Source organism: Iningainema tapete BLCC-T55, assembly GCF_014698965.1.
In the GTDB taxonomy this organism is placed as follows: Bacteria; Cyanobacteriota; Cyanobacteriia; order Cyanobacteriales; family Nostocaceae; genus Iningainema; species Iningainema tapete.
In genome coordinates this window covers 57,672-115,015 of record NZ_JACXAE010000067.1, presented here as the reverse complement: position 1 = coordinate 115,015, position 57,344 = coordinate 57,672, and the positions used below count along the sequence as shown (strand labels likewise).

The 57,344-nt window shown below is 42.9% G+C and carries 50 protein-coding genes and 3 pseudogenes (1 of these 53 only partly in view); 23 read left to right on the top strand and 30 right to left on the bottom strand.

Annotated elements, in window-relative coordinates:
* Positions 1–77: 77 nt before the first annotated feature.
* Positions 78–1,187, top strand: a pseudogene (locus ICL16_RS20030) (CHAT domain-containing protein); the annotation flags it as partial.
* A 26-nt stretch (positions 1,188–1,213) separates the two neighbouring features.
* Here ICL16_RS20030 and ICL16_RS20025 read toward each other — a convergent pair.
* Both ICL16_RS20025 and ICL16_RS20020 read right to left on the bottom strand, forming a co-directional pair.
* Complete coding sequence (locus ICL16_RS20025) at positions 1,214–1,579, bottom strand: clan AA aspartic protease (protein ID WP_190831101.1); 366 nt, start codon at positions 1,577–1,579, stop codon at positions 1,214–1,216.
* Complete coding sequence (locus ICL16_RS20020; protein WP_155749522.1) at positions 1,576–1,848, bottom strand: hypothetical protein; 273 nt, start codon at positions 1,846–1,848, stop codon at positions 1,576–1,578. Before ICL16_RS20020 ends, ICL16_RS20025 begins: the two co-directional genes overlap by 4 nt.
* Positions 1,849–2,088: 240 nt before the next feature.
* On the opposite strand from ICL16_RS20020, the gene ICL16_RS45805 reads away from it, so the two are divergent.
* Positions 2,089–2,895 carry a hypothetical protein gene (locus ICL16_RS45805; protein ID WP_238360861.1) on the top strand — a complete coding sequence of 269 codons (807 nt, stop codon included), beginning with the start codon at positions 2,089–2,091 and terminating at the stop codon, positions 2,893–2,895.
* On the top strand, positions 2,822–4,240 hold the full coding sequence (locus ICL16_RS20015; RefSeq protein ID WP_238360860.1) for a S8 family serine peptidase: 1,419 nt from the start codon (positions 2,822–2,824) through the stop codon (positions 4,238–4,240). Before ICL16_RS45805 ends, ICL16_RS20015 begins: the two co-directional genes overlap by 74 nt.
* 164 nt (positions 4,241–4,404) lie before the next feature.
* Here ICL16_RS20015 and ICL16_RS20010 read toward each other — a convergent pair whose 3' ends face one another.
* A complete protein-coding gene (locus tag ICL16_RS20010) occupies positions 4,405–5,229 on the bottom strand; it encodes a DUF4351 domain-containing protein (RefSeq protein ID WP_190831099.1) in 825 nt (274 codons plus the stop codon).
* A 259-nt stretch (positions 5,230–5,488) separates the two neighbouring features.
* On the opposite strand from ICL16_RS20010, the gene ICL16_RS47300 reads away from it, so the two are divergent.
* From ICL16_RS47300 to ICL16_RS19970, 8 genes and pseudogenes are all read left to right on the top strand, one after another.
* On the top strand, positions 5,489–6,760 hold the full coding sequence (locus tag ICL16_RS47300) for a tetratricopeptide repeat protein (protein ID WP_190831097.1): 1,272 nt from the start codon (positions 5,489–5,491) through the stop codon (positions 6,758–6,760).
* A pseudogene (locus ICL16_RS45800) lies at positions 6,705–7,252 on the top strand (ISAs1 family transposase); the annotation flags it as partial. The gene ICL16_RS47300 and the pseudogene ICL16_RS45800, both read left to right, overlap by 56 nt.
* Positions 7,253–7,633: 381 nt before the next feature.
* A pseudogene (locus tag ICL16_RS19995) lies at positions 7,634–7,810 on the top strand (CHAT domain-containing protein); the annotation flags it as partial.
* 95 nt (positions 7,811–7,905) lie between these two features.
* Positions 7,906–8,322: a XisH family protein gene (locus ICL16_RS19990; RefSeq protein ID WP_190831091.1), complete on the top strand. Its 417-nt coding sequence runs from the start codon at positions 7,906–7,908 to the stop codon at positions 8,320–8,322.
* A complete protein-coding gene (locus ICL16_RS19985; protein WP_190831089.1) occupies positions 8,310–8,648 on the top strand; it encodes a XisI protein in 339 nt (112 codons plus the stop codon). Before ICL16_RS19990 ends, ICL16_RS19985 begins: the two co-directional genes overlap by 13 nt.
* Before the next feature lie 202 nt (positions 8,649–8,850).
* Positions 8,851–11,121, top strand: a complete 2,271-nt coding sequence (locus tag ICL16_RS19980) for a caspase family protein (protein WP_190831087.1) — start codon at positions 8,851–8,853, stop codon at positions 11,119–11,121.
* A gap of 50 nt (positions 11,122–11,171) precedes the next feature.
* The gene (locus ICL16_RS19975) at positions 11,172–11,588 is read left to right on the top strand and encodes a XisH family protein (RefSeq protein ID WP_190831085.1); all 417 of its coding nucleotides are present in this window, start codon (positions 11,172–11,174) and stop codon (positions 11,586–11,588) included.
* Complete coding sequence (locus tag ICL16_RS19970; protein ID WP_190831083.1) at positions 11,576–11,917, top strand: XisI protein; 342 nt, start codon at positions 11,576–11,578, stop codon at positions 11,915–11,917. Before ICL16_RS19975 ends, ICL16_RS19970 begins: the two co-directional genes overlap by 13 nt.
* A gap of 55 nt (positions 11,918–11,972) precedes the next feature.
* Here the strand turns inward: ICL16_RS19970 and ICL16_RS19965 are convergent, their stop codons facing one another.
* Both ICL16_RS19965 and ICL16_RS19960 read right to left on the bottom strand, forming a co-directional pair.
* Positions 11,973–12,863, bottom strand: a complete 891-nt coding sequence (locus tag ICL16_RS19965; RefSeq protein ID WP_190831081.1) for a helix-turn-helix domain-containing protein — start codon at positions 12,861–12,863, stop codon at positions 11,973–11,975.
* Positions 12,864–12,907: 44 nt separating this feature from the next.
* Positions 12,908–14,221: a substrate-binding domain-containing protein gene (locus ICL16_RS19960; RefSeq protein ID WP_190831079.1), complete on the bottom strand. Its 1,314-nt coding sequence runs from the start codon at positions 14,219–14,221 to the stop codon at positions 12,908–12,910.
* Between the two features lie 762 nt (positions 14,222–14,983).
* On the opposite strand from ICL16_RS19960, the gene ICL16_RS19955 reads away from it, so the two are divergent.
* Positions 14,984–15,559 carry a ribbon-helix-helix domain-containing protein gene (locus ICL16_RS19955; RefSeq protein WP_190831077.1) on the top strand — a complete coding sequence of 192 codons (576 nt, stop codon included), beginning with the start codon at positions 14,984–14,986 and terminating at the stop codon, positions 15,557–15,559.
* An 89-nt stretch (positions 15,560–15,648) separates the two neighbouring features.
* Here ICL16_RS19955 and ICL16_RS19950 read toward each other — a convergent pair whose 3' ends face one another.
* The 9 genes from ICL16_RS19950 to ICL16_RS19910 all read right to left on the bottom strand — a co-directional run bounded on the left by ICL16_RS19950 (position 15,649) and on the right by ICL16_RS19910 (position 24,614).
* A complete protein-coding gene (locus tag ICL16_RS19950) occupies positions 15,649–18,303 on the bottom strand; it encodes an MGH1-like glycoside hydrolase domain-containing protein (protein WP_190831075.1) in 2,655 nt (884 codons plus the stop codon).
* 92 nt (positions 18,304–18,395) lie between these two features.
* Positions 18,396–19,199, bottom strand: coding sequence for an SDR family NAD(P)-dependent oxidoreductase (locus ICL16_RS19945; RefSeq protein ID WP_190831073.1), 804 nt, complete (start codon positions 19,197–19,199; stop codon positions 18,396–18,398).
* 133 nt (positions 19,200–19,332) lie between these two features.
* A complete protein-coding gene (locus tag ICL16_RS19940; protein WP_190831071.1) occupies positions 19,333–20,067 on the bottom strand; it encodes a glucose 1-dehydrogenase in 735 nt (244 codons plus the stop codon).
* Positions 20,068–20,211: 144 nt separating this feature from the next.
* Positions 20,212–20,979, bottom strand: a complete 768-nt coding sequence (locus ICL16_RS19935; protein ID WP_190831069.1) for a glucose 1-dehydrogenase — start codon at positions 20,977–20,979, stop codon at positions 20,212–20,214.
* A gap of 108 nt (positions 20,980–21,087) precedes the next feature.
* Positions 21,088–21,954: an oxidoreductase gene (locus ICL16_RS19930; RefSeq protein WP_190831066.1), complete on the bottom strand. Its 867-nt coding sequence runs from the start codon at positions 21,952–21,954 to the stop codon at positions 21,088–21,090.
* 20 nt (positions 21,955–21,974) lie between these two features.
* Positions 21,975–22,847, bottom strand: a complete 873-nt coding sequence (locus ICL16_RS19925) for a Cof-type HAD-IIB family hydrolase (protein ID WP_190831064.1) — start codon at positions 22,845–22,847, stop codon at positions 21,975–21,977.
* 28 nt (positions 22,848–22,875) lie between these two features.
* The gene (locus ICL16_RS19920; RefSeq protein WP_190831061.1) at positions 22,876–23,091 is read right to left on the bottom strand and encodes a hypothetical protein; all 216 of its coding nucleotides are present in this window, start codon (positions 23,089–23,091) and stop codon (positions 22,876–22,878) included.
* Between the two features lie 5 nt (positions 23,092–23,096).
* Entirely contained in the window at positions 23,097–23,897 is an 801-nt protein-coding gene (locus tag ICL16_RS19915) for an MIP/aquaporin family protein (protein ID WP_190831059.1), read from the bottom strand.
* A gap of 9 nt (positions 23,898–23,906) precedes the next feature.
* A complete protein-coding gene (locus ICL16_RS19910) occupies positions 23,907–24,614 on the bottom strand; it encodes an SDR family NAD(P)-dependent oxidoreductase (RefSeq protein WP_190831057.1) in 708 nt (235 codons plus the stop codon).
* A gap of 286 nt (positions 24,615–24,900) precedes the next feature.
* On the opposite strand from ICL16_RS19910, the gene ICL16_RS19905 reads away from it, so the two are divergent.
* Positions 24,901–25,815 carry a LysR family transcriptional regulator gene (locus ICL16_RS19905; protein ID WP_190831055.1) on the top strand — a complete coding sequence of 305 codons (915 nt, stop codon included), beginning with the start codon at positions 24,901–24,903 and terminating at the stop codon, positions 25,813–25,815.
* A 21-nt stretch (positions 25,816–25,836) separates the two neighbouring features.
* Here the strand turns inward: ICL16_RS19905 and ICL16_RS19900 are convergent, their stop codons facing one another.
* Complete coding sequence (locus ICL16_RS19900) at positions 25,837–26,553, bottom strand: pirin family protein (protein ID WP_190831053.1); 717 nt, start codon at positions 26,551–26,553, stop codon at positions 25,837–25,839.
* Positions 26,554–26,724: 171 nt separating this feature from the next.
* Here ICL16_RS19900 and ICL16_RS19895 point away from each other — a divergent pair, with 171 nt between their 5' ends.
* Together ICL16_RS19895 and ICL16_RS19890 are read left to right on the top strand one after the other, a co-directional pair.
* Entirely contained in the window at positions 26,725–27,135 is a 411-nt protein-coding gene (locus tag ICL16_RS19895) for a XisH family protein (protein WP_190831051.1), read from the top strand.
* Positions 27,126–27,479, top strand: a complete 354-nt coding sequence (locus ICL16_RS19890; RefSeq protein ID WP_190831049.1) for a XisI protein — start codon at positions 27,126–27,128, stop codon at positions 27,477–27,479. The genes ICL16_RS19895 and ICL16_RS19890 overlap by 10 nt, the downstream gene beginning before the upstream one ends.
* Positions 27,480–27,562: 83 nt before the next feature.
* Here ICL16_RS19890 and ICL16_RS19885 read toward each other — a convergent pair whose 3' ends face one another.
* Both ICL16_RS19885 and ICL16_RS19880 read right to left on the bottom strand, forming a co-directional pair.
* Complete coding sequence (locus ICL16_RS19885; RefSeq protein ID WP_238360859.1) at positions 27,563–28,333, bottom strand: DUF928 domain-containing protein; 771 nt, start codon at positions 28,331–28,333, stop codon at positions 27,563–27,565.
* A 173-nt stretch (positions 28,334–28,506) separates the two neighbouring features.
* Positions 28,507–30,894: a CHASE2 domain-containing protein gene (locus tag ICL16_RS19880; protein ID WP_190831048.1), complete on the bottom strand. Its 2,388-nt coding sequence runs from the start codon at positions 30,892–30,894 to the stop codon at positions 28,507–28,509.
* 288 nt (positions 30,895–31,182) lie between these two features.
* Here ICL16_RS19880 and ICL16_RS19875 point away from each other — a divergent pair, with 288 nt between their 5' ends.
* The 5 genes from ICL16_RS19875 to ICL16_RS19855 all read left to right on the top strand — a co-directional run bounded on the left by ICL16_RS19875 (position 31,183) and on the right by ICL16_RS19855 (position 34,803).
* Positions 31,183–32,403, top strand: a complete 1,221-nt coding sequence (locus tag ICL16_RS19875) for a sigma-70 family RNA polymerase sigma factor (protein ID WP_190831046.1) — start codon at positions 31,183–31,185, stop codon at positions 32,401–32,403.
* A complete protein-coding gene (locus ICL16_RS19870) occupies positions 32,393–33,538 on the top strand; it encodes a DUF1822 family protein (RefSeq protein ID WP_190831044.1) in 1,146 nt (381 codons plus the stop codon). The genes ICL16_RS19875 and ICL16_RS19870 overlap by 11 nt, the downstream gene beginning before the upstream one ends.
* A gap of 105 nt (positions 33,539–33,643) precedes the next feature.
* The gene (locus ICL16_RS19865; protein ID WP_337907087.1) at positions 33,644–33,847 is read left to right on the top strand and encodes a ribbon-helix-helix domain-containing protein; all 204 of its coding nucleotides are present in this window, start codon (positions 33,644–33,646) and stop codon (positions 33,845–33,847) included.
* The gene (locus tag ICL16_RS19860) at positions 33,834–34,178 is read left to right on the top strand and encodes a type II toxin-antitoxin system PemK/MazF family toxin (RefSeq protein ID WP_190831039.1); all 345 of its coding nucleotides are present in this window, start codon (positions 33,834–33,836) and stop codon (positions 34,176–34,178) included. The genes ICL16_RS19865 and ICL16_RS19860 overlap by 14 nt, the downstream gene beginning before the upstream one ends.
* A 385-nt stretch (positions 34,179–34,563) precedes the next feature.
* A complete protein-coding gene (locus ICL16_RS19855) occupies positions 34,564–34,803 on the top strand; it encodes a ribbon-helix-helix domain-containing protein (protein WP_190831038.1) in 240 nt (79 codons plus the stop codon).
* Between the two features lie 50 nt (positions 34,804–34,853).
* Here the strand turns inward: ICL16_RS19855 and ICL16_RS19850 are convergent, their stop codons facing one another.
* The 12 genes from ICL16_RS19850 to dps form a co-directional block, all read right to left on the bottom strand.
* Positions 34,854–37,550, bottom strand: a complete 2,697-nt coding sequence (locus tag ICL16_RS19850) for a beta strand repeat-containing protein (RefSeq protein ID WP_190831036.1) — start codon at positions 37,548–37,550, stop codon at positions 34,854–34,856.
* Positions 37,551–37,608: 58 nt separating this feature from the next.
* Positions 37,609–38,856 carry a calcium-binding protein gene (locus ICL16_RS19845; protein ID WP_190831035.1) on the bottom strand — a complete coding sequence of 416 codons (1,248 nt, stop codon included), beginning with the start codon at positions 38,854–38,856 and terminating at the stop codon, positions 37,609–37,611.
* A gap of 228 nt (positions 38,857–39,084) precedes the next feature.
* A complete protein-coding gene (locus ICL16_RS19840; protein WP_190831033.1) occupies positions 39,085–40,587 on the bottom strand; it encodes a beta-barrel domain-containing protein in 1,503 nt (500 codons plus the stop codon).
* A 167-nt stretch (positions 40,588–40,754) separates the two neighbouring features.
* Positions 40,755–43,721 carry a peptidase domain-containing ABC transporter gene (locus ICL16_RS19835; protein WP_190831031.1) on the bottom strand — a complete coding sequence of 989 codons (2,967 nt, stop codon included), beginning with the start codon at positions 43,719–43,721 and terminating at the stop codon, positions 40,755–40,757.
* Complete coding sequence (locus tag ICL16_RS19830; RefSeq protein ID WP_190831029.1) at positions 43,718–44,227, bottom strand: hypothetical protein; 510 nt, start codon at positions 44,225–44,227, stop codon at positions 43,718–43,720. The genes ICL16_RS19835 and ICL16_RS19830 overlap by 4 nt, the downstream gene beginning before the upstream one ends.
* 25 nt (positions 44,228–44,252) lie before the next feature.
* Positions 44,253–45,032: a peptidylprolyl isomerase gene (locus ICL16_RS19825; RefSeq protein ID WP_190831027.1), complete on the bottom strand. Its 780-nt coding sequence runs from the start codon at positions 45,030–45,032 to the stop codon at positions 44,253–44,255.
* 162 nt (positions 45,033–45,194) lie between these two features.
* Positions 45,195–45,947, bottom strand: a complete 753-nt coding sequence (locus ICL16_RS19820; protein WP_190831025.1) for a PPC domain-containing protein — start codon at positions 45,945–45,947, stop codon at positions 45,195–45,197.
* 396 nt (positions 45,948–46,343) lie between these two features.
* Positions 46,344–47,936 (bottom strand): hypothetical protein, encoded by a 1,593-nt coding sequence (locus ICL16_RS19815; RefSeq protein ID WP_190831023.1) that lies wholly within the window; start codon positions 47,934–47,936, stop codon positions 46,344–46,346.
* Positions 47,937–48,267: 331 nt separating this feature from the next.
* Complete coding sequence (locus ICL16_RS19810; RefSeq protein WP_190831021.1) at positions 48,268–49,245, bottom strand: hypothetical protein; 978 nt, start codon at positions 49,243–49,245, stop codon at positions 48,268–48,270.
* Between the two features lie 223 nt (positions 49,246–49,468).
* On the bottom strand, positions 49,469–50,791 hold the full coding sequence (locus ICL16_RS19805; RefSeq protein ID WP_190831019.1) for a pentapeptide repeat-containing protein: 1,323 nt from the start codon (positions 50,789–50,791) through the stop codon (positions 49,469–49,471).
* A 334-nt stretch (positions 50,792–51,125) separates the two neighbouring features.
* Complete coding sequence (locus tag ICL16_RS19800; protein WP_190831017.1) at positions 51,126–53,888, bottom strand: CHAT domain-containing protein; 2,763 nt, start codon at positions 53,886–53,888, stop codon at positions 51,126–51,128.
* 70 nt (positions 53,889–53,958) lie between these two features.
* Positions 53,959–54,540 (bottom strand): DNA starvation/stationary phase protection protein Dps, encoded by a 582-nt coding sequence (gene dps, locus ICL16_RS19795; protein WP_190831015.1) that lies wholly within the window; start codon positions 54,538–54,540, stop codon positions 53,959–53,961.
* 143 nt (positions 54,541–54,683) lie between these two features.
* Here dps and ICL16_RS19790 point away from each other — a divergent pair, with 143 nt between their 5' ends.
* Positions 54,684–55,094 (top strand): thiol-disulfide oxidoreductase DCC family protein, encoded by a 411-nt coding sequence (locus ICL16_RS19790; protein WP_190831013.1) that lies wholly within the window; start codon positions 54,684–54,686, stop codon positions 55,092–55,094.
* 41 nt (positions 55,095–55,135) lie between these two features.
* On the opposite strand, the gene ICL16_RS19785 is transcribed toward ICL16_RS19790, so the two are convergent.
* Complete coding sequence (locus ICL16_RS19785) at positions 55,136–55,576, bottom strand: hypothetical protein (protein ID WP_190831011.1); 441 nt, start codon at positions 55,574–55,576, stop codon at positions 55,136–55,138.
* A gap of 257 nt (positions 55,577–55,833) precedes the next feature.
* Between ICL16_RS19785 and psbQ the strand changes: the two genes are divergently transcribed.
* A complete protein-coding gene (gene psbQ, locus ICL16_RS19780) occupies positions 55,834–56,301 on the top strand; it encodes a photosystem II protein PsbQ (protein ID WP_190831009.1) in 468 nt (155 codons plus the stop codon).
* 55 nt (positions 56,302–56,356) lie between these two features.
* Positions 56,357–57,344: the 5' portion of an NAD(P)/FAD-dependent oxidoreductase gene (locus tag ICL16_RS19775; RefSeq protein WP_190831007.1), read on the top strand. 197 nt of this gene lie beyond the right edge of the window; 988 of the gene's 1,185 nt are visible here — the first part of the coding sequence; it begins with the start codon at positions 56,357–56,359; the stop codon falls past the right edge of the window.

Here is a 57,344-nt window from a genome sequence, read left to right as displayed (position 1 = left end):
TTTTGAAAATATGTCATTGGGTATAGTTTTAACTACTTATTTTCTCTAACTCGTGAAAAAATGGGCGAACCGGGAGTGATGAATTCAAGATTCAGGGTAAAGAAGAAACTAAGGAATCAGAAATTTATATTTGGGTAATTAAGCCGACGGGTGAAGTATATTATCGTAAAGCTGACCTCAAACCCCTGTGGCAGAAAGAAAATACAACTTTAGCAGAACTCGTTACTACCAGTCGTGATTCTATTGGTGCAAGAGGTACGGCTTTTCGCGGCATTAATGTAACTTACAATCCCGATGCACCTAAAGCAACAAACAAGCTTAAGCGTCTACACGAATTATTAATCAATCCCATCGCTGACTTATTACCCAAAAACCCCAACGATCGCGTTATCTTCATTCCCCAAAGTTCCCTATTCCTCGTTCCCTTCCCAGCGCTGCAAGATGAAAAAGGCAAATACCTGATTGAAAAACACACCATCCTCACAGCACCATCAATTCAGGTGTTGGATTTAACCCACACTCGACGTGCCGAGACGCGAAATACGAAGTCTATACAAAACCTAGTTCTAGGTAATCCCACGATGCCTAGTGTACCGCCCAAACCAGGAGATAAACCGCAGCAGTTACCATCATTACCAGGGGCTGAAAAAGAAGCAATTGCGATCGCACCCCTACTCAACACCAAAGCAATTATCGGTTCTCAGGGTACAAAAGCATCTGTTGTCCAAAAAATGCCCTCTGCCCGAATCATTCATCTCGCAACTCACGGCATATTTGATGATATCCGGGGTTTGGGAAGTGCGATCGCTCTAGCACCAGATTCATCACCCCCAAAACCAGGAGAAATCAACGGCTTACTTACAGCTGAAGAAATTCTGAATATGAAGCTACAAGCCGAGTTAGTCGTCCTCAGCGCTTGTGATACGGGTAGGGGAAAAATTACCGGGGATGGCGTAATTGGCTTATCCCGCTCCCTCATCTCGGCGGGAGTTCCTAGCGTCATAGTGTCTTTATGGTCAGTTCCCGACTCTCCCACCGCACAGTTAATGTCTCAATTCTACACAAATCTGCTTCAACGCCGTATGGACAAAGCACAAGCCTTACGTCAAGCAATGTTGACGACGATGAAAACCCATCCCAATCCTAGAGATTGGGCAGCTTTTACCCTAATTGGGGAATCTGAGTAGTTTGGGTTACATCTATTTCAATACGGTTACAGTTCATCAATTGTCACCAAGCCACCTTCCGTAAACTGAATCACAAGTTCTTGCTCATTCAGCAAAGCAGTTCCAATTAGGGGTCGTCGCCCTGTAGCAAATATACGAACTTCTCGTTCTTCCCCGTCCCAAAGGATGATGGCTTCATGAACTGCTACTAGGACTTCGCTGTTATCTGCCAAGTTTACAGGGAGATCGTACAGGAACGGCAACCCCAGCAAGGTAACTGCCTCAGGTGGCAAACATAGATAGTCAGTGAAGCCCGTGTCTATAACGAACTCAATTGGGAAAGTTGAGCCATTTGGGAGAAGAAATGTTAACGCAACGATCGCATGTCTATCAGTCACAATACCGGAAATCACTTACTGACACGCTCCATTACACCACCTAACGAAGCAGCCACATTGTAACCAATACAAATACCAAAAAGTCGAGCATAAGGATGCTTCGCACTCAGATTGCGTGCCGCTTTCAGCCCAGTTTCATCAACTTCGTAGTCACCTGTCTCAATGTCGATAATCACCATCTTGCCGATGTTTTCTTCTACCTCCACTTGTTTGCGGATTTCACTTTCATACAGTTGCTTTGCACGTCGTGCAACCTCTTCGCGGCTTAAAAGGATCGCTTGCATACGCTGACTCCCAATCGCGGAGCTACTTGCGGTGAACTCCTTCATAATATCTTATATCCACACATCATGTTTATATCAAGCGTTGACCTCAACTACTCCCCCACAATTTGTAAAAAAAGTAGTCAAGAATCAACGTTGACATAAATAAATCAAATTTTGCATAACCTCTGTGCTGGTGAGATATATAGACAATCTAGCGAGCAAACTGCATTTATTACTACAATTAGCGGAACAAATATCATGAAACGTGTCTTTTGCATTTTATTAGCTGGTAGTATTTGGTCATTAAGCGGCATCTCACTACCAACAAACACTCCAGCCATCGCTCAAACCCAAGAGAATAGTGATTTATTTTACCTGTATAAAGGACAACGCATTCCCTTAAATCAGCGCCCGGATGCGATCGCTGTTGCCTTTAAAAAAGTTGGTGCGACACGCAATCGCACTGCTCAACCGCTTTACCTCCAACTCCAGCAAGCTTTACAGGGCGGTGTTCGTGGAACTACTCCGCCAAAGGTCAGTCCTTTAGGTGAAAATTATGCTGTGGTGAGTCTGCCAACGGGAACTCGGGATATCGGGAGTGCTTTTCAAGAGCGAATTCAACAGCAACCCTACGTCCAAACTACCCTACCAGTGCTGAGTCGCAGCCAACGCCAAGAAGTTATCGTTCTACCCAACGAAATTATTATCAGCTTCGATCCACAACTTGACGAGAGCCAGAGACAGGCAATCTTGCAGCAAAACAATCTGGCAATCGTGCGTCCGTTGCGCTTTAATCGCGATCGCTATTTAGTAAAATCCACATCTACCGCTGGTACAAAACTTCTCAGTATTGCCAACCAGCTAAACAAAGTCAAAGGTGTAACCTCCGCTGCACCCAACTTCATCCAATCCCTTACCGACCAAAATTTACAAACAGCTGCCAAACAAGTTGCTAACCTGAAAAACTCCCAACAATTTTACAGCCTAACTAATGGCAATATCGCCCCCCAATCCAGCAGAAGCATTTCCCCGAAAACAAACTTACTGGGGCTGGCGTGGCAGTAGTTGTTTACCGCTAAAACAATGTTTGCAAAAGCCTGTATCTAGTTTAGAATCATTGCAAAGCTGCTTACAACAACCGATAGCAACAAAATCTGCTATATCCCGCACAGATATACACGTCACAGATGCTTGGAAACGCAGCAACGGCGGGCGTGGTGTAGTTGTAGCAGTTATAGACAGCTTAATTCAGTGGGATCATCCCGATTTGGCAAATAGTCTGTATACTGTGAAAGCTGCTGACAAATGTCCAGGGGAAATCCACGGTTGGGATTTTTCCGTTGGCGGTGATAGCACTAACCCCTGTGAAATTGGTGATGCTGATACTCGCATTTCTCCATCGGAACTCGCTATTCTGGGGTCAAAATTTCAGGACACTTTCCAACTATCTGACGCCAAATTAGTTGAGAAATACCCAGAAAAGGCGCTCTCAGTGCAGCAAAGAAACCCAGATTACTCACTCTCAGAAATTGCTAATGTTGTACGTTACGTTATTCGTACTTACAAAGTAGGTGGAGAATTTCACGGCACTTATGTAAGTGGAGCAATTGCAGCTAAACCTCAAAATGGTGAAGGAGTGGTGGGTGTAGCTCCCAATGCTCAAATTTTACCCGTGCGAATATTCGGGTTAAATGGTAGTTATACGCCTTCTGCCTACATCGAAGCTATTGGCTACGCTGCCGCACGCGGTGCTGATGTCATCAATCTCAGCTTGGGTGGAAGTTTACCAACTCAGGGAGAAGAAGAAGCGATCGCCGACGTACTCAAAGCACACCCTAAACTAGTAATTGTGGCTGCTGCTGGCAACGAAAACTTTAACGAAGTAGCGTTTCCTGCTGCTTATCCAGGAGTAGTTGCAGTGGGTGCTACCAATATTCTAGGTAATCGTGCGCCCTACAGTAACTACGGCAAAGGATTAGATGTAGTTGCGCCTGGAGGCGACTTAAATACACCAGGATTGTTGGGTGGAATTCCCACCACAGGTGGCACTTGGCTGGATGCCTTTTGGCAAGGTATCCCCAATCCTACCTCGCGTTGGTCTTCTGTAGTTGACGCCAGAGGCAAATATTGGTGGGTACAGGGAACTTCGTTTTCTTCGCCAGTGGTAGCGGGGGTAGTCGCATTGATGAAAGGGGAAAATTCCAAGTTAAATCGAGAAGGTTTGGTTAGTATCCTTAAATCTACGGCTAGTTACAAAGGGTTGAATATTTCTGATGAAGATGCTAAATTATACCGTTCAAAGGGTCATAAGGGTACAATGTCTTCTTCAGCTAAGGATAAACAGTACTTTTTCGGTAATGGGTTGGTAAATGCTGATGCAGCGGTTCAGACTGTGAAACAAGGGCGATGAAAGAAGGTGGGCGAGGGGTATATTTAAGTTGACAACAAAGAAAAAGTATCCCAATCCCCTTTATTGGAGTGCATTTACATTAATTGACAAATTGGAATAGAGGAGAGTGGGATTTAAATGAGTAGTCGGAGATAATAACTCCGACTAAACAGTTTTAAGAGATCCTAATTATTTTCTTGCTGATTCAACCACTTTTCTAAATCAGCAACTTCTGTAAAATCTAACAATGCTTGTGCTAAATTTTCTAACTGTTCAGTAGATAATCCCCGCACTCGTTCAATCAATGATTCATCTATTGGGTTGAATCGTCGATTAAGCAGAAGTATAATTACCCGTTCTTCACCTTGTTTGTTGCCCTTCTGTAATATATCTTGATAAATGACTGACTCTTGCATAATGTCCTCACTTAATAATCGACGAATCAAGTTTTTCTCAAACCGCAAACCTGCTAATATCTCTGTATATCCGGCAATATTCTGCCTTGTATCTCTATCTGAAATTGTAGCAACCCTTTGGGCAACCTGCGATAACAACCCTTGGGGTGAGGTTGTTTGTGTTAATGGTGCCAATGCGAGTAATGCTTCATCATTGAGAAATAGCGCTGAATCTTGCTCCCACATTCGGATGACTCGATAGCGGTGGATTGTAGTTTCGTCTACATACTCTTCGGTGAAGGCAATTTCGTCGTCTGTTTCTTGTAAGAAAATGACTACCTGCGTTACAGGAACGTCATATTGCCGCTTGAGTCTAACATAATAATCCAACATCCGGAAGGGAATTGGAGGGTCAGATTTTGTTCTGGTTTGAAATTCGATATGTAAAATCCGATTTTCTGTTTGCAAAAAAGTAACGGAGTCTGCACGAATTGGTTCTATGCTCAATTCAGTTTTTAATACTTTGATTTTTTGTGGTTCTACTGGTAATAGCCAGCGAGCAAATTCTGCTGGATATTTTTCAGATAATATTTTACATACGTTATCAAAAGCCACAATTTGCCTCCAGTTTTATACTTAATTTATTTTATTTAAAAATCATGTAATTTTAACGTTTATAACTGAGTTTCATCAAAATATGCAACAAAAGCTTGGTAAAGTAACTTCATTGATAAACGCCCTGTTTACAATTAACAAAAAGTATCATAATCCCCTTTATTGGATTGCATTTACATTAATTTTATAATCAAAATAAATCTGATTATTTCTAAACTGCTTCAATGGTGGTTAACTGTAATCTAATGGAGTTTCAACAATGCGTTTCCGCAATTTTGGATTGAGTGCGTTTGTTTGTCTATTGGTGGTTTTATCAAGTTCTTTTGTTATGAATTTGTCGATGGTATTTACTGCGTCAAGGATTTTGGCGCAAACGGTGAATGAGCAGAAGGCGGAAGCAGATAGGCTGTTGCAGCAAGGCAAAATGCAGTATAATTTGAATGAATTCCAAGCTGCCATACTGTCTTTTCAAAAAGCATTAACCTTTTATAGAGAGATAAAAAATATTCCTGGAGAGACAGAAACTTTAGTTCATTTGGGTATAGTTTATACTATTCTGGGCAATTGTACTAAAACAGTAGAGTATTATCAGCAGTATTTAGGTGTCGTGCCACAATTTGATGTTCCCTCAACCCCAGATTTTTCGGAAAAACGTGAACGACACTTTTGGTTTATACGTGATATATTTCCAAATCTACTAAAAGTACCTTCAGAAAGAGCAGATACTCTACGAAAAGAAGCTAAAGATTTTTTTCAAAAAGGCAATTACTTGTATCATAGAGAACAGTTTGATGCAGCTATACTGCCTTTACAAAAAGCACTATCAATTTATCATATAATAGAAGATTATCAGGGTAATATAAAAACTCTAATAGCTCTTGGAAATAATTATATAGCTTTGGAAGAATATGGTTATGCCACTATATCTTTTCAACATGCTTTAGTAATAGCAAGACAAATAAAAGATAAAAAAAGTGGGAGAAATATAGAAGATAATTTGGCAGTAATTCAAAATCAAAGTAATCTTCTCAAAAAAAAAGCTGAACTAATCAATAAACAAGGAGTTCGACATTACCAAGCTTGTCAAACTGAATCTGCATTCAACTCATGGAAACAGGCAGACCATATATATTCAAAAATTACAGGTAAGCCTTACACGGTAGTAACTCAGTTTCCAGAAGCTGTTTTATCGGCTACACTAAAACGACTTTATAAACAGGGAGTTCAACAATATAAAATACATAAATATGAAGAAGCTTTACGGTTGCTTAATCAAGCATTTGTAACTTGTCAGATATACAGACGTGGATGCTCCATTGAAAAAAATCTTTTGGAAAAAATGGGTCAGGTATACAATACAATAGGTAAAAATCGGCAAGCAATTCAATTCTATCAGCAGTATTTAGAAATTTATCAACAGGAAAGTATTTCAGAATATACCTCACAAGAAGAAGCTATATCGCTATTTTATCTTGGGCTTGCTCTACTTAAATCAGGTAAACCTTCGAGATGCAATTGCTACAGGATTTGAGGGATTTAATTACAGTACTGATTCTACTTATTCAGAAAACCATGGTCGGGAAGAAATTCGTCATTACTTGATGCTGTCAGACATAGCAGAACGAATAGACCCAAATCATAAATGGGAAAATCTCACTCATTTTTGGCATGGTTGAATATGTGCGAATAGTCAACGGAAAGACTACTGTTGAGATTCGTTACTATATTACTAGTTTAGCTAATAATGCGAAGTTACTAGCTTCGTCAGTCCTTCGCCATTGGGGTGTTGAAAACTCTCTGCATTGGGTTTTGGACGTACAATTAAGAGAGGATGATTGTCGAATTAGAAAAGATAATGCACCGCAAAACTTTGCAGTCCTTGTCTTCGACACGCTGCGCGAACGCCATATAGCTGTTAACGTTTTAGGTCAAGAAAAAACGCCAGATTGTCGGAATCAAAAATAAACAGTTTTTGGCAGCTATGGATAATGACTATTTAAGTAAAGTCTTAGAATGTGCTTGATGATTGTAAAGAAATTGTATATAAATACTTAATTATTCAGATATTTTTTTCTTAATAACTGACTGGATTCATCTGGAAAGGAAGTATTTTTTTTCCAAAAAGTTTGGTCAAATAGATTCACAACAATACTTGATTGTCAGATTCAAATAAAGGTCACAGAGTCAGCGCCTATTTTAACAGATATGGTTTATTCTTAATAGAATTTCAAAAATAGTCTCATTACATTATGCTTCTTCAGATAGCACTTAGTTTTGAGTTTAACCTACTTGTTATAAGTAGGCACAATTAACAAGCGCCATAAATTTGGTAAGTTCCTCTCATTCATTAAACAAGCATTTTGTCAATAGAATGTGTGCCAGATTTTAGATGCGTTTGCCCTGGTCGCTGTGGTCGGTTCCAGATGCGCCCACAGCATCATTGATGACAGAATTTTATCAAAATCTTCAAAAAAGCCCAGACAAGGCACAAGCGCTGCGACAAGCGATGCTGACGACGATGAAAAAGAATCCGAATCCCGTTGATTGGGCGGCTTTTACTCTGATTGGGGAAGCAGACTAAATTTTGTACAGATGGATTTGTACAAACGCTTCTTTATATTATTAACGTAGTAATACTATGTTTGCAACCAAAATTAAGGATAAAAATCATCCAAAATGGCTAAAGATGTTTTCCATCAACAAGTTAAAACTGCTTTAATCAAAGATGGATGGATTGTCACCCACGACCCTCTAACAATTCGTATCAGCGAAGCGGTGAAATTACAAATTGATTTAGCGGCAGAAAATGCGATTGCAGCTGAACGCGATACTGAAAAAATTGCTGTTGAAATAAAAAGCTTTATTGGAGACTCGGATATCAGTGCTTTCCATACTGCACTTGGTCAATATCTCAACTATTGTCAAGCACTCGAAGAACAAGAACCAGACAGAATTGTTTACTTAGCCGTTCCAGATGAAACGTACCAAGATTTTTTTCAGCTTCCCTTTATCCAACGTGCCATCAGACGCTACCAAGTCAAGTTGATGATTTACAATCCTAAACAGGAGGAAATATTGCAATGGATAACGTAGAACGCTATCGACAATTTGTTAAACAAATTTTAACCGAACATGCCCAAATTGCCACTACTACGACGGGTACGGTAAAAGCGGAATTAATTTTTGACACTGAACACGACCATTATCAACTTGCTTATGTTGGCTGGCAAGGAGATAAACGGATATTTGGTCCTGTGATGCACTTTGACATTCAAGACGGCAAAATTTGGATTCAATATAACGGTACCGAAGAGTCTGTTGCAGAACGACTGGTTGAGATGGGTGTACCTCCTTCAGATATAGTTATTGGATTTCATTCATCTTTTAAACGCCAATTTACTCGATATGCAGTAGGTTAACAGCTTGATGCTACCTATACTATTTAATCCATATAAAGGCATTTTTGAATTATTTGTCAGAGACGTTCCATCGGAACGTCTCTACATGATTTTTTACCCAATGGATAGACTTAATGATTCGGTTCCAATTTTTGCATAACCTCACAAAGCTTAGAAATATAATACTTTAAACCAACTTCAGCCAAAATATAAATAAAATTCTATGTCTCACATCAAACGCCGTCATTTTCTCCAATTTTCTGCTTCTACTTTAGCAACACTGGGTTTAGGCAAATTAGATATTGTCTCACAAGGTAAGCGCTACGGGCAAGTGCTGGCACAGAATGCACCTCGCAAACTAGCGTTACTGGTAGGAATCAATGACTATCCTGGCACTTTGGCGCTGCAAGGTTGTGTAAATGATGTCAGGTTACAAAAAGAGTTATTAATTCACCGCTTTGGTTTTAAAGATGACGATATCAAGACGTTGAGCGATCGCCAAGCTACCCGCAAAGGTATTCTCACAGCTTTTGAAGAACACCTAATCAAACAAGCTAAACCTGGGGATGTAGTAGTGTTTCACTTCAGTGGACATGGTTCGCGAGTAGTAGATCCTGATCGTGATTCACCAGATGGACTCAACAGTACTTTTGTTCCGATAGATAGCCAATTACCACCTGGATTTCCTGTTTCTGGTGGCACAGTACAAGATATCATGGGACATACACTGTTTTTACTCATGTATGCGCTGAAGACAGAAAACGTTACCGTAGTGCTAGACAGTTGTCATTCTGGGGGTGGTACGCGGGGAAATTTGCGGGTGCGTTCCCGTGATGGTGGTTCAATCCTCCAACCTAGTCAAGAGGAACTTGAGTATCAAAAACAATGGCTGGGACGACTAGGACTTTCACAACAAAAGTTTATCGAACTGCGCAGAAAAGGAGTTGCCAAAGGAATTGTCATCGCTGCTGCCAGACGCGAACAACTTGCATCCGATGCATCTTTTAGTGAGTTTAATGCAGGTGCATTTACTTACGAATTGACACAGTATCTTTGGCAGCAAACTGGGGATGAACCTGTATCCAGAGCGATCGCCAATGTTGGTCGAAGTACAACAGAGTTAGCGAGGAAGAACGGAAACCTTCAAGACCCAGTATTAGAAGTTAATCTTAGCAAAGAAAATACCAACGCGCCTATTTACTTTACGCTCGCGCCTGCTCTTTCCGCTGAAGCTGTAGTAACTAAAGCTACAGGTAACTCTGTAGAATTATGGTTGGGTGGGCTAGATTCACAAAGTCTAGAAGCATTCAATAAAGGTGCTATTTTCACAGTTGTGGATGCTAAAGGTGGCGCACGCGGACTAGTAAAACTAGAATCCCGTCAAGGATTAATTGGCAAAGGCACACTACTAAATACTCCACAGCAACGAGTACAGCTACAGCCAGGAACGCTACTACAAGAACGCATTCGCAGCATCCCTGATGGTCTAACCTTAAAAATTGGTATTGATAACTCTTTTGACAATAACACCGCTCAGCAGACAACACAAGCCCTACAGGCGCTCAAGCGCATCGAACCCAAACCTTTAGGAACTGTTGAGGTGCAATATATTTTTGGTCGCATGACTCAAGATAGGTATGAGAAATTACAGAAAAAACAAGTATCCAATCTACCAGCAGTGAATAGTTTTGGTTTATTTTTACCTACCTTAGAGCAAATAATCCCTGCCTCCTTTGGCAATAGTAGCGAAACGGTGAGTGCTGCGGTGATACGGTTACAACCTAAGCTCAAGTCACTACTAGCAGCCCGAATTGTCAAGCAGGTGCTGGTTAATACTAATTCATCACAAATAAATCTGCGTGTCTCGATGAATATCGCTGGCAGCAAAGAGATAATTAGCGAAACTTTTCCTATTCGTGGTACAAACAAAGATGCTGTAGGTTCTAATCAAACATCAGTTTCGTCTGTAAAGTTTTCTAACTCTGGTGTCCGTCAATTACCGCTATCGACTGAAATTGCGTTCCTGGTTGAAAATAACGAGTCTCAACCTCTCTACGTCAGCATTTTGGTGATTGACGCCGAAGGAGAAATGACGGTAATTTTTCCTAATAATTGGTCAAGTTCAGAAAATGCTACATTGGTAGAGGCAAAACAGAAGCGGGTAATTCCTCAGGCTGATGATAAATTCAAACTGACTATCGGCAAACCCTTGGGATTTTCCGAGGCGTTAATTATTACCAGTACAACTCCTCTGCGAACTTCTCTCAAGGCATTGCAACAAATTGCTAAGTCGAGAGGAGTTGAAAATCGCAGCGCTCCAATTCCTGTGACGGATGAGCTTTTGGACGTTACCAACAATCTACTTGATGACTTGGATGCAGGCACTCGTAGCAATACTAATGTGGAAGGTATAGCACTTCCTGCTGGAGTTCGTGGTATAGATGTAAAAAAACTGGCAGCAATGGCGATCGCATTTGAAGTAGTTGAATCTTAAACCACATACGAGCGCTTATATAATAGAAGCTAAATGCTGTAGAAGGAGCAATGGCAGCCAAAGACCTATTCCATGATGCTGTAAAACAAGCACTTATAAAAGAACAGTGGATAATTACGGCAGATCCGCTGATCATCAAGATTGAGGGGGTGAAGTTAGAGATTGATCTAGCAGCAGAAAAAGTATTTGCGGCTGAAAAAGCAGGACGAAAAATCGCGGTTGAAATCAAAAGCTTTCTCAATCCCTCAGCAATTACAGATTTTCATTCAGCGTTAGGACAGTTTTTAAACTACCGCTTGGCATTACAGATGAGAGAAGCAGATAGAACTCTTTATTTGGCAGTTCCTATTGATACATTTGAATCCTTCTTTCAAGAACGATTTACTCAGGAAGCTATCAAAGTATATCAAGTTAAATTAATGATTTACGATCCACTTGAAGAGGTAATCATCGAATGGAAAGAGTAGAGGAGTATCGTAAAATTATCCGCCACCTGTTAACCTCTCATGCAAATCTTGAGTGTGGTAATTCACAATTGCAGGTGGAGAGTCAGCTTGTGTTTGATACAGAAAACAACCATTATCAACTTTTGGAAGTTGGCTGGGAGGGACTGAAGCGAGTTTACCACTGTTTTATTCATTTAGATATCAAGGATGGTAAAATCTGGATTCAGCGCAATATGACAGAGGCTGATCTTGCACAGGAATTAGTTGAGATGGGCGTACCTAGAGAGGATATTGTCTTAGGGCTACATCCAGCATATAAGCGTCCGTATACAGGATACGGGGTTGCTTAAGTAGAGACGTTCGCAAGTACGTCTCTAGTGGTGCTGCGTTCATTGAAGATTCTTGCTATTTTTCGCGCACAGATGCAGGCGTTACACCGTATAGGCGTTTGAAGTGGTAAGTGAAGTGACTTTGGTCAGCAAAGCCTACACTGTAGGCAACTTCTGCTAAACTCAAATCATCTTGCAACAACTGCTCGGCACGCTTGACTCGGCATTGAATGACATATTGGTGAAGCGTAACACCCATAGATTTCTTGAACAAACGGGCAAAGTGGTACTGGCTCTTACCAACTTCACTAGCGATCACTCTCAATGACAAATCTTCTGCTAAATTATCGTTGATATACTCAACTACTTGTCGCAACTTTGATTTAGGCAATCCCCCAGCATAATCTTGAATTTGGTGTTTTTTTGTGGTATGATACCGCAACAGATGAGCGCAGAGCGCATTTGCCATAGACTCAATATAAAGACGGCTACCCAACCCATCTGTTTGTAATTCTGCTTTGAGTGCCTCACCAATGCTGTGAATGAGGGGATCGTGTAACTTGAATTGCGGTAAAATTTCAATGCGATCGGCATCCACATATTCACGGGCAAAATGGGTAATGAACGCAGGTTCAACATATATATGAATGAACTCAGCTTTTTCATAAAGCTGTACAGTTCGATGTTGGTTGGCTGGAGTAATCGAAATTTCACCACTTTGGAATCGCTCAGTTTGAGAGCCACCTTTTAACATCCGCCGCTTCAAAACTGGACTTCCAGAGTGAATGCTGATAACATGCTGTGAAAAGCAATGTTCAGCAGTTCTACAAGCAGGTTGTTGGTATTGTGCAAAGTGAATATTGCTCCAGGATACCTTTTGGCTGGAGAGTAAAGGTACACGAGGGAAAATTTGCTCAATAGCACCTTTTATTGTCACATCAATGATTAAAGACTTGTCTGCTGGCATTGCTTTCATTAACTTATATGCAAATTAGAGGGAGGGCGTAAGCTCTATTCAGTAACGCCAGTAACCTCTTTTAGCTTGCTTAAAGAATAAATTTCCACCCTTCGACTCTCATCTGCTTTATCCTTTTGATATTGCTGTCCCAAGCCATAAGTGTCTGCGACATCAAATCCTTTTTCTTTCAGAATAGTTCTGATCTCTTCTGCTCTTTCAATGGATAAGCCTTTGTTGTACCGAACGCTACCTTGGTTATCAGTATGACCGATCAAAACCAAGGGATCTTCGTTCGATTGTTTATCCGCCCATTTAAGCAAATCGTCTCGATCTTTCTCACGAGGAATATTACTGTCTTTAGTGAAAAGTGCAGTATACAGAACACTATCTTTAAGCCCGTCGTATACCTCGTTTATGTTGTCAAACAAGGGATATTTTGGAGGTTCTCGATAGTCTTGAATATTTGACGTGGGGATAAAACCAGCATTTCGCAAAGTTACTTGCCCAGTCTCTGTTGTTGCATACTCATAAAGCAAATTTGCTATCTTAGTTTCTGGAGGTTTGTCCCCACTTATTGATGGAATATAAAAGTACAATTTACGAATCATTGCACAACGTCTATAGATTATGTTAGTAGGATTAGGTGCAAGATTTACTTCTGCACTTTCCTTTACTGGAACAATATGGACATCTGCATTTTTGTACTCTAGGAAAGAGTAGCTTAAATAACCAATAGCATTTTCATTCTCAGCCACTTTTTTCAACATTTCAATGTTAGTCTTAACTTTTTCTCCAGTAAGTTGATTTAATTTTAAATATTCCATCAGTTCTCTCGTCGTACCGGATGTATCATCTCTGCTGAAAACTGTCCAAGTCTTGTCCCTGCCACTAAAGATAGATTTAAGTTGTTCGCCATTTAGGGAGTCGGTGTTACTTTTACTTTTATTGACAATGATTGCTATGGCATCAGAGCCTATATATTTCTCTGCTAATTTGTCTCCATTTTTCTTGTAATCTGTTTTTGCGATATTAGTTGATGCCATGCTGATATCGCAGCGCTGATTTAACAACTGCTCAAAGCCGTCTTTTGTTCCTTTCGAGTCAACGTCGAAACGTAAACTGGAAATTTCCTCCGGAAAATCTGGCATACGCTGGTTCTTTGGCACATTTCTAAAATCTGCATCAACAGTTATATTTAGGTTCGTACCTGACTTTGTGGTGTCATATTTAGTAGTAATGCTAGCAGCACGATTCAATTTGGAGAACGTATCAAGGTATTGAAGTGCGAAATCTTCGCCAAGCGTAGTAGAGCCACATATCTTAACTGTTACTTTTGGTTCTAAAGGTTTAGGAAAACGAACTGGCATAAGCGCAATATAAACTACTCCTATGACGCTAGCTATTGCTATGAACCCGTAAAGACGCCGTTTAGATTTTTTAGTAAATATGAAAACTACGCTTACGATCAAAAGAAGGATGAAAATTATACTTATAATGGCTTCAATCTGGTGAGAAAAGAACCAGTTCCAGTAAGGATATAGCCAGATTGGGGTAACAATAACCCCGACGATCGCTATTAAGGAGGCTATGGTTTGTAGCCATGTATGAAACGACACGTTATGATTCATATTTGAGTATAAGATTGAAAATCTTTTTAAAACAAACTTGGTAATTTTGACTATGGTGGTAGTACAATTGGATATAATTTTTTATTGTGATTTTTATTACTATACTTGCTGTACGGTATTGGGAGGTTCCTGACGAGTAACTTTTCTAACCTCTGGAGTTATCACTTGCATTCTTAGCCGCAAAACCTATGGTTAATAACCAGCTTAGTAACGCTTATAGAAGCAATTGAGCAATTTTTTTTACAAGGTTAATTCTTATTTGTCTCATCTGTTTTTATTTTGAAATCTGACAATTCAATCACAGTTAAATTACGCAATTTTAATACTTTAAAGCTATAAATCTTACTTTTATTCTACTGATTTAGCCATTTGTACAACACTGTTGGATTTTGTGTTACAGTCTAAGTGTAGCGTAGTAATAGAATTTATTACGGAAAAATTTTAGAAACATGAGTTTTTTGTTTCGTTGTAAGTAAAATCTATTAATTGAGTATATTTACTATGCCTACTAGTTCCTACATATCAGCAAGAATTCCCCCAGAATTACTCAGACGGGTTGAAGAGTACGTGGAAGCCACTGGAGAATCGAAGACGGATGCTGTAGTCAAAGCACTTAAGAGTTATCTAGATTCTTGGGTAGCAACTCAAGACAGTAATTTGGAAGAAAGAGTCGAAAAGCTTGAGTACCGTAAGAGTGATAATTTTCGCGCTGAAGCGTTAAGGGAGCTTGCAGCACATATGCCTAAAGATTTGTTATCTGATGCATTAGAAGCAGCTCTTGACATAAAGAATGATTTTGCTCGTGCTAAAGCCTTAGGAGGAATAGCAGAATATTTACCAAAGGCATTGTTACCAGAAGCTTTAGAGGCGGCTCGTGACATAGAGAACGGTTTTGCTCGTGCTAAAGCCCTCAGAGGATTGGTAACTTATATGCCAGAGGTGTTGCCAGAAGCTTTAGAAGCAGCTCGTAGCATTGAAGATGCTTCTGCTCGTGCTAAAGCTCTAAGTAAGTTAGCATCTCATATACCAAGCATATTACCAGAAGCTTTAGAAGCCGTTCGCAACAATCATCTTTGATAGACGATGCTGATTAACACAGATGCACACAGATAAATTATCTGTGTTAATCTGTGTCCATCTGCGGTTCTAAAAATCTATTATTAATTTTACTCACTACTTTCGCCACATTTTTGAATTAGTTCTGCTATCACACCTGTCCAACCTGTTTGATGATTAGCACCCAAACCAGCGCCGTTGTCTCCATGAAAGTATTCATGGAACAAAATTAAGTCACGCCAATGGGGATTATTTTGAAACACCTCAATATCGCCAAAAACTGGTCTGTGTCCGGAAGAATCTCTCACAAAAATCCGACCTAATCGAGTAGACAATTCAACTGCCACTTCATTTAAAGTCATTTCTTTGCCAGAACCTGTTGGACATTCCACTTTAAATGAGTCGCCCATGTAGTGATGGAATCTTTGGAGTGATTCTATAATTAAGTAATTCATGGGAAACCAAATGGGACCACGCCAGTTAGAGTTACCACCAAATAAACCAATAGTCGATTCGGCTGGCTCGTAATCCACTTGGTATTCTTGATCGTTTACTCTCAGAACATAGGGCTGTTGAGCGTGAACTTTGGAAACAGAACGAATTCCATAAGGACTCAAAAATTCTGCTTCATCTAACATTGTTTGTAGAAGGCGACGTAATTTGTCTGAGTTGGTAATTGCTAGTAATCGGCGATCGCATTCCCCCAAACTTTGCATACAAGCGATACCCGAAGTTAAATCTGGTCGATTCTTGATAAACCAATCGGTGCGTCGCCTGAAGGAAGGCAGTTTTTCTAAGGTTTCTGGTTCCAGTGTTCCCACAGCAAACAGTGGTACTAACCCTACCATTGAGCGCACTTTCATCGGACAATGATGACCATCAGGGAAACGCAGTGCATCGTAGTAGAAGCCATCGGTTTCATCCCACAAAGCAATGTCGTTGTTGCCAATCCCATCCATTGCACTAGCAATGCGGAGAAAATGCTCAAAGAATTTGCTGGCGATGTCTTCATAAACTGGATCTAATGAAGCAAGTTCCAAGGCGATTGTCAGCATATTTATGCAGTACATACCCATCCAACTGGTTCCATCCGCTTGTTCTAGATACCCACCTGTAGGAAGTTCTGCACTGCGATCAAAAATACCGATGTTATCCATCCCGAGAAAGCCTCCCTGAAAGATGTTCTTGCCATCAGCATCTTTGCGGTTCACCCACCAAGTAAAGTTAAGCAGCAACTTTTGAAATACTCGTTCCAGAAAAAGCTGATCTTTACGACCGTAAATTTTTTGCTCTATATTATAGACACGCCAAGCCGCCCAAGCGTGAACAGGTGGATTAACATCACTCAATGCCCATTCGTAAGCAGGAAGTTGACCATTGGGATGCATGTACCATTCTCGCGTAAAGCGCATCAGTTGTCGCTTGGCAAAGCTGGGATCGATCATGGCAAGGGGGATGACATGAAATGCTAAATCCCAAGCTGCATACCAAGGGTACTCCCATTTATCGGGCATTGAGATTACATCATCATTAAATACGTGCAGCCATTGGGAGTTTCTACCCGTCAGGCGTGACTGTGGAGGTTGCGGTCCGTTTGGATCACCTTTGAGCCAGTCTTCTACTATATAGTAGTAAAATTGTTTGCTCCACAACATCCCCGCAAATGCTTGTCGTTGCACATTGCGTTCGTCTTCAGATATGGAATTGGGAGTAATGCGTTGATAAAATTCATTACTCTCTCTAATGCGATCGCCCAAAATACGATCAAAATTAGCTCCAAACGGCTCACTCCCACTTGGGGGGGTGTCAGAAAGTCGCAACTGCACAGTTTTAGTTTCACCTGGAGCAATTGTTAACACGTAATGAGCTGCAACTTTCGTGCCGATTTGATTGGGATTAACTGCTTCCTTGCGACCCTCTATTATATAATCGTTAATACCATCTTTAACATAAGGCGAAGCATTCTCAACTCCAAACAATTTGGCAAAATTTGTCTCATTTTCTGTAAATAGTAGCTCTGTCGCTTCGTGGCAATATAGCCATCTATTCCCCAGACTTGATTGAGAAGCTTCGATTACACTAAGATGGGGATCGGATTTCACAATTTTGACAAAAGGTTTTTCTACATTGTCAAACCAAGACCAAGTATTGCGAAACCATAAGGTTGGTAATAAATGTAGCGTTTTTTCCTCTGCTCCACGGTTGACAATGCTGACTTGAATTAAAATATCTTCAGGCGTATTTTTGGCATATTCAACGAAGACATCAAAATAGCGGTCTTCAGCAAATACACCTGTATCAAGTAATTCAAACTCTGGCTGTTGACGACCTCTGTTACGATTTTCTTCTATTAGTTGATTATAGGGAAAAGCTGCCTGCGGATATTTGTAGAGACACTTCATGTAAGAGTGCGTCGGGGTGTTGTCAAGATAAAAGTAGTATTCTTTGACATCTTCCCCGTGATTGCCTTGATTTCCTGTTAAACCAAAAATTCTTTCTTTGAGAATTGGATCTTGTCCATTCCACAAAGCAATAGCAAAACATAATCTTTGATGATTATCAGAAATTCCGGCAATACCATCTTCCCCCCAGCGATAGGCACGGGAACGGGCGTGATCGTGAGGGAAGTATTCCCAAGCGCTACCATCAGCACTGTAGTCTTCACGAACTGTACCCCATTGCCGTTCACTAAGGTAAGGACCCCAGCGTTTCCAGTAGGCGGTGCGATCGCTATCTTGTTGTAATCTTGCTTCTTCTTGAGTCATAGTAATTTTGGAGCCATAGATTTTAGATAATGGAATTGGTAATTGGCTTGTAGTGAGCAGTTAGTTGAAAATTCTGGTAACTGATAGTTACGTTAGTTAATAGTTTGTGTCCAACCACCATCTACGCGCAAGTTCGCACCATTAATGTAACCTGCTAGAGGACTGGAAATAAATGTAACGGCATAAGCCACATCTTCAGGAGTACCAAGACGATTAGCTGGGTTGCTCATTATTCCTTTAAGTATATTTGCCTTTATTTGTGCCAAGTTTGTACCCCAGCCTTGTGCCTCACCTATTTGCAACACGAGTTCATCAAAGCCTGCTGTCTCAATAGGACCTGGACTTATTGTATTGGCTGTGATACCTGTTCCCGCTAACTCTTTAGCTAAACTTACTGTCATGTTGATGTTGACAGCTTTAGTCGCGGCGTAATCGGGTTGCCCTCCCATAGGCTGTGTTCCCACAGCACTACCGATTTGGATAATACGTCCCCAACCAAGTTCTTTCATTTGTGGCACAAGAAGTTTAATCAAGCGCACCATTGAACCAACATTGGCGTTGTAAAGCTGTACCCATTGTTCTGCTGTAGTGTCCATCCAGCTGTGCATGGGGGCAGCACCAGCGTTGTTGATCAATATATCCACGCCACCAAGGGAAGACAGTGCTTTGTCAGCCACTGTTTTCGCACCTTCATCGGTGTCAAGTTCGCTCACAGCAGCGATCGCTTTACCACCATCTGCCGTAATTTCTTGAGCAACGCGGTTAGTTCTTTCTTCGCTACGACCATGTACAACAACACTGACTCCCTCCCGTGCTAGAGTTTTAGCGATGGCTTCACCGATGCCACTACTGCTGCCAGTTACTAAAGCTCTTTTGTTTTTGAGTTGTAAGTCCATTTTGGTTTTTCCTCTTATCTCATTAAAAGAATACGTAATTAAATGAACCATTAAGTGTCGATCAAAGGAGGCAGAGCCTCCGAAGGGCATTCCCAGGCGGAGCCTGGGAACGAGGGGGACGAGAAGTTGAGCGTTATACGTATCCGCCTCCTGCTTGGAAAGTATGTCCGGTAATCCACCGACATTGATCGCTGACAACAAACGCGATCACATCAGCGATATCTTCAGGTTGTCCCAAACGTTTGAAGGGAGAACGTTCAGATGCGGCTTTTGTATCATCACCAGAGTGTGCATACATATCGGTTTCCGTTGGTCCTGGCGAAACCGTGTTTACAGTGATGCCGCGATCGCCTACTTCCATTGAGAGAACCTTGCCCATCAATTCTACCGCCGCTTTACTGCCAATATAAAGACCAAAACCCGCTTGTGGACGCACAACTAAACCACTAGATATATTGACAATTCGTCCATTTTGATTTAACCGATGAGCTGCTTCCTTCATGCACAAGAATGTACCTTTCGCGTTCAACCCAAACACCTTATCAAAAGTTTTTTCATCCATTTCGGCAAGAGGTCCGACATCACCTGTTCCTGCATTGTTAACAACAATATCAAGCGAACCGAAATGTTGCTGCGTTTCCTCAAACAGTTTAGTAACGTCTTCGGCTTTACTCAAATTTGCCTGGATAGCGATCGCTTCCCCACCCTGCTCTTTAATTTTCTCCACAACATGGTCAGCAGCATCCTCATGCCCACCATAGTGAACCACCACCTTAGCACCATCTTGTGCCAGTCGTTCACACACAGCCGAACCAATCCCACCAGATCCACCAGTAACAATTGCCACTTTTCCTTCTAATGGTTTCATTGTTTTTCTTAGTTGTTGATTGTTAATTGTTGATTGTTCATTGCTAATAGCTAATTGTTAATTGTTCATAACCAGTCTTCCATTAACCATTAGCCATTAGCCATTAGCAGCCCAAACTAGTCTGCAAGTTGAAAACGCGACAACCTACTGCTCTTGATAATTCCAAAGCAACCCACCATCGACAAAAAAGGTAGAACCCGTGATATAATCAGCGTCTGAAGAAGCTAAAAAGGCGACTAAGGAAGCTACATCTTGGGGTTGTCCTAGCCTTCCCAAGGGGATATTCTTGAGTACAGCACTTAGCTTTTCTTTATCTTCCAACAAACTTTTGTTGATGGGTGTTTCAATTGCTCCTGGTGCAACATTGTTTACCGTGATCCCCAAAGGTCCTAGTTCCACTGCCAAGTTACGCATCATCATCTTCACACCACCTTTGCTAGCACAGTAGGAGGTGAAGTGAGGAAAGGGCAGTTCTTCATGTACTGAGCTAATGTTGATAATTCTTCCTGGACGCTTTGTCTCTCTTAGATGCTGGACGACAGCTTGCGTAGCAAAAAACACACCTTTAAGATTAACATTCAGTACATTTTCGTAGTCCTCTTCTGTCACATCCCAGAAAGAGGCATTCTTTTCCAAACCTGCGTTGTTCACTAAGATATCTAGCTTACCGAATTGTTGGATACCATCAGTAACCATGCGACGGATATCGCTAACTACACCCAAGTCTGCTTTGACAACTAAGCCTTTGCGTCCAGTTGCTTCAACTTTAGCTTTGGTTTCCTCAGCACCTTCTGCGTGAGAACGGTAGTCGATGATGATATCAGCACCTTCTTGAGCAAGACGAACTGCGATCGCCGCTCCGATTCCTTGACTGCTACCTGTTACTAACGCAACTTTACCTTCCAGTTTCATCTTCTTCTCCTTTTTCTTGTTTCTCTCGTTAAGCGCCTCCTCGTCCTCGTTCCCAGCCTCCGGCTGGGAATGCCGCCCTTGAGGCTCCGCCTCGCGACAAGAGTTTATTTAACCACCAATCGCGCTAGCTTCCATCCCCTCAAAGGCAGTATCGATTGATAAGAGTCGCCAAGCATCAAGTTCCTTTTTGACAGATTCCAGCTTTTGCTCGATCTCACCAACAGCATCTGCTCCTAGAGCCAATCTCAAGGGCGGGTTGTCGCTGTAAACAGCTTGGATCATTGCCTCTGCTGCTTTGTCTGGATCGCCGGGTTGTTTGCCGTCGTTCTCCTCAAGCCACTTGAGAAACTTACCGCTAGTGGAAGCGTAATCATCAATCAGATGCTCTGGGGAAGCAAGCGATCGCCCATTAAAGTCAGTACGAAATGCTCCCGGCTCAATAATTGTTACCTTGATTCCCAACTCTGCAACTTCTTTGGAGAGTGCCTCGGACAATCCCTCTAGGGCAAATTTGGTGGCACAATAGATTCCGCTACCAGCATAGGAAACTTGACCACCTACGGATGAAATGTTAAGAATATGACCGCTGCGACGTTGCCGCATAGAGGGAAGTACTGCCCTCATCATGCTCAGCGCCCCGAAGACGTTGGTGGCAAACTCGCGTTGAATATCGTCGTCACTGACTTCTTCTATAGCACCTACCGAACCAAAGCCTGCATTATTAACTAACACATCGATTTGACCAAAAGTTTCTATGGCTGCATTAACAGCATCATGCACTTCTTGGGAATTGGTGACATCAAGGCGAATGGCTTTTGCGGTTTCTGGATACTGATTAACGAGGTCATTTAGCTGCTCTGGTTTACGAGCAGTGGCGATGACGCGATCGCCGGATTTTAGGACAGCCTCTGTAAGCGATCGTCCGAATCCGGTTGAGCTACCAGTGATTAACCAAACTTTTGTGTTGTTAGCCATGTAGTTTTTGTATGTTGTTGCTATTCGTTACCTAAAATAAAGCGCTCAACTGCTTGAGCAAAACCCTCGTCTTCGTTAGAAGTGGTGACATAGTGGGCGGCATGTTGTACATCAGTACTGGCGTTGCCCATCGCAATACTTAAGCCGCTGTGTTGAAACATTGGCACATCGTTGGGCATGTCGCCAATTGTGGCAATTTCATCAGTGGGAATATTGAGAAGTTGCGAGAGGCGCTCAACTACTGCTCCTTTATTGGCACGGGGATGGGTGACATCCAGGTAGTAGGGCTGGCTGCGAGCCGCAGAAACTTGTTCGCCGCCACCGGAACTAGCACCAGCAAGGCAGGTGACTTGTTCGCTAAACTCTTGTTGCACGTCTTTTTCGCACTTTGCCACAGCATCTAAGTCATCGCTGACGCCAACAATTTTCACCACGTTGTCCATTAAGTCATCAAAGCTGGGAACGACGGTGGGCGAAAACTTGACTGTCCACTCTTCGCGATCAACGTGGGGACCATGCCGCTCATGTACAAACCAATCATTACCTCGATATACCCAGACATCTAGTTGATGATCGGCGATGATTTGTGCTACTCGCTTGGCGATCGTACTGGTCAACACATTCTGATCGATGATAGAGAAGTCTGGATTGAGGAACACTCCACCGTTGAAGGCAGCGATTGGGGCGCTTAGGTGCAGGGCATCAACTATCATCTTCATCCCCAACGGTGGGCGACCGCTAGTGATGGTGAAACGGATACCCGCCTCGTTAAGTTTGCTGACTGCATCACGGGCGCGATCTGTCAATACCTTTTGGCGGGTGACTAGTGTCCCGTCTACATCAGCAACCAGCAAGGAGATTTTTGATTGTTGAGTTTGTGGAGTTTTGTCCATGCTTTGATTTGATTTTAGAACTTGATGGTTAAACCGCTTTCTCAACCAATTTTTTTAAACGAAGATACGCTTCTTCTGGTGTCAGAGGTTCAGACTGGTTGTCACTGGGAATGTAAAATACCCAGTTATCAGGGTAATAATACACAGCAAAACTAGGAATTAAACGTTGTTCCAATGCCTTTTTCCCTAGTTCTTCGGCTCTTTTTTCCAAGGATATTTGGTCGTTGAACTGATAATCACTCATATATACTACGTGCGATGGGGGACTTTAACGTTTTTAAATATACATCTGTAATTAGGAACGTGAAAAAGTTTTCCTGTGAGAATTTCGCGTTTGCCAAAAGTCACCAAGCGGAAAACTCCAACAGCTAGGATTGCACCTAGAGGTGGTGCGATGCAGTAAAGCCATTGGTGTTGCCAAATCCCAGAGACTAGAGCAGGACCTATACTACGTGCTGGATTTAAACTTGTGCCAGAAATCGGAGATTCTTGCCAAACCATTGTTGCTACCAAAAGCCAGTTCATCAATGGAGTCCAGCGCATTAAACTATGACTGCTGACAAAAATAAAGATTGCCAACACCAGCAATCCTGTCATGATGACTTCTGCCAAAAACACATACCACAAAGGATAACCCAGACCTGGTAAAGTTACCCCATTATTTACACTAGCAGCATACTTTCCCCAAATAGCTACCAATAACGCTGCACCACCAATTGCACCAATAAATTGGGCAATAACGTATCCACAGATGTCATGACGATGCATTTTGCCTTGGAGCCAGAAGCCAAGAGTAACAGCAGGATTGATATGAGCGCCACTCAATTTACCCAAGGGTGAAATTGCCACTAATGAACCAGTTCCAGAAAACATTAGCCCTGTGATTAGAGTACGCAAACTCCTATTAGGTATGAGTTGTTCCATTGGTAAGCCTTGAGCAAAATTAAATACAACTGCACTTAGTCCGACAAAGACAAGAATTGCTGTTCCAAGTAGTTCTGCACCGTATTCTTGCCAGTGCAGTTGTGTCCACCATCTGGAATTTACCATGATTGTGTTTTACTCGTGCTGATACAAACGGATAATACTACTAGTTACCATATTTGCTTCATCTGAAGCTAACCAAGCAGTGTATCTGCCTACTTCGTCAGCAGTTAGCAGTTCTGGGCGTTCTTCCCCAGACTGTTTGCGAGTGGCAATCAGGCTATGGAGAACAACTTCGTTGATGCGCACACCACTGCCTTTGTTTTCCTGTATTAGCATCTGTGTGAGCATAATTTCTCCTGCCGCTGGAATACAAACCAAACCGTAGTTGGGAATAGCTTGATCGGCAGCACCACCACCGATGAGAGTGTAGGTGCTACCCCGTTGCAGTACGGGTAAGAATGTGCGTGCGGCAATAAAATGGGAGGTTAGGTTAGCGTCGAGCATCCGCTTCCAGTCATCTAACGATGTTTTTAACAACGGTATATCTTGATCCCATCTACCGTTGAGTGAAGCGACAACTGCATCTAAGTGTCCAATTTTAGCCAAAACTTGATCGCGTAAACTTTCGGCGCTGTCTGTGTCGCTCATATCTCCTACTACTGCGATAAAGCGATCGCACGCCAAATCGCCCAAGTTGCTGCGTAATTCTTCCAGGTTTTCCTGATGGCGCGACGGCACAGCTACTGTTGCCCCTTCGTTCAGAAAAGCCCTCACAATACCTTCACCTACACCGCCTGTACCTCCAGCAATGAAGGCGTTTTTACCATCCAACTTACCCATAGTTTGCTCCTTTTAATTAAATAAGTCTTCGCTCTTTATGTAAAACTCTGGATGGTTTATTTTTTGAGTGAATTTGGCAAATGACTCCAGTTTAGGGAAAAAATTGGTCTTAAAGTTCATCAATCTCGTTACTTCTTAACCTAGAAGACTCAAAGCCCTCTAGGAGAGAATTATTTTCTACATCATACTCTGAACACATTGACCTTAAGGAATAGATTTACGATGTGGTAATATCAATTTTGAATTCTATTGATACCTTAAAAGTATTAATAACCAGAGCATAAAAATGGAGTTTCGACAGCTACAATACTTTCTGGCTGTGGCAGAAGAACTGAACTTTAGTCGAGCAGCGAAAAAATTGAAGATTGCGCAACCACCGTTGACAAGGCAAATCCGTAAGCTTGAGCAAGAGTTGGGCGTAGAACTCTTCTTGCGTAACAATCGCCGCGTTGAAATGACAGAAGCAGGCAAAGCCTTTCTAGAAGAGTCGCGTCGTACTCTGGAGCAGGTTGAACACAGTATGCGGGTGGCACAGGGTGCAAGTCGTGGTAAAATAGGTCGCCTCGTCGTTGCTTTTGAAGGTTCTTCTGCTTACGATATTGTGCCTGCATCGATCAAAACCTATCGTGAGCGCTTTCCTGACGTTGAACTTGTCGTGCTGGGAATGACTACTCATGAGCAGGTGCAAGCATTACATGCAGGTGCGATTAGTGTTGGATTTGTTGTGCCACCACTCAAGGGGAAGGAAAAAGAACTGGTTGTTGAAGCTGTTTTACAGGAACCTCTAGTTCTGGCTTTACCAGAAAATCATCCCTTGGCAAGCCAATCAAAAGTGAAAGTGCGATCGCTTGCCAACGAACCCTTTATCATGGCACAACGCGAAAGTGGCTGCGGAATGTACGATCAAGTGATGGCAATATGTTTACGGGCTGGTTTCAGTCCGAAAGTGACTCAAGAAGTCAACGAGATGCAAGTCATGCTGGGTTTTCTGGCAGCAGGGCTGGGAATTGCCCTGCTATCTGCCTCTGTCAAACAGTTTCAACGACCGGGTGTTGTCTACCGCGAACTGCAACCATCATGTCCAGAGGTAGCACTAGCGGTACTTTGGCGACGAAATGACACCTCACCCGTGCTACATGCATTTCTCGATGTCGTGAGGGAATTAAAATCTTACAATCAACAGTTAACTGTTAACTGTTAACTGTTAACTGTTAACTGCACTTTAAGCTAAATCAAAAAGTAGGATTTCTGCGCCGATGTTGGTGCTAATTTCCAGTTGTTCTTCCCCGTTAATTTGCACCCCATCGCCTGCTCTGAGTTCCTCACCATTCAAAATTGCTACGCCTTGAGCTATTTGCAACCAAGCATAACGATTGGGTTGGACTTGGTAATTAATAACATCTCCTTCTGCCAAAACAGAAGTGTACAAATCTACATCTTGGTAAACTTTTACAGCACCATCGCGTCCATCTTTTGCAGCAATTAAGCGCAATTTACCGCGCCTTTCTTCTAAAGAAAAAGCTTTTTGTTCGTACCTTGGTTGTATTCCTTGTTGATTGGGAAGAATCCAAATTTGTAGGAAATGGACTGGTTCTGTTTTAGAATGGTTGTATTCGCTGTGCATAATGCCAGTACCAGCACTCATAATTTGTGCTTCACCTGGACGAATCACAGAACCATTCCCCAAGCTGTCTTTATGCTCGATCGCACCTTCTAAAACATAGGTGAGGATTTCCATGTCTTTATGACCATGAGTACCAAACCCAGCGCCCGGTGCAACGCGATCGTCATTAATTACCCGCAAAGAGCGAAATCCCATGCGGTTGGGATCGTAAAAATTACTAAAGGAAAATGTGTGGTAACTATCAAGCCAACCAATTTGTGTATGACCGCGTGCATTTCTATCATGAATTAGATGAGTTTTCGTATTGCTAGTCATAGGTTGTGCCTCCGATTAATAACTAGTGTTGCATCTATTTCTCAACTATCTTAATCTTAAAGTATGTACAGATAAAATGAAAAGTACGCACTAAAAAGTGCTATACTTACCAAAAAGATACTACTTAACTGATGGATAGATATTCATAAACAAGGCTCTTGTTTAACTAGTATGGCAAAAGATAGATTTCATAATGTTGTCAGAACTGCCTTAGAAAAAGAAGGCTGGAAGATTACGGCTGATCCTTATGAAATTAATGTGGATGATGTAGATTTTGAGATTGATTTAGCAGCGGAGCGGCTCTTGGCGGCAGAGCAAGAGGGGCGAAAAATCGCGGTGGAGATTAAAAGTTTTATTAGTTCATCCAATGTTTCAGAATTTCATACTGCCTTGGGACAGTTTTTAAACTATCGGGATGCTTTAGAAAAAATTGAAAGCGATCGCCAACTTTATCTAGCGGTTCGTTTGCCAATTTATGAAACTTTATTTCAAAGAAGGTTCATTGCGGCAGCAGTTGAGCGATATCAATTGCGTTTGGTAATTTACGATGTGCAACGGGAGGTTATTCATCAATGGCTGTAGAACAATATCGGCAATATATTCGGCAAATTCTTTCCGAACGACGAGAGCGCTCTTCAAGGCAGCAAAGAAATGCTGAAGAATACGAGGTGCAAACAATTTTCGATTCCGAGCAGGATCACTACCAACTACTTTATGTCGGCTGGCGTGGAAATAAACGTGATTTTGGTTGTATCCTACATCTTGATATTAAGGATGGGAAAATCTGGATTCAGCATGATGGTACAGAAGAGGGAATTGCCAATCGGTTAGTTTCTATGGGAGTACCTAAGCAAGACATTGTTTTAGCATTTCACGAGCCTTACATACGTCAATTTACTGACTTTGGCACGGGCGTATCCGTATAAAAATTAATAAAGAAAATAGACATCAACCGAATTTAAACGTGTACAACCAATCCTTGTATGAACGATGAGGGAACGTCTCTACATTATTGAACGAGTGGTTGTGTAGCAACTTTTTCTAACCCAATCTCTTTGAGTAGGCTCTTCCAGTATTCTGCTAGTGCTGGATCTTGAGGGTTGGCTTGGCGGAGTTCTGCTAGGGTTGTTAGGGTATCATACCAAATGCCAGAAAGTGCGTAAATTGCTACTTGTTGCGTTGGGGAGGCGTTTTTGAGCCGTTCACGCGATGTCGCATCTAAATTTACTCGCTGCACCCAGCCTTCCACATAATCCAACGTTACTGTTTGCTGAGGATTACATTTGCGCCTAACTTTGAAGAACCAGTGATAAGGCTTGTCAACTTCTAAAGATGTTGTGGTATTTTTGAGCTGCACGCGGACAATGCCAGATTGTGGGGGTATTGGGACATTTGTACGGTAAATTGTTTTGTTGTTGTCAGTTTGCAAAACAAACTCGATCGCCTGAATGAATGATTCGTTTTCGGGAACATAGAACCAAAAGCTCGGCTGTTGTGCACTAGTTAAACCCCACACCTGCGTAATCTTAGTATCTCCTTTGCCTAAGCTTAAGTTTTGTTCATAGCTTGGCACCAAAGCTGTTAAGGGCAAACCAGAAGTACACTCTCCCCGTGAGGCTCCCTCCCCTCGGTTTCCTGGTGCGCCTCTATCTTGTGGTGGAGGGGGTGGGTTAAAGCGAATTGGCACTGCTGAAGTTGCCTGTAGCACTATTGGATTGCTAAGGTAGCCCATCAGAACCAGGGGGAATATTAAAGCTAGTTGCACAAAAGAGCGTTTCATAGCTCATACCCAAGCAGTTTCTATTAACATTTGTTTTTCAAATGAGACCATCTGTCTGTTAATTAATCGGGTGTTGGTTAGGAATTTACGCAACCAACAGAGAAAATTTAATATTTCTTGACATAATTTTCTTGATTCCTAATTAAAGTATAAGAAAATACAACAAATTAACATCATTTACACCTTTTGATATAATAGATGATGCTAATACTACTTAGAAGGGCTATACCAGAGGGAACAAGCGGTATCCAAGCGCCCCAAACAATTAAAAAGACTTGGCAAGTTCCGTAGAGAATGATGATGGTAGCGAGAGTGGCAATTCCAAGATAGAGTAGCTTTCGGATGTACCAAGCCAGTAAACCACCTGTCAAACACCATGCCCAAATCCAGATTGTTTCCTGCCACACCGACAAGGAACATAGCAGCACTCGTCCTTCAAGCGCTGCACTTAGCAATTGACTAATCATTTGCGCTTGCAGGATCACGCCCGGTATTTTCTGAATCGCACCAGAGGAAGTCGCGTAGGGCGTGAATGAGGAGTCTTGGAAGCTTTCAGCCGTTGTACCAATGAGAACAATTCGGTCTTTTACTGCACTGGCGTTTACTTTACCCGCAAGTACCTCTGCCAACGTCACCTGTGGAACGAAATTCAGTGGTGAATTATATGAGCGGTAATTCAACAAAATTTGGTATCCTGAAGCATCAATGCCCTGATATCCACTGGTATGAGCTTCGATGGGTTTGAAGGTAGTCTTGCCCAATTTCCAAGCACCATCAGTGGTAAATTTCAGTGAAATATTCTCAGCAGCTAAGTAGCGCAGTGCTAGTTGTACGTTGAAGGCGTAGGTAGCACTACAAGGGGATGAGGGTGGTGGTGTCATTGATAGGAGATGGCGACGAACAACGTTATCGGCATCAACTACCAAGTCACTAAAGCCTAAGCGATCGCTCATTACTTCTTGTGGTGGCGAAATACCAGGTTTACTAGACTGAGGATCGCTAACTCGACAAACTGCAATTAGGCTCGCGCTCTTTTTCATTCGGTTTGCCAATTCTGGTAATCGCCTCACGGCATAATCCCGGTAGATATCCAATCCAATTACTCGTGGTTGATATGCTTCCAATTTCTCCAACAATTGGAAGAGCGATTCATCTGAGAGAGAACCTCGGCGTTCCTCCGGAGACTGTGATTGCACATCTTCTTCAGTAATCGTTACAACCAACAAGCGAGTCTCAGGCTTTTCCTGTGGGCGTTGCCGCAGCAGTTGATCGAATGCTTGTAACTCCAATGGCTGAAGCATTCCTAAATAGCGCACACCCATCACTAAAAGTGCGATCGCCATACTCGCACAACCCACCCAGAGAAGATGAAGTTTTGACTTTGATTGCCGGGTGTCGGGGTGTTGGGGTATCGGGGTGTCGAGACTTACCGCCCCCCCACTCCCTTTCTCCCTCTCTTCCTTTCTCCCTCTCTCCCTTTCTCCCCCTCTCCCCATCAACTCCTGCCAAGTAGGTGGTACCTCCGCCGGATTCTGGTAAATTACAGGCAACCAACTTGCGCAGGGAAATTGCCCCTCTAAACCTTGCAGTCTTTCCCTTGCCTCGCGCACTGCTAAATAAAGTGATTTGCCCAGAGCATACGCCTGTAAGAAATGTTTGAGAAATGTCTGTGCTACCCGATCTGGTACAGGTTCACGCATAACAATCAACTGCGGAATCTGCAATATCGCCAATTCTCTTGCTAATCCTAAACCATCACACGAGTTGAAAATAGCTAACTTTAAACCGCGAGCAACTGCATTCTTCAACCCATACTTTAACTGGCTAATTGTCAAACTCTCAGTTTGGTTAATATAAATATTACCCTTATCTCCTGCGCCTGAACTAGAACTATGTCCCGCGAAAAAGAGAATATCCCAATTTTGCTCCCAAAGACTATCTGTTAAGTCTTTTCGCTCTGGCTCAACCAGAAATTTAACATCAGAATCGGGCAATTGCTCTAGAATGCCACGATCTGTATCGATGTCAATTCCCGTGCTATCACCCAAAATCGCCAAGATTTTGACAGTTGTATTTGGTGTTGAGAGGCTTAGCTGTTCGTAGCTGGGGGCGCTTACAGCAATTTCTGCGTTTGTGTAGCGCTCCATCAAATCCCAAAGATGCCAAGGTAGGTTTTGAAGTTGATAATCTTCTGTTTGAAATATCACGCGAATTTCTTCAGATGTCCGCAGTTTTTCCAGCCATTTCTCACGGATGGGGCGAAAGGATTCGGATTGTAGCCAACAGTTCAGGCGTAAGCGTAGGTGTTCGGCTGGTTGCGTACACTCTTCAATAGAAACTTGTGGCATGGGCTTTGGTAGCCCAATCGGACGAGCGGAAAAATCCAGGCTGCGATAAATTGCTTGCCAACGATTAAAATTCAGTAGCAATTCTAGGTTTGGCGGAAGTTCTCCGATGACTTCGCTCTGAGGGCGGCTGTTTTCCTCACTAATTTGAAGTATCACTGGAAACCCTTTTTCAAAGCTTCCTTGGATAAACTTCAAAACGACTAACTTAGCCATTGTCATTTGTTTACCATCTAGTACAGTTAGAATTTTAATCAGTATATTTATTGCTTTATTCTATCTAGAAAAAATAACTTTATACAACACATCTTTCGGAGAAGGGTATTGATCCCTATACTTACTTCATATAACCACCTTTTATCTTTATGCAGATCTAGTCATAAAAGTTAATTTTTTAGTTTAGGTTTGCTTTTCTAGAAATCTCGAATTTGTATTATTGATTATGTTAAAAACAAAGTTGAGCAATAAAGCTTTTTAAAAAACTCAACTTTCACAAAAAAACTCATGCAATCACGGCAGGGTATAATCGAAATCTTTTCCACTTTTGTACAATTTGAAGGAGATGTTTTCAGCCGTTGGGTGAGCGATCCCAAACTAAGACGCAGTATGCTCAATTGTCTGTTGAAGTCGAATCAAGAGGAAACAGAAGCGTTTTGGGCAATTTACTGGCATCGCATCTGGCATCAACAAGCCAGTCAACTCGCTGCCGCCCATATTTCAGCTTATTTGCAGGAAGTGTGCTACTGGGTGGCGAGAAAAATGAAGATGAATCTGCCGGGTAAATATTCTGTGGCAGACTTTTTCCAAACGGCGATAGCTCGGATTGACAAAGTTCTCAAGGGCTTCAACCCGCAGTTGAGTTCCAATTTGAAAATTTATGCTGAATACGCTTTTAGCAATGTGATCAAAGATTGGTTACGCAAGCGTCAAGAAGTTGACATGTGTACCGACTGGGGATTGCTGCATAAACTCAGTCAAAAGCGACTGGTGGAGTCTCTACGGCAAGCTGGGTATAACTCGTCAACTATTGCGAGTTACGTACTCGCCTATCTCTGTTTTCTCCAACTCTATGCGCCCAATGATGCTGCAACTGCTCACAAATTGGTGAAACCGGATAATGCGACATTACAGGCGATCGCGAAACTTTACAACACCGAACGTCTAAGTCGGTTGAATTCTCCTACTCCAGTGTGTACTCCAGAAAGTTTAGAAACCTGGCTACTTGCTTGTGCTAAAGCCGTGCGTTCCTTTCAATATCCAACTTCTGTTTCAATTGATACTCCTCTACCTGGGCAAGAGACGGGTGAATTGCTCGACATAATGACAGGAAACTTTCAGGAATCAGTGTTGACGGAAATTATTGCCCAAGAAGAAGCAGAAACCATAGCGGCGCGGAGTACGCAAATTAAGGCAGTGTTAAGTGATGCGCTCCGCAAATTAGACACCAAGGAACAAGCGCTCTTGCAAGCTTATTACCAGCAAGGATTGACTCAGCAGCAGATTGCTCAACAACTAGGGGTAAAACAATATACAGTTTCTCGCTCTTTAACTCGAGTTAAACGTACTTTGTTGTTGGCGTTGGCTGAGTGGAGTCAACAAAAATTGCATACTCCCCTCAAATCTGACGTAATCGACAGTATGAGCAATGCTTTAGAGGAATGGCTGGTAGCTCACTATTGCTCTCCCCTTGTGTCGTCTTCAGAGGATTCCCACCATGACTTTTAATACACCAGCATCTACCCCAATTCCAGATCGACTATCTTTGGAAATTCCGCCTTCTTCTCAGGAATCACAATTCTCCACGTCTGGCGCAAGCTGGCGTGCCCGGATCAATCAAATGTGTTTAGATGCATTTTTGTCTTGGTTGAGGGAGGAGCAAGTACGATATGCAATCTGGACTCAAATAGCTGCATTGCCTAGCTTTTGGGAATTTGTGAATGGAACAGCGATTGATTGTGTTGGGATGCGACTGGTATTAATTCCGACAACGGCAATCGATTTGGGAGAGTTGCGCGTACCCCAGGAATGGGTGGATATTCCCAGTTGGGTTGCTGACTATTATATAGTAGTACAGGTTAATCCGAATGGTGGTTGGGTGACGATTTTGGGATATACCACCCATCGGCAATTGAAAATGGGTGTGTATGATGCAGGCGATCGCGCTTACTGTTTGGATGAGAATGACCTGATACAAGACATTAATGTGTTGTGGATTGCCCGTCAACTTTGTCCGGAAGAAATTTTACGTGAGTCAGTGTCTCCTTTACCGATGTTACCTTTAGCACAGGCAAATAACTTACTGGAACGGCTGGGCAATCCTGCAGTTGTCTTTCCCCGTTTAGCAGTTCCATTTGAACTTTGGGGTGCATTACTGGAGCATGGAGGTTGGCGACAGCAACTGTACGAGCGACGACAGGGGTTATCACAACAGTGGTCGATTCAGCAGTGGTTACAAGCAGGAGTGTCTAATTTAGCACAACAAATTGGCTGGGGAATTACACAGATGCAATTTGTCCCTCATGGTGTGCGCAGCCGTCCAAGTGAATCAGGTATAAGCTTGTCTCGACGGTTGACGATTGCTGGTAATTTCTACGATTTGAGAGTTTTTCCTAGAGGTAATTTAGAAGACAACATATGGCGGTTTGAGTTACGGAATGCAAATCCAAATGAAATGATACCAGCAGGATTTAAACTTAGATTGTTAACCGAGGATTTGCAAACTTTTGCTAATAACGAGGATACTGCAACAGAGGCGATCGTACAACTTTATGTTGATGTAGTGCTGGAGCCAGGAGAAGGTTTGGTGTGGGAAATTGAACCAGCACCAGATGGGTATGACCGAGAAATCCTGCGGTTTTGAATGACTATATTTCCGATTACAAAACCCTTGATGCTGTTATACTACTTTTTGGTAAGAAAATTTTTCCTACTATAAGTAGCTACCATGCAAGTAGAAAAAATATCGGTGTCGTTGCCAGCGCCCTTAGTTCAATTTGTAGAGGCGTATAAATCCCTACATAAAAAGAAGACGCGCTCAGAGGTGATAGAGGAAGCAGTGAAGTTGTTGAGAGAGCAAGAGCTAGAAAAGGCTTACAGGGAGGCAAACCAAGAGATAGATGAAAGTTGGGATATAGTCGTTGCAGACGGACTGACAGATGAAACGTGGTGAAATATACTATGCCAATCTCAGTCCAGCAGTAGGCTCTGAAACTGATAAGCGCCGTCCAGTTTTGATAGTCAGCAATGACATTAATAACCGTAATGCCACAGTAGTAACGATTGTTCCTCTAACATCAAATGTTAGTCGCGTATATCCGTTTGAGGTTTTGGTTTCCCCAGAGGAGAGCGGATTGCCAAAGCCGTCTAAGGTACAGGCTCAACAAATTAGAACGATTTCCAACCAGCGCCTTGAAGGTGAGGCGGTGGGAAAGCTTTCTGATGAATTGATGCAGCAAGTGGGAAATGCGATAAAACTCCATCTTGCTATGGAGGACAGCTGATGCCACCAAGGCAAATTTTTCGGATTGGCAGCAGTCTACCAACGGAAGGCAACCAGTGAGTAAACCAACCCTTGAGAAAACCGGATTTGAATTGAGAAATTCTGACACACCCGCTTTAGGGGTAAGAAACTGTAACTTAATTCCGTAATCATTACTACTCATTGTTATTCAAATCAGAGTAGCTTTTTCATACAAGTTCTGTTTTTTTACGGTTTTTCCTCGCATGTACTTTCTGTTGCCACTGGTTTTGCTTCCCCATCTGTGTGGTTTCCCGTCTGCTCATACCTCGTTCCCAGTCTCCGACTGGGAATGCGTATTGGGAGGCTCTGCCTCGCGTGTAAGAGTAGAATGAAAACAAAAGAACGATAAATTATGATAAACCTATATGAAAGTGTCATTAACTCCAGAACTTGAGCAGTTTATACAAAGTCAAGTAGAAAGTGGTAAATACAAGTCTCCGGAAGAAGTGATTATTGCGAGCATCACCTTATTAGAGGTATGGGAGCGCATGTACAAGGAGCACTTTGAAGGATTACGAAAGGAAGCAAAAGGCTGGATGCCCGGTTTTTTTGAGGAAGTAATAGGAGGTTGGGTTGGAGAACCGCTACAAAGGGCTACAGATTGAGGATTGGGAGGAAGTGGTTGAGACTTGATGAAGTTACCGCACAAGCTGCCTCAATGAGAAACTTTGATTAACCCGTTTGGGGAGGTAGTACAAGAAGCACTGGGAATATTTTGTCCGGATGACATGGCGTTGGGGGCAGAGGCAACCAAATAAATATCCCCCTTATGCACAATCCAGCCATTCGCTTCCACAATTGGCTGCTTTTCACTAGCAGAATGCTGAGGTTTTGCTTCCCCATCTTTATAGTTTCCCGTCTGCTCATCGAGCGTTACCCATTTGGTGATAACTGCACGAGGACGCAACGGTTCTTGAGGACTCAACGGCAGTCCACCGCGTCCTGTGGTAACAAAACTACTGGTTTGCCCAGCTCTCGGAGTACAACCAGTAGCGATTTGCCGGGAGGCGTCAACCAAATTTGTGGGCAGTTGTACTACTCCTCGATTGGGGTCAACATCAGGTGTGATTAGCTCAATAGTACCGCTTAATGAAGGGTTAGTTTGCGAAATAGCTGTGATATCATTTGTTGGAAGTTGACCTGGGTCTAAATCACCAGGTCGTAACCGCTCAAGCTCAAGCCTACTTAATGGCGCGATGCCATAAATACCAGAGGCGTTAATTATAATCCTTCCACCACTACCCCTAGATGCATTGGCAGTGATGTCGCTATTTTCATTAGGAGCAGCGACGATAAAGCCGGATGGAGCATTGATATTAATGTTACCACCATCTCCACCCTGCTGTGCTGTACCTGCAGTGGTGGATATTTGACTACTACGGCGCAGTAGTAAGAGGTCTTTTACTGATATGGTAATGTTTCCCCCATTACCTGATGTAGTTTGCGAGATAATTTGTCCTTGGTCAAGACGAAGAGAATCTGTTTGAATTTGAGCATCACCTGCGCTTCCAAGTCCTGTGCTGCTACTACTTATCTGTGCGCCATCTTTGACAGTCAACTGCCCAGTTGTAATCATCAAATTTCCGGCGTCTCCTACACCCGTGGATCGAGTTGACAAAAGGCTGGGCTGACCATTGGTTGAAGTGCCGATGAGATCCACCGAGTTAGAGGCTCTCACTATTACGCTTCCTCCTCGTCTTTCGCCTGCAGTACCTGCAGACACCAATGCTCCATCTAAGACTTGCAACTTCTGAGTTTCAATTGTCAATTCTCCGGCAGAACCAGTACTTCCGCTAGTGGTTCCAACAAACAAGCCGCTATTGAGACCATTTAGCGATGTTCCAATCAGTTGCACTGACTCAGAAGCTTTCACACTTAACGTCCCTCCCAGTTGAGCTGATCCTAAAGTAAGAGCAGAGGCTCTTGCTCCATCCCGGATAATTAACTGCCTCGTTTCAATTGTCAATTCTCCAGCTTTGCCGGAACCTTCACCTTGAGCAAACAGACCACTGGCTTCAAGATCATCTGCTGATGTTCCAATCAGTTGTACTGAATCAGAGGCTCTTACAACTAACTTACCTGCTTGTCCCGAACTAGTACTAGTACTAGAAGTTGAGACTCGTGCTCCACCTGTTACAATCAATCGCCCAGTGTCAATGCTCACCGAACCAGCATCTCCGGCACTGTCAGTTTGAGCTAGTATACTGCTAACATTCTCACTATCTGCCTGTGTTCCACTCAGTTCCACAGAATCAGAGGCTCTTACAGTTACAGTCCCCCCCGATCCAGAGCTAGAAGTACCAGCTGCTACCTGAGCTCCATCTCGGATAATTAATTTCCCAGTCTCAATTGTCAAGTTCCCGCCAGTTCCAGCATCTTTAGTCCCAGCCAAAAGGCGGCTTCCTCCGATTACTTCCACTAACTCGGAGGCGCGGACGGCAAGTGTCCCTCCTAATCTCACTCCTTTGTTGTTATTAGCTAAAATATCTGAACGATCAGCAATTGTGACACGTCTACCTGAAATTTGGATATAGCCTGGGTCATATTGATCATGACTGACATCAACTTTAGCTCCTTTTGTTATGAATATATCTGCAAGTTGCACATTCTGGGGAAAACTTAGACCTTGGTTTTTGCCCTCAACATTTAGCCCTACCGTTCCTGCTCCTGCCAATCCTCCCAACTCTATTCTACTACTAGGAGCAAACATTTGCCCTCCTTCTACATTTACGTTACCACCTACCAACAACAAACTTTGATTAGCTGAAATTCCCACTGTAGATTGATAGGTAATCGGTTGATTGGCAATTTGATTGAATAGCAAAGCTGAAGGGTTGACTACCAGAAGTGGGGGAGAATCAGGAGCCGAGGCGCTGAAGAAACCTTGATCGCCAAACCTGATAGTATTAGCTGTTGTCCCTACAAACGAACCGCCTAAAGCGAGTTTGGCATCTTTACCAAAGATAATCCCATTGGGATTAATTAGGAACAGGTTAGCACCACCAGTTACACCAAGCGTACCGAGAATCTCAGAGCGGCTACCTCCCGTCACTCGACTAATAATGTTTTTAATGCCAGAAGGATTCCTAAAAAGGACTTGTTTTCCTACATCAATGTTAAACTGTTCAAAACTGTGGAATAAATTGACACCCCTTCTGGCTCCACCATCTATCTGGTCAATGGGCGAGTTAGGAGCAAAAGGTCTAAGGACAGAACTTTCATTTCCAAGGGTTTGATCAGGTATGATCTCAGCTTTAGCCCAATCATTGGCTCCTGCGCTCGCCCCAACTAAAGCTAATAAACTTGCCAACCCCAACTGCCACCACTGATGAAGAAAGCTTTGAGAGAACATGGGAAAAGTCTCCTGAAGACAAAGTTGATGCCACTACGAGGGAAATGATGTCTCAGCTTTAGACAATAATAATGTTAAGGCTAGGGATAAAATTCGATCCCGGCTGCAAGGACGCGAACTGAATTTGATTGAATAACAGTGCATTAGATCTGCTATCAAACGTGAACTTGTTCAATTCGTCTTGCTGGATGCCGAACCCCCTAGCTAAAACCTGAATCTTATCCCCTTCTTCATATTTAAAGTCTGTGATGCTATCAATGCCATTAAATGGGGAGGAGAAGACAAATGTATCAGCACCAGCACCGCCTGTAAGGATGTCGCTACCAGAACCCCCATCTAGGATATCGTCACCAGCACCGCCCTCGAGAATGTCGTTGCCAGCCTCACCAACCAAAACATCCTTGTCGCCATAGCCCAGCAAGTAGTCATTGCCATCGTCGCCAATTAAAAAGTTCTTACCTGCATTACCCTCAATTCGATTGTCTAGGGCATTACCTAAGCCACCGATATCATCGCTACCTAAGAGAATTAAGTTCTCTAGGTTGGCACCCAATCTGTAGTTGGCAGAAGATTGAACTGTATCCGTTCCTTCATTCAAGTACTCTATAATCGGATCGCCTAAGTCTCCAAATACTGGGTTATTGTCCACAATATAGGTGTCGTTGCCAGGTCCACCGATTAGGGTGTCACTAGATATGTCTCTACCATCAAGGATGTCATTGCCTGCTCCGCCATACAACACGTTGTTAAGACCTTCGCCGCCATTTAAATAATCATTACCACCACCACCATATAGTTCGTCGGTGTTTGCACCACCGTAAAGGCTATCATCCCCCGTCCCACCATACAAAATGTCTTTAGCATCGTAGCCGTAAATTATATCATTACCAGACCTACCATATATAATGTCGTTTGCCGAAGTCCCATTTATTATGTCAGAACCTGTGGTGCCGAAGATATACTCAATTTCTCCTGAATTAGGCGAAAAATCATTTGGGCTTTGCGCACCGGAATTTATAGGTTGAGGGATGATGTCTTGAGTCACAGGGACAATACTGTAAACTCTATCCTCATTTATAGCAAAGTTGTTAATAATGTCATAATTATCACTACTCCAAACATGCACTTCATGGATATATAAATCAACAGTATGGACATCGACGATATGAGTTACATTATTGAAGACAAAATTATCAGCACCACCAAGACCATCAAAAGTATCATTACCCTGATCGCCGAAGAAATTATCACTTTCTGGAGTTCCTATCAGATAGTTATCATTGAAGTCTCCGCTGATATTTGCCATGTCTATTGCTCCTTGTCAAACTATAGTGAGCGGGCAAAATTAAGTTACTGTAGAGTACGTACAACTAAACCTGGCATTAATACTATTATGCAACGCCGCGTTAAGAATAGCAGTAGATACACAGTTGTGTTACACAAAAGTTTAATAGCCTCTATCTAATACTCACTTTCACAAGCGAGTTTTACGAAAAACTACCTGCATCTTTACAAAAATTCATTATCCGGTTCATTAGCGAATAGACTTTAAACTCTCAGCTTTTTGCACGAAGAAATCAGTAAAAATACTCATAATAGTACGCTGACGCAATTTAATATTCGCATTGATCGACATTCCCGATTGCAATATTAGTTGACGATTATTACTCAACATCGCCTGTTTATCCAAGCGGACTTTCGCCGGAAAACGGTGGTAAGGATAAACTTGATCTGGAGGTAGTGCATCAGAACCAATCGTTAGGAGTTCGCCTTTGATATCGCCATACTCTTGAAAGGGGAAGGAATCAATTCGCACATCGACTTTCTGCCCTTCTTTAACAAAGCCGATATCCCGGTTAGTAATGTAGACTTTGGCAATGAGGTTATCTTTGGGAACGATTTTGAGAATTGGTTCGCTGGAGTTAACCACAAACCCCGGTGTTTTAGCTTTCAGTTCAAAAACGGTTCCATCCACGGGAGAGGTAATTTTCTGATATTTCAGGTTGACGATCGCCTTACTTAACTCACTATCGATTTGACTTATCTGACTATTTATCTCATAGATACGCTTTTGGTTATCCACAATTACCTTTGTTAACTGGCTGTCGATTTCGGCTATGCTTTTGTCGTTAGTGGTAATGCGAGCCAACAATTCTTCTTGGGAAAGTGCAGCGGTATTGCTCAGTTTTTCTTTTGCTTGAGCGATCGCCAATTTTAATCGCTGTTGTTCTTTAGTCAGTCTGTTAATTTCTGCTTGTTTGCTTTCAACATCCTGCTGCTGTTTGAGTACCTGCACTCTAGAAATAGCTCCCTCCCTTGCCACCAACTCCAAACGACTAAGAATGTCTTGATTAATAGCCAGCGTCTGTTTGGCACTAACTAACTGTACCTGAGTTTGATGCAATTGCTCTTGTGTTTGTCCGATTTCAAGAGAAGCAACCTGTAAGCGAGACTGTAATTCCAACTGACGACTTTGCAAACGTAACTTTTGCTCTGGGCTAAGAGTCACTCCCGCAGTAGAACCCCTTAACTGCGCCCGGTAAAGTTGGTTTTCTGATGCGATCGCAGCTCGACTTTTAGTCAAAAATGCCAATTGTGGGGAAATTTTCAGTAGATTCGCATGTTGAGCAACCAACTCTGGGGAGGTTGCGCCTTTAACCTGGTTGCGGTAAAATGCATTTTCTTGCTCCAAAGCCTGTTTTTCCTGCAACCGGGCAACGCGGCTTTTCTTCAGTGATTCTAGTTCCGCATGGGTTGTGGTTTGTTCTAGACTAATAAGTGTTTCACCTTTTTTGACTTGTTCACCGTCTTTGACGTGAATCAGCTTGACAACACCGCCGACAGGAGCTTGAATATCGGTGACTGGTGCTTTCGGTTCCAACTTCCCATTGACAGGAATGGATTCATCTATTTTGAATACCGAAGCCCAAATTATGGTAAAAGTAGTTACACCAACAATTCCCCAGGCTATAGTCCGCGACCACATAGGAGATTGTTGTAGAAGAACAGGTTGGTCAAAGTCATATTGAATAGTCATATCTATTTTGGATTTTAGATTTTTTTACCCTCTTTCCCAGACTCAGCCTGGGAATATAGTCCAAGAGGCTCTGCCTCGCGTGTTGAAAAGATTGGCTGAGTAGGTCAAAATGGGAGGCGGAGCCTCCCGAAAGGCGTTCCCAGGCTGAGCCTGGGAACGAGAAATGACTAAATTTGGGCTTCTTGTTGTTGATAAAGACAGTAGTAGTAACCTTTGAGCGCCATTAATTCTGCGTGGGTTCCTTGTTCTACCACTGCGCCTGAGTCCATCATCAGGATGGTGTCGGCATTACGGATAGTACTTAATCTATGAGTAATAAAAAACACTGTTTTTCCTTGGAATGCTGCGGCTAGGTTGCGGCAGACTTGTGCCTCTGCGTTGTAGTCAAGGGCACTAGTGGCTTCATCAAGGATGAGCAGTTGGGGATTTTGCAGGACAGTACGAGCTATGGCAATCCTTTGTTTTTGTCCGCCAGACAATCCAGAACCCCGCTCACCTACAGAGGTGTTGTAGCCGTTGGGCAGGTTCATAATAAAGTCGTGGGCATAAGCAACCTTGGCTGCAGCAATTATTTCTTCATCGCTAGCGTCTGGACATGCTAAAGCGATGTTTTCCCGCACCGTACCGTCGAATAATAGTGTATCTTGTAACACAAATCCAATTTGACGCCGCAGGGAGTACAGTTCCACTTTGCTGATGTCATAACCATCAATCAAGATTTTCCCAGACTTGGGTTCATAAAGTCTGGGTAGCAATTTTAGCAGTGTACTTTTTCCAGAACCGCTCTGACCGACAATACCCACAAAGGAACCAGCTGGGAAGTCCAAGTTGATGTTGCTTAGTTGCAATGGACCATTAGCACGGAAGCTAAAAGAAATATTTTCATACCGGACGTTACCAGTAATTGCGGGCATGACGATGTTTTGCTTGTCGCCTATCTCTGTTTCTTGAGGCGTGTCTAGAATATCGCTCAGTCGTTGTAGCGACAGGGCAACTTGTTGGAAGTTCTGCCACAGTTGCACTAGGCGCAATAGGGGACTGGTAACATAGCCGGAAATGATGCGGAAGGCGATGAGTTGCCCTAAAGTGAATACGCCATTACTCGTTAGGACGAGATACGCTCCCACCCACAGCACTAGTAAACTAGAAAGCTTGTTCAGGAAGTTGCTCACCGAACCGGCAGTCGTTTGGGTAGAGATAGTTTTGAATCCGGCGCTGATGTAGCGGGCATAGCGTTCTTGCCATGAATAGCGCGATCGCAATTCCAAATTTTGCGCCTTGACTGTCTGCATCCCTGCCATCACTTCCACCAAGTAGGAGTGAGTCTCGGCATTGCGTTCGGCTTTCTCTTGCAATTGTCGCCGCATTACGGGTGACACGATCAGGTTGAGTAATGCGAACAATGGTACTGTCGCCAATGCTACTAATGTCAACAACCAGCTATAAATCCCCATTACGAAGATGTAGATGACCGAAAACACTGCATCCATTACCACAGTAAGGGCTGTACCTGTTAGGAACGAGCGGATATTTTCCAGTTCGCCAACTCGCGTTGCCAATTCCCCTACAGGACGGCGTTCAAAATAAGACAAAGGTAGACGCAGCAAGTGATTAATAACTTCAGAACCCAAAGATAAGTCGATGCGGTTGGTAGTATCCACAAACAATTGGGTACGAACGGCGGTTAGTACTGCTTCTACCACAGACACAACGATTAAAAAGATGCCCAAAACTTCCAAGGTGTCAGGGCTATTCCCTACTATTACTTTGTCGATAATCACTTGTGTCGCCAGGGGATTCACCAGCCCAAACACCTGGACGACAAATGAAGCAATTAACACTTCAATAAGTACCTTGCGGTGACGACGCAGTGCGGGTACAAACCATGAAAGACCAAACCGTGACTTGGGCGTTTCTTTCGTAGGTTGCAGCAACAGTACTTCTCCAACATTCCCCCAAGTTTCGGCAAAGTCACGGCACTTGCGGCGTACTAGCCCGATTTCGGGAACGGCAATGAGTAACTCTTGCTGGCTAGTTTTGTAGATGATGGCAAAACTGTCTTGCCAGGAAATCATTACGGGGGGTTGCACTCTACTGATGGCGGATGCAGGAATCTTCACCATCTGCGTTGTTAACCCCATCAATTCTGCCACCGCACCGCAAAATTGCAACGATAAACTGCCAGTGTGTGCGTACTGCTTCGTCACAACACGTTTCAGCATATCTCGCCGTTCGGGAATGTTGAAATACTGGCTTAACATCTGGAAGCAAGCTAATGCTGCATCTTGGGGACCTCTACCCCGAATGTATGGGTATTTTTCTCGTTTTGACTGCTGCTGTAAAGACGCGACATGTCGCGTCTCTACAAGAGGAATCTCTTTTGCGTAGGGAATTTCTTCATGCCAAGAATTTACTGTTGTTGGTGTGATGGGGACTGGGAGTAAAGATTTGGGTATACCCACTAAACGTAAATTTGCGCCAAACGGGAAGCGCTTCTCTACATTCTCTAGACTGCTCCCTACAGGCAATTCAGGCACATTGCTACTGCTAACAAGCCACAGAAGTTCTCGATCTTGTAGAGACGCGACATGTCGCGTCTGGTAATTTCGTGAGGATATAGTTCGTACTTTCGCTGCTTCCCAAACAGTCTGGGCAAGCTTTGCTACATCGGTGTTGCCATCAGCCCGCCGACTCATTTCTTCTAAGAGTAATTCATACACTTCTATCAGAGCGGCACGACTGTGCAACGCTTTTGCAAAAGTTGACTCCCGCTTCATTAAGTCAAGAAAATCTGTAATGGGTAAATTGAGGCAAATTACTTCTTTTGAAGCGATCGCCATCTCACAAGCAACACCCCGCAGATGACTCACCCAACCCAGAACCTCCCCTGGTTGCAACAACTTCAATGTGATCGGATTCTGCCTATTGGGTTTGTAACCCAATAAACGAGCTTGTCCTTCCAAGATAATGCTAATTTGATGCGGCATGGCTTCCCGTGTCACTATCACCTGCCCTAAGCGATAGCGCAGAAATTGTCCCTTTTTTAGCAAATTTTCTAAAACGTTTTGTGGCAAGTGATTGAAGGGAAATATACCTGCAATAAATTCTTTAATATCAAGGGTGGTGGATATCATATACTATTTTTTCCCTTGAATAATATTGAATTGGGAACGATATCAGTAGGATCGGTATTACTATCAAAAGAAGATATTAACCAACCATTTGTACCTTTATAAACTATAAATTCCCAGAAAAAAGCTGCCTTATCATGTTCCGATTGAACGTAAACAATTTGTGTTTTTTCTGTTATGGACACAGTAGCAATTACGGAATAATTTATGCATTTACCAAGCATAAAGTTGAACATCTTGTCAATGTCATTAGCCGTTTGAGTTATGGTAGTGCTAATCATAGGACTACTATGATTAGCCCATATGGTATATGCATTTTTACTACTACCAGAACAAAGCGCTTCAAATCCTTCAGTAATGATAGATAAGCTATTTGGATTGTTACTATTTTGAGTAATTTTGTTTCCTTTTTCCAATAAGTTTGAAGTTTCTTGACCATAACTAACAGTTCCTAAGCTAACAATAAAAACTGTAGTTAATAGACTAATAAAAATTGATTTACTTTTCATTTTCTACCTCCGCCTTTATCGGCTTCTAAGCTGCACCTGTCTTCTCAAGCTGTGCTGGTTTGCTTTTTACTCCCATCCAAATTTTTTCTTCCGCTGAAAGTTGACTTAGTTGTTGTTGAAACCAAGCTTCAAAATTTTCCTGAAGCAATCTTTGGTGCATAAAGTCGTCTAACTGTGCTGGAATAAGCTTTTCAACGCGGACAATTACCCACCATTCTCCAAAGGGTACGGGTGGCTGAACTATACCGGGTTGACTTGTGTAGAGCAACTGGGCAAAATTGGGAGCGATAGTACCAAATTCTACTGGACCAATGATTCCACCAGTTTGGGCTTCTAAACCAGAGGAATATTCACGCGCTAGTTCAGCTATTGACTGTTCTCCTTCTTGAATACGAAAGTATAGCTCGTTAGCAGTTCCTCTTTCTTCAGTTCTAATTAAAGAGTAAATGACTTTATCTAGCTGTCTTTTACGTTTGAGAAAGTAAGATTTGAGTTGATGTCCCCAAGTGACTTCTTTGAACTTTTCCACTCTGAACTTTCGCGTTGCCAAAAGTTCTAACTCCTCTTGAGTTAAACCGTAACGAGATCGCCAATCTTGTCTTTTCTCTTGGCTTGTCAAATTCCAATGCTGGTAAAATTGCTCTAGTAAACGAGCCGTTTCCTCTGGTGTGCAAGTGATCGGCGCGATCGCCGAGTCGATAATGCTCTCGCATAACAATTGAGGAATGATGTTGTAACTAGCCAGTAAAGGAATAATTTCAGAAGCCGCGAGTACGCGATTACCAATTTGTAGAACTGCGCTCATATACGTGCAAATACTTGTATTGTGGTAATTTTGCAGGGAAGCGGCAACCAAGTATGGCGTACCGCTTATATCCACTACACATGCTTGAAAGCATTGTTTTGCAATGCTTTCAAGTACTTATCACTCAGTTAACCTTTTACTATTACAGGTTTCAACTGATACTCAACCTACAACTGCTGCTGCACCAGTAGAGAAGTTCTCGAAGGTCAAGGTATACGATGTATCACCACTGAACTGATAGACTTGGAGGAAGTAGTCACCAGCATCATCTAAGGTGATAGTGTCCGGGCTAATCCCACCTCTTGTAGAGCGCAAGAGTACTTCGCCCTCGTCAACGATGCGATTTCTGTTACTATCATGGATCACTTCGATATCAGCATCAGAGTTTAGTTCGTCAAGGCGAATATTGGTTCGCTCAAAAAATCCGAGAGAGAAGGCATAGACATCAGAAGTGTCACTATTACCTACAAAACCATAGAAGGTGCGATTCTCCGACGGTGACAGATCCCCGACTTGAGTTTCAATCGGGAGAAGGTTACTGGGATCGGCAGTAGACAAGGATAAACGGTAAGAGGCATCGCCTGAACTGCCTGGACCAAAGCGATAGACTTGGGCAAAATAGATACCGGCTGGTTGATCGGCAACATTAATCGAGTCATCTGCGTTACCTCCCCGATAAGAACCTGAAACGAACTCATCGACTCCCACGTCCAAGTCACCGTTACCGTTAGTGTCTCGATACAGTTGCATATCGACATCATCGCCTTCAGTGATTCTCGTCAAAGCCAGGTTGATGTTATCGGGACTTTCAAGGTTGAACTGATAGACATTAGTAGGCTCTGCTTCCGTTACAGTGCCTCTGCGGTTACGAGGAGTACCTTCAGAGGACAGAGTAGGGATAATAATTTCAGCCATTTTTCCTTCCTTTAAGTGTTACAAGTCGTTAGAAAATTCACAAGAGTCTGAATCGTGACAACCTAAACAGAAGATTCAACAAAGCGTGTTTTGTAACTTATGTTGTCCTCGGCATCTTGGTGTCACATCTATCCATACGTGCCTTGCTGATGTCTATGCAGGGTTTTGTTTCCTGGGACAAAAGTTGTAAGATTACTTAATAATTGAGATGAATATATAGCATTCTATTTCCCAAGTGAAAATCTACTGCTTAAGAAGCCCGGTAACTGTTACGAAACCGGGCTTCTAATTGCTCACAAATGATTTATGACTGCTATATAAGGATGAGCTAAAACCATTTACCAAATAGAACAAAAGCTGCCCAATAACCCGGACGGCTGTTGAGAGCAGGTAGCCTTAGAAGTTGAGTGATTCTCCAGCAAGGACTTCCTGCATATACTCGCGAGTATCTTGATTCGGCTCCCGGCTCAATGCCCTTGCAAGCAAGTTCTCTGCTTCCTCTGGCCAGCTTTGCCGCTCCCAATTAGCCAGAACACGAATTGCCATATTACGATTGCGCGTCACAGGACTCTGTAAGCCAGCACTGATTAAAGACCATCCTTTGCCCGGAAAGCGATGGAGGTCTTGTAGAATGAAGTCGAGTTCACGGTGATGGGCAAACTCTGGATCGAGTCCTAAGTCATCAGTCGGTCCACTGGCAATCTGCTCAAGGGGAAGCCGTTGAAGAGCCAAGGCAATTACGCGCTCAACCCGCTCCGAGTCATTGGTTTGCATAACGAAATACCAATGGGGTTCTCCTTGCTGCAAGCGTTCAAAGTACACCTCCCAAATGTCCATGCCGAGTGCTTTCGCCGCCTGAGTAGCAGTGGCAAATGTACGAGCATCGGGACTGGCTAAGGCTGCATTGACTTGTTCGTGCCAATTGGAACGCGACAAGATGACCTCAATAAACTCCAGCATCACCGTGCGGTGGAAAGACCAACCCAAAGTAGAGTCATGAACGACTCCATCTTCCTCATTGAGAAACTCTCGAATTGTTTGTACTACCACAAACTGCTCTAGAGTTATGTCGCGATCGCACAGGAGTTGCAAGTAGCGCTTGGTGACTGCTGCTGCATCTGGGTAGTCCTGCACATCCTCTGCAGGTCCACCACGTCCTTCTATCAAAGTACTCAGAATCTCACCAGCGCCTTCAAGCAAAGCATCATCCGGGTCTGGCTGCTCAAGCGCTAAGAGCAAATTACCAGTAGTTGCACAAATGCAGGCAGTGTATTCATACATCACATCGTTGCGGTAGCCGAATCGCAGCATCCATCCCTGAATTTGCGGGTTTCGAGTTTGGCACAGACGCTCAATAATCTGAATGCGCCCCCAACCCGTCACGTGCTGCGCTAATTCCCACAGACTAATTTCAGCGTTATCTTCCATACAAAGCAAGGCTACAACGACGTAGAGGGTAAACTCCTCGTACCGCCCTAGAGTCATCAGCAACTCACGGTCCTGTTTGTTGGCAAAAAGACCAAGCAAACTAATTCCCAGTTTGACGAGTTCGCGATCAGGGGCACGGGTTGCCAGCCACCGGGCGATTTCATACAAGCCATCCGTATCAAGTTGCTGCTGCCAAACAGCTTCCAGGAGTGGGTCAATGTAGTCAATAGCACTGTGTTCCATCAGTACAGTGTAGAGGTTTCCTGCCCGCTCGCAAGTAACTTGCTGTGTCAAAGCGAGCAGAACTTCTAGAACCTGTTGAGCTATGTCTCTTGCTTCACCAGCAGAACCGTGATGTACCCAAGCACCATCCGCTCCTCCAGGCATCCAACGTAAACCTGTTTTTAACAGCACTTTGTCTTTGTCGGGAAGAGTCTGACCACCTTCACTAAGTCCTATGGCTCCTGGTTGAATATGTGCTTCGAGGTGGTCTAGAATGGCAATTCGGTCCCCCCATGGCGGTACAATGCTGAATATCTTTGGAAACTGAAAGTTATGCATATTCAATATGCTCTGACGCTCGTTTTTAAAGTTGTGTTATAAATACAGATTTTGTCAACTTAATTCAAGCCATATGAATGGCTTTACCTTTACCTCCGATTTAAGCTACAAGTTTTCTGAAAAGTACAAGTTAATGTTAAAAATCTTAACAATAAAGAGCAAAAGTAGACCATATATGGGGAGAGTATGAGTGAAAGAATCTCGTAACAACTTTAAAGGATTCTTTGAACTCGTTTAGTTTTAGCTTAAGCGGCTGCCAAAGTTGTTTTCGACTCAGTTTGAGCATCTTCCACCTTTATTGCTGGGCGTGAAATTTTTCAAGTTCCACTAACTACTTCAACTTCCTACTAATCGTAATAGTGTCCTTTTGCAGCGATTTATTGATTTTTATAGTTCGCGTATACGTGAAGCTATGTATCCAACCAGAGGAAATATCAACGGCAAATTCTGCTGCATCCTCAATTGTCAAGTTGTCAGGCAAACTTTGTATCGGAGCTTGGCGAACCAAACCCACCGTCAAGTCGTTCATTGTTTTCTCAATTATGCGCTTTGCTTCTTCAGGTAGAATCGTCTGTTTCCAAGTAACCACAGCCCTACCTAATTTTCTATCTAGGGTTTTCAGGGCAAATTCTCCACGGCTGGGGAACGATTCACCTCCCCAAGGGTTTGGTAACTTGTCTTTGTACTCAATAGGCTGGGATAGTGTGTACGTCCTACCAAGAACTAGGAATAATAATTGGGGCATCCGTATGTACACCTTTTCAATCTGTTCTTTAGTGGCAAAGGTGGATGCAATTTGAACACGCATCTTGGTAACCATCGCCTTGTCTAGTCCCAGATTTTGCAACTGTTTGATAATTGTATCAACTGCTAAAGTAGAAGTCTCCTTAATCTGTTCCCAATTCTGCACTTCCTCAATCGAACCAAGAGAGTTTATTTTAAGTATAATTGGTGATTGTAACTCATTAAGATTGTTAATCATTTGCTGGATTAATGGTTCTGTGGTTTGCTTAGAGTCAGAGAGTTTCGTTTCTCCGTAAAGCCAACGTAGAATGTAACCTTGAGCGCTAGCTTGAAGAACCTCAATTTCTAAGTTATTTCGAGTACTCGCGTTGAGCACAACCTTATTGTCTTGCAATCTTAGTCTGGTTTTGACCATTTGGTAGTGTAGTTTTTCACCAACTTTCCACTGGGGTAGCAATTCTACCGAGTTATTTGCTCCACTCGCTAATCTAGGTACGCAGAAAAGAAAAAGAAACCCCAGAGTAGTTACCACCATCACTGTGTTCCTCAATCGTCTTGCAAACATAGTTTTTTCTCCATAATTGGGAGGGCTATTACGAACAGAACTGGCTCTGCTGTATTTGTGGTGGAAAACCTTTTTTGGGCATAGAGCATAGGGCATGGGAATGCCAAATCCAGCAAAGATTTGAGCTAATTATAAGTTTTACATATCTTTATAACTACGGGAGAGCCGCATTGTAAATCTACTGTCATAGACGGCGGCAGAGCCTCAACTCGGTACCCGTTTACTAGTTGCAGTTTTGGTTAAAAATTGAACCATCAGGCATAGTTGCGCCGCACAAAGTGGTTTTCTTCATATTAGTTTTAGTCAGATTAGCATCTCTTAAGTTAGCACCCTTGAGGTTAGCATTCTTTAAATCAGCACCACTTAAGTTAGCGCTACTCAAATTAGCACCTGCTAAAAAAGCCCTATCTAGTTGAGCACTCTTCAAATTGGCGGCTTTCAAATTGGCATCTTTTAAGCTGGTATAAAACTCTGTTCTCATCCCTGTCCAGAAATCCTTGAAAACAGCTATGCTTAAGTCTGCGTCTTCTAAATTAGCTCCTTCCAGAACGGCATCTCCTAAGTTAGCTCCCTTCAATTTGGCAGCTTGAAGGTTTGCCCCAGAGAGATTTGCATAGCGCAGGTTAGTCCGAGTTTTGCTGTTTGTCGTCAAGTCAGCCCCGCGCAGAATGGCTCCCTCTAAATTGACACCTTTGAGGTTGCAACCTTCTAAGTTGGCTTTTTCCAAATTAGCACCTTTGAGATTAGCTCCCCTGAGGTTAGAACCGTTAAGATTAGCCTTCCTCAAGTTAGCTCCCTCCAATTGCGCCCCACTAAGATCGCATTCCTTACACTTATTAGTAGTTATTAATTGCTGGATGTGCTGGGGATTACCTACCGTAATTGCTTTGTTTTTTAACTCGCTTAAAACTTGAGCCTCACTACGAGTTTGAGTTGAGGATTTTAGCTTGTCGATCAGAGTAAGTCCAAATTTGCGACCTGTTATGATAGTCGTATAATTAAGGCTCTCTTGACCTTGGGCAGATGGAATTGTGTAGCCGATTTCTATCTCAGATAATTCCTTGTTTTGCATAAAAGGTGCCCCAATTAGCGCACCAAGAAGCCCGTAGCTTACAAACGCTGCTCTGTTATCTTTGTGAGATTCCAGATAATCTACGGAAACAACTTGATTGTAAGGAATTGTGATTTCTCGGGTTGCTCGCTGATTATCTAAAACATCTAGCTTTTTCCCTTCCTCTAGGTAAACTTCTAGGCGATCCTGGGTAACAGCAATCTTGCAACTGCCAGTTTGTTTGGTGTTATCAAATACAGTAGAACACTCACCTTTATCACCCGGACGCTTTTCCAGAGATATAGGAATGGAATAGCCTTTGCAACGGGAATTGTGAGGGAATTTAGAACATAAGTTGTAAATGTCTACTTCCTGCTCCTTAGCTTGACTTGGATCAGCAAAGAGAACAGCAGCAGATTGCAGTCCAATAATTCCCAGAATTGTTGCTAAGATTGATACTGATGGATAAATGTAGTTATTCAGATAAAACTTCATAGCTTCGTCAGGTTCTTTAAACCCTTCTAAAATTGTTTTAGAAATAGAGATTTTGTGAACTTAATTAAATTCACATGAATGGCTCTACTTTTACCTCTCCATACGTGCGCTGCTCTTGTCTATGCAGGGTTCCCTCTCCTGATGCTAATGTTGTAAAGTTTCTTAACATTGGGATGGCATCACATCTTGCTCTCTCTTTCCCAGGCTCAGCCAGAGAATGCAGTCAAGTGGGCTGCTGCCTGTGCTAAATTTCGCGAGGCGGAGCCTCCAACTAAGGCGTTCCCAAGCGGAGCATGGGAACGAGTTGATTGTAGAGACGCGAAATTTCGCGTCTCTACAACCAGTTACCAATTAGAACGTAAGCAGCCCAATAACCAGGACGACTGTAGTTGGGATATTTTTGTAAAAGTGTCACTTGAGCGCGACGTAGAGCTTCCGCTTTTGTGACTTTGGCAGTTGTCAACTCACGATAGAACTCTCCCATTAAAATTGCCGTGGAGCGATCGCCCACATTCCATAGACTCGCCAGTGTACTCCTTGCACCTGCACGTATACCTACCCCTGCCAAACCGAGAGTTGCCCGATTATCTCCTGCTGCTGTCTGACAAGCACTCAAGACGAGCATTTCTATAGCTTCTGGGCGTGTTTCATCTCGACGGCGCAAAAGCAAATCAAAATCGCTCACATTAATTGGACCATCCGCAGTCAAAATAAATGTATCTTCAGAACGAGAACTAAACTGTCCGTGGGTTGCCAAGTGAACCACATTAAACCCAGAGGCATTAATCTTACCTTGCAGTGTCTTACTTGTAAAATTTTGGTTTAAAAGTTTTGTAGTTGAAACTCCTGAGCGAGCAATCAAGTTAAACTCAGATATAATTTCCGGTAGAGGTGGAAACTGTGGAAAATTGGGTGGCGGTTGCACCAATCCCCCAGCAAGTACCTGCAACTTTTGCTGTGTTAAAGGCTTGGGTGTCTGTAATTGTAGTCCCAGATTTAAAGCCACAGCATATTTCTCAATCAGATACTGCTTACCGTCATAAAGTGACGCCATTGGTACACTTCGCAACGCCCCATCCAGAACAAAAACTAAAGTGTTGACTTTGCTGCGTTGTAACTCAGAGTCAATTGGTTGAATCAGCCAACTATATAGTTGTAGAGACAGAGATTGAACTTCTTCAATTGTGTCAGGTTCATTCAAGTACTGCCGCAGTTGCCCTAAAATATTTTCCACTTCCGTCTGAGATTTATTGACCGAGAAATGGCGCAAAGGAAGCTTGGGAATTTTGACAATGACTTGTAATTGGTCTGGTAAAATAATTGGATAAATAACGGCAGTGGTGGGACTATCTTGCTCTACCACTTTGTCTAATACAACCTTTGTCACATTCAAGCAGGCTTCCCGAAAGAAGTTATCTAATTCTGCTAGCTGGAGTGCTTCAATTCTTTGCCTAGCTTTGTCTAATGTTTTTTCGCTCAGCTTTTCTCCTCGTGGTTGTAACAGCAATGCTACAGATTCGCGGTAAACTGGTTCTACACTTTCCCTAAATGAAAACTGAACATCTCGATTAACTGCAACAAGATCGCTTCTGATCGACTGCAACTCTTCATAAGCCGCATCATAGGCAGCAATTGCCGCTGGAATATTGCCCTGCTGTTTGAGCAAGCGTCCCATTTGCCAATGCCAATTATAGGCGATATCCGGTGCATTCACCAATTGCGCCAACACAAGTGCCTGCTGTGTGAGCTTTTGGGCATTCTTCCATTGTTTTTCCTGCTCATACAGTTTTCCCAAAGTTCCTAGAGCATAAGATTCTGCTCGCTTATCACCCAGCGCTTTCGCTTGTTGAACTCCTGTAGCAAGCAATTGAGCAATTTTTTCAGGTGTTGAATATCGATCTGTAGGGGCACGGCACTGCCGTGCCCCTACACACTCTTTCATCAAGCTCTGAGCCAGATGAACTCTGGCATAAACTGCTACCTGACTTAGGGGGAGTTTCTCTATTTCTGTTTCTATTTGCGTTAAAATAGATGGTATTATTGCTGCTTTATTAGTCTTAATTAATACATTAATAAGATTAATTTGAGCTTGGACTTTGGTGAGTGGTGCAGGATTGGTGGCAATTACCTGATGATAGAACGCGATCGCACCCTGGTAATCTTGCTGAAGTCTGGCAGTATTTCCCAAACTCAGTAGCGTTGCACTAATTTCTGGAGTGTATTTCAACCTTTGAGCAAGTTCCAGGCTTTTGAGCAGAACTTGACGGGATTTATCCAAATCTCCGGTTAACTGAAGTGTATCACCCAGCGATCGCAACTCGACAACTTTAGTTAAAGAATCTGGCTGAGATTGCAAATCATTACTTAGTTCAGTCAAACTTGTCAAAGCACGACGGTAGAATCCCAGTACCTGCAAAGCCTGTGCTTGATTAATACGACTGCGAGTCATGCCACTTTTGTCACCAATTTGAGTATAAGTATCGATAGCTCGCTGCCATGTTTTTAAAGCTACCTCAGCTTGTCCTTGCTCTAATTGCAGCGATCCTTGAATCTCAAGCGTTTGAGCTTGAACTTGCAAGTGTTGTTTGGAATGAGTGCCCAGTAGTTGTAAACTGTTATTAATTGCTTTATTAGCTTCAGCAAACATTCCACGTTGCTGATAAACCAAAGCAAGATTACTCAAAGTCATTGCTTGCCTAAGCTTGTCTCCCAACACCTGATACTGTTGAGATACCTTTTGCAAAACTGCTTGCGCTTCTACTAACCGTCCCGCTTCAAACAGTACTTTACCCTGTTGTAATAAATCTTGTAAACTTTCTTGTGATTTAGACAAACTCTGAACTGGAACAGTCACTTGAGATTGTCCCAGAACAGGTGAAATGATCAAAACTATAAAAACTGTTACTAGCGTCAGTAGGAAATAAGTTTTGTAATACGCCCGCCCACACCCTATTCGTGTGAGGCTAATTGTGCGAAGCCTGCCAGCTCCGGCTATAAATTTAAAGCCGGAGCTGGCAAACTTTGTACGTGTAGCCACACCCTTGAGGGTGTTGGCTAAAAAGTGACATACTCCCAAGTAGAAGCGTTTTCCTACCATCTTGGTTTTTCTCTCTCATACCTAGATCCCCGACTTCTTAGAGAAGTCGGGGATCTGTGGGGATCTGTGCTTATCTTACACCAGCTTTTTCAGGAGTTTTAGCAGTAGCTGTTCCACCATTTCCAGAGCCATTTTCTCCTTTCATTTCAGAGACTTGCAAATGGGCTTCTAAGAACCACAGACGCTTATCAATAGTACGAGAAACTTCGGTGTAGAGGTCTGCTGTGTCAGCATCACCCAATTCGTCAGTTTTGTCAATCGCTTCTCTCAGGTGCTTAGCATAAGGTGCAAAGCGATCCGCTAAAGCGGTTACATGATCCATTCCTTCTAAAATATCAACAGGATATTCGGGCAGGATTGAATTCGCTGCTGCCATACGAGCTGTGCCATATGCGTATCCAGCCAAAGCTGTAATCCTTTCGGCGAACATATCGATGAATTCTTCCAATTCGCCAGCGATTTCATCAAACATTTCGTGCAACTGGAAGAAGTCTTTGCCCTTGACATTCCAGTGAGCCTGCTTTGTCTGAGTTTTTAGATCCAAACTAGCAGCTAAAGTCTGGTTTAAAACTGCAATAATCTGAGAACGCGCTTCTGCGGGAATGTCAATGCGGGTGGGGTGAAGGCGTGTTGATTGCTTGTTCTCGCTCATGATCGTACCTGAATCTTCTCATCAAGTTTACAAATATTAGTTCACCAGCGCCAACTCTCTACCGATAGATGGAATTTTTGTTTTTATAATTATAATTTTTGTAAAATACCTGTTGGTAGCTTATACCTACAAATAAATTGCTGATGAATTACTACGTTATCTATGACGGTAATTGTAACCTCTGCGTTACCTTTGTACAACTGTTGGAAACTCTAGACCAGGGTAAGTTATTTCGTTACATTCCTATGCAAGATGAGCAGTCACTCTCTCAATGGGGAATTACATCTGCTAATTGTGAGTTGGGTGTGATTTTACTAGATGCGAACGATCCCCAAAGGCGTTGGCAAGGTAGTGCAGCAGCTGAAGAAATTGGGCGATTATTACCAGCTGGTAATGTAGTTGTAGAAACTTACCGTGCTTTACCTGGAGTAAAATGGGTAGGCGATCGCATTTACGAACAAATCCGCGACAACCGCTATACCCTATTTGGTAAACGTTCCAGTACCTACGAATCTACCTACTGCCCTGATGGTAGCTGTAAGGCTAATGGTTAATGGCTAATTGTTCATTGCAATTAGCCATTAGCAATTAGCCATTAACCTTCCCCAAACACCGAATCAGTATTAAAAACTTCCAGTACTTTTTGGCAAAACTGTTTTAGCTTTTCCTTGACTTCTAGTGCTGGCTGTGTTGCACCAACAACTTGCCAGTTTTCCACTGTAGAAAGTCGCCACTGTTCGCCCAGATGGTTAAAGCCAGCTATCTCCACACCGATAGCACGACGTGAATTATTGAGTTCGTCTTGGTAAAAACGGATTTGAATCAAGATACTACGGCTGCGCCAAGATTTGCTGATTCCCGGAAAGTGAAAGCCTATATCTATTGAATCTGGATCGACTAACTCCCTGGTTTGCGGATCGTTTTTCCACGGTTTGAGATCTGACTTTGCATCAGGGAACTCGAATTTAAATAGATTAACTACTGTAGCAATTTTGCTGGCGAATTCAAGGTTTGTTGCCATCTCAGCTGCGTTCACGAAAAATACTCCTATTTTGGGATCGACGAATTTTAGATGTGAGCAGAGAAAAACCGCCAGAATGCTGTTTAGCTGATGAACATATTGAGTAATTATACTGAAAATTTTCCGTTTCGATGCGTCCATTCCTCTTTTAATGGAAAATATTTGGGTGCTAGCGACGGATTTTCAGCAAAATCCGTTGCTAGCAAGAACGATAAAATACCCTTGCGATCTAAAATGACACTGTTAATTACTCTAATAAATAATTTCAGCATATGGCGCGTCAACGCTCATTTTTGTCACTGATTCTAGTTTTGTTGGCAACATTCCTGATTAGTTGTGGTAATCCTACCACTGCGAAAGCACCTCCAACCTACACTACTGCTCAGTTGGAGAAGATTCAGGAATATGTACCAAATATTTTAGCTGTACGCGATCGCGCTTCGGAATTACAGCAACTCATCCAAACCCAACAATGGATCAAGGTGGGCAACTTTATACATGGTCCCATGGCAGAAGCAAGGCTATCAATGAATTACCTCAGTGCCAATCTTCTCGAACGGGATCAAACCGCAGCACGTAAAGTAGCGCGGGAGTTGTTTGACGACTTAGTTAAAATTGATTCTGCGGCTGATACAGCTAACAAAATATCTGCCCTGAATAATTCCGAAAAAGCTTTTGCGGATATTGACAAATTTCTCAAACTACTTCCCCAAACCACTACTCAATCACAAGCAAGTTAAGAGTTAATAATGAAGAAAGAAGATAAAAATTTCTTCTTTCTTTTTTACGCTTGCTATGAATGTAGTCATCATCGGTTGTGGTGTAGTTGGGGCGGCGGTTGCCTATGAATTATGCCAAGTCAAAGGTTTAAAAATTACGGTTGTGGACAAACAACCACCCGCACAAGCTTCTACAGGCGCGGCGCTAGGCGTTTTGATGGGTGTCATTAGCCATAAAATCAAAGGTAATGCTTGGCGAATGCGACACACTAGCATTCAACGCTATGAAACCTTGATTCCCGAACTAGAAGCTAAAAGTGGACTTCATATCCCTTTCAATCGGCAGGGCATTCTCATGCTACTGTTACCCTCCAACCCCTCTTTACAAGGGGGGCAAGCACCCCCCAACCCCCCTTATGAAGGGGGGCTTGAAGAGATTTCTAAGTGGGAGAAGTTAGTTGAAGTTCGGCAGGCTCAAGGTTTACCTCTGGAAATTTGGTCCAAGGCAAAACTTCAGCAAATCTGTCCTCAGATAGATGACGAAGAAATTACTAGTGCTGTATACTCTCCAAGCGATCGCCAAGTAGATCCCACAGCACTAACATTGGCTTTAGTTGAAGCAGCAAAGCAGCAGGGTGTGACATTCAAATTTGGGGTTGATGTTTTGGGCGGAGTGGGGGATCTCTTGAGTAGGGGAGTAGGGGAGGAGGGGAGTAGGGGAGAGGTAAATCTGACTCAGGTACTTTCAACAGAGGGAAAAATCGCCGCAGATTGGTTTGTAATTGCAGCAGGATTGGGTTCCCACGCATTAACGACACAATTAAACCAGATAGTGGATATCCGCCCTGTACTAGGACAAGCATTGCACTTAAGGCTAAATTATCCGTTAGGAAATCCTGACTTTCAACCAGTAATCACAGGTAATGATGTCCACATAGTACCCGTCGGAGGTGGAAATTACTGGGTGGGCGCAACAGTTGAATTTCCCTCCGACACAATGGAAATACCAAAAGACATTCAATTGCTAGAATCCGTCAAACAACAAGCTCTAACCTATTGTCCAG

Bases quoted from the DNA above. Each gene is read 5' to 3' on its own strand.
- ICL16_RS20020 (WP_155749522.1), bottom strand. From the start codon at position 1,848: ATGCAAGCGATCCTTTTAAGCCGCGAAGAGGTTGCACGACGTGCAAAG.
- ICL16_RS45805 (WP_238360861.1), top strand. From the start codon at position 2,089: ATGAAACGTGTCTTTTGCATTTTATTAGCTGGTAGTATTTGGTCATTA.
- ICL16_RS20015 (WP_238360860.1), top strand. From the start codon at position 2,822: ATGGCAATATCGCCCCCCAATCCAGCAGAAGCATTTCCCCGAAAACAA.
- ICL16_RS47300 (WP_190831097.1), top strand. From the start codon at position 5,489: ATGCGTTTCCGCAATTTTGGATTGAGTGCGTTTGTTTGTCTATTGGTG.
- ICL16_RS19990 (WP_190831091.1), top strand. From the start codon at position 7,906: ATGGCTAAAGATGTTTTCCATCAACAAGTTAAAACTGCTTTAATCAAA.
- ICL16_RS19985 (WP_190831089.1), top strand. From the start codon at position 8,310: ATGGATAACGTAGAACGCTATCGACAATTTGTTAAACAAATTTTAACC.
- ICL16_RS19980 (WP_190831087.1), top strand. From the start codon at position 8,851: ATGTCTCACATCAAACGCCGTCATTTTCTCCAATTTTCTGCTTCTACT.
- ICL16_RS19975 (WP_190831085.1), top strand. From the start codon at position 11,172: ATGGCAGCCAAAGACCTATTCCATGATGCTGTAAAACAAGCACTTATA.
- ICL16_RS19970 (WP_190831083.1), top strand. From the start codon at position 11,576: ATGGAAAGAGTAGAGGAGTATCGTAAAATTATCCGCCACCTGTTAACC.
- ICL16_RS19965 (WP_190831081.1), bottom strand. From the start codon at position 12,863: ATGCCAGCAGACAAGTCTTTAATCATTGATGTGACAATAAAAGGTGCT.
- ICL16_RS19960 (WP_190831079.1), bottom strand. From the start codon at position 14,221: ATGCCAGTTCGTTTTCCTAAACCTTTAGAACCAAAAGTAACAGTTAAG.
- ICL16_RS19955 (WP_190831077.1), top strand. From the start codon at position 14,984: ATGCCTACTAGTTCCTACATATCAGCAAGAATTCCCCCAGAATTACTC.
- ICL16_RS19950 (WP_190831075.1), bottom strand. From the start codon at position 18,303: ATGACTCAAGAAGAAGCAAGATTACAACAAGATAGCGATCGCACCGCC.
- ICL16_RS19945 (WP_190831073.1), bottom strand. From the start codon at position 19,199: ATGGACTTACAACTCAAAAACAAAAGAGCTTTAGTAACTGGCAGCAGT.
- ICL16_RS19940 (WP_190831071.1), bottom strand. From the start codon at position 20,067: ATGAAACCATTAGAAGGAAAAGTGGCAATTGTTACTGGTGGATCTGGT.
- ICL16_RS19935 (WP_190831069.1), bottom strand. From the start codon at position 20,979: ATGAAACTGGAAGGTAAAGTTGCGTTAGTAACAGGTAGCAGTCAAGGA.
- ICL16_RS19930 (WP_190831066.1), bottom strand. From the start codon at position 21,954: ATGGCTAACAACACAAAAGTTTGGTTAATCACTGGTAGCTCAACCGGA.
- ICL16_RS19925 (WP_190831064.1), bottom strand. From the start codon at position 22,847: ATGGACAAAACTCCACAAACTCAACAATCAAAAATCTCCTTGCTGGTT.
- ICL16_RS19920 (WP_190831061.1), bottom strand. From the start codon at position 23,091: ATGAGTGATTATCAGTTCAACGACCAAATATCCTTGGAAAAAAGAGCC.
- ICL16_RS19915 (WP_190831059.1), bottom strand. From the start codon at position 23,897: ATGGTAAATTCCAGATGGTGGACACAACTGCACTGGCAAGAATACGGT.
- ICL16_RS19910 (WP_190831057.1), bottom strand. From the start codon at position 24,614: ATGGGTAAGTTGGATGGTAAAAACGCCTTCATTGCTGGAGGTACAGGC.
- ICL16_RS19905 (WP_190831055.1), top strand. From the start codon at position 24,901: ATGGAGTTTCGACAGCTACAATACTTTCTGGCTGTGGCAGAAGAACTG.
- ICL16_RS19900 (WP_190831053.1), bottom strand. From the start codon at position 26,553: ATGACTAGCAATACGAAAACTCATCTAATTCATGATAGAAATGCACGC.
- ICL16_RS19895 (WP_190831051.1), top strand. From the start codon at position 26,725: ATGGCAAAAGATAGATTTCATAATGTTGTCAGAACTGCCTTAGAAAAA.
- ICL16_RS19890 (WP_190831049.1), top strand. From the start codon at position 27,126: ATGGCTGTAGAACAATATCGGCAATATATTCGGCAAATTCTTTCCGAA.
- ICL16_RS19885 (WP_238360859.1), bottom strand. From the start codon at position 28,333: ATGAAACGCTCTTTTGTGCAACTAGCTTTAATATTCCCCCTGGTTCTG.
- ICL16_RS19880 (WP_190831048.1), bottom strand. From the start codon at position 30,894: ATGGCTAAGTTAGTCGTTTTGAAGTTTATCCAAGGAAGCTTTGAAAAA.
- ICL16_RS19875 (WP_190831046.1), top strand. From the start codon at position 31,183: ATGCAATCACGGCAGGGTATAATCGAAATCTTTTCCACTTTTGTACAA.
- ICL16_RS19870 (WP_190831044.1), top strand. From the start codon at position 32,393: ATGACTTTTAATACACCAGCATCTACCCCAATTCCAGATCGACTATCT.
- ICL16_RS19860 (WP_190831039.1), top strand. From the start codon at position 33,834: ATGAAACGTGGTGAAATATACTATGCCAATCTCAGTCCAGCAGTAGGC.
- ICL16_RS19855 (WP_190831038.1), top strand. From the start codon at position 34,564: ATGAAAGTGTCATTAACTCCAGAACTTGAGCAGTTTATACAAAGTCAA.
- ICL16_RS19850 (WP_190831036.1), bottom strand. From the start codon at position 37,550: ATGTTCTCTCAAAGCTTTCTTCATCAGTGGTGGCAGTTGGGGTTGGCA.
- ICL16_RS19845 (WP_190831035.1), bottom strand. From the start codon at position 38,856: ATGGCAAATATCAGCGGAGACTTCAATGATAACTATCTGATAGGAACT.
- ICL16_RS19840 (WP_190831033.1), bottom strand. From the start codon at position 40,587: ATGACTATTCAATATGACTTTGACCAACCTGTTCTTCTACAACAATCT.
- ICL16_RS19835 (WP_190831031.1), bottom strand. From the start codon at position 43,721: ATGATATCCACCACCCTTGATATTAAAGAATTTATTGCAGGTATATTT.
- ICL16_RS19830 (WP_190831029.1), bottom strand. From the start codon at position 44,227: ATGAAAAGTAAATCAATTTTTATTAGTCTATTAACTACAGTTTTTATT.
- ICL16_RS19825 (WP_190831027.1), bottom strand. From the start codon at position 45,032: ATGAGCGCAGTTCTACAAATTGGTAATCGCGTACTCGCGGCTTCTGAA.
- ICL16_RS19820 (WP_190831025.1), bottom strand. From the start codon at position 45,947: ATGGCTGAAATTATTATCCCTACTCTGTCCTCTGAAGGTACTCCTCGT.
- ICL16_RS19815 (WP_190831023.1), bottom strand. From the start codon at position 47,936: ATGCATAACTTTCAGTTTCCAAAGATATTCAGCATTGTACCGCCATGG.
- ICL16_RS19810 (WP_190831021.1), bottom strand. From the start codon at position 49,245: ATGTTTGCAAGACGATTGAGGAACACAGTGATGGTGGTAACTACTCTG.
- ICL16_RS19805 (WP_190831019.1), bottom strand. From the start codon at position 50,791: ATGAAGTTTTATCTGAATAACTACATTTATCCATCAGTATCAATCTTA.
- ICL16_RS19800 (WP_190831017.1), bottom strand. From the start codon at position 53,888: ATGGTAGGAAAACGCTTCTACTTGGGAGTATGTCACTTTTTAGCCAAC.
- dps (WP_190831015.1), bottom strand. From the start codon at position 54,540: ATGAGCGAGAACAAGCAATCAACACGCCTTCACCCCACCCGCATTGAC.
- ICL16_RS19790 (WP_190831013.1), top strand. From the start codon at position 54,684: ATGAATTACTACGTTATCTATGACGGTAATTGTAACCTCTGCGTTACC.
- psbQ (WP_190831009.1), top strand. From the start codon at position 55,834: ATGGCGCGTCAACGCTCATTTTTGTCACTGATTCTAGTTTTGTTGGCA.